Genomic DNA, 57,671 nt, shown 5'->3' with positions numbered 1-57,671 from the left:
CAAATTAATGACGCAAGGAGAAAGTCATGGTGGACGCATACAACCCATTAGGTACAGACGGATTTGAGTTTGTGGAATACACGGCTGCAGACAGTAAAGGCATCGAACAACTCAAAGCACTGTTTGTATCGTTAGGCTTCGCAGAGATTGCCAAGCACCGTTCGAAAGAAGCTTGGTTATATCGTCAGGGTGACATCAGTTTTATCGTCAATGCGCAGCCTCATAGTCAAGCTGAAGCGTTTGCGAAGGTACATGGTCCGTCCGTGTGTGGGATGGCATTCCGAGTAAAAGATGCCACGGCGGCGCTTGAGCACGCAATACAAAACGGCGGAACAGAATACAAAACCGAAATCGGGCCGATGGAACTCAGCATTCCAGCCATTTATGGTATCGGCGAGAGCTTGCTCTATTTTGTTGACCGATACGGTAAGCAGAGTATTTATGATGTCGACTTCCGTTTTTACGATGATGCGGAAGCGCGTCTGGCGAAATCTGATGTGGGTCTTTACGAGATCGATCATCTGACCCATAACGTTAAACAGGGCAACATGGATGTGTGGTCTGGTTTTTATGAGCGCATCGGTAACTTCCGAGAAATTCGTTACTTCGACATTGAAGGTAAACTCACAGGCCTTGTCAGCCGTGCGATGACCGCACCTTGTGGCAAAATCCGAATTCCTATCAATGAGTCCTCTGACGATAAATCGCAAATCGAAGAGTTTATCCGTGAATACAATGGCGAAGGCATTCAACATATCGCTCTGACAACGGATGACATCTATCAAACCGTTCAAACGTTACGCGACCGTGGTATGGACTTTATGCCAACACCAGATACCTACTACGAGAAAGTTGACCAACGTGTTGAAGGTCATGGAGAAGACGTCAGTAAACTCCGTGAGCTGCAAATCCTTATTGATGGTGCACCAACGAAAGACGGTATCTTGCTGCAAATCTTTACGCAAACCGTGATTGGTCCGGTGTTCTTCGAGATCATCCAGCGTAAAGGTAACGAAGGCTTTGGTGAAGGTAACTTCAAAGCGCTATTTGAATCGATTGAAGAAGACCAAATTCGTCGAGGAGTACTGAACGATGCATAAATGGATCACATTCCCTCATCGGGAGGGAGTGTGCTCAAAGCAAGCACATGCTGATTTCCCGCAAGAGGCAATTTATGAACGTGAAGCAGGTCGAAGTGGATTCTTTGGCCCTGCGGCACATTTTCATCATCAACACGCACCAACAGGTTGGTCTGAGTGGGAAGGGGAGCTTCGCCCACGAGCGTTTGATTTTAATCTCGTAGAGAAAGCCAGCCACATAACGCCTTGGGCGGTGCCGCATTTACTGCATAACGCTAACTGCAAAATCCGTGTTTGGCGTATGGATGAAAAGATGGATTTTCTGGTACGAAATGCGGACGGCGATGAGCTGCTGTTTATCCACCAGGGGACTGCCGATCTTTACTGTGACTACGGGCACTTAAAGGTGAGCGAAGGGGATTATGTCATGATCCCGCGCTCAACGAGCTGGCGCTTAGAGCCAAGCGAGCCGATGTTTATTCTGATGATAGAAAACACCGATGCGGCTTATACCTTGCCAGAAAAGGGCATGGTGGGAAATCACGCTGTGTTTGATCCTGCCGTACTGGAAACACCGTCGATCAACGACGAATTCCGCGCGCAATATTCTGAAAACCGCACAGAAGTTCAGGTAAAACGCCACGATAAAGTTAGCGTGATTACTTATCCGTTCAATCCTTTAGACGCGATTGGCTGGCATGGTGACTTAGCGGTAGTAAAAGTGAACTGGCGTGATATTCGTCCACTTATGTCGCACCGTTACCACTTACCACCGTCCGCGCATACTACATTTGTAGGAGCAGGATTTGTGGTGTGTACCTTTGTTCCTCGTCCGATTGAGAGTGATCCTGGCGCGCTTAAAGTACCGTTCTACCACAATAATGATGACTATGACGAAGTCTTGTTCTACCACGCAGGTGACTTCTTTAGCCGTGACAATATTGAAGCGGGCATGGTGACATTCCACCCAGCTGGCTTTACGCACGGACCTCACCCGAAAGCATTTAAAGCGGGTCAGGAGTACAAGAAGAAGTTTACCGACGAAGTGGCGGTGATGATAGATACGCGCCACGCGCTTCAGTTCTCGGATGAACTGGAAAAGGTAGAAAACAAAGAATACGTCTACAGCTGGCAAGAAAAATAAGAGGCAAGGATGAAATTAGCAACCAAGAAAAATGGTACTCGTGACGGCCTGTTGATGGTCGTGAGTAAAGATCTAACTCGCTGCGTACCAGCGACAGAAGTGTTCCATCCAAGAAATTTAGCGCCAACGATGCAAGTCGCGCTGGACAACTGGGAAGTAGTAGCGCCGCAATTAGAAGAATTGTACATCGCACTGAATAATGGCACCGTCGCTGGATTTGAAGAATTCGAAGCGCACTATTGTGAATCTCCTTTGCCTCGAGCCTATCAGTGGGCAGATGGCAGCGCGTACGTAAATCACGTGGAGCTAGTTCGTAAAGCTCGTGGAGCAGAAATGCCTGAGAGCTTCTGGACAGATCCTTTGATGTATCAGGGTGGCTCAGATGCGTTTATCGGCCCTTGCGACAACATCGAATTTGCCAGTGACGAGTGGGGCATTGATTTCGAAGGTGAAGTCGCGGTAGTGACGGGTGATGTGCCAATGGGCGCGAGTATTGCCGAGGCGCAAGAATCGATCAGGCTCATCATGTTGGTTAACGACGTATCGCTACGCGGGTTGATTCCGGCAGAGTTGGCGAAAGGGTTTGGCTTCTTCCAGTCTAAGCCGTCATCCGCATTTTCTCCTGTCGCGGTGACTCCAGATGAACTCGGTGATGCATGGTACGAAAACAAAGTGCATTTACCGCTGGTTTCGACCTACAACCACAAGCCATTTGGTTGCCCGAATGCGGGGGTGGACATGACATTCGACTTCGCGGATCTCATTGTCCATGCTACTAAAACGCGTCCGCTGTCCGCTGGAGCGATCATCGGCTCTGGTACCGTGTCTAACAAACAAGGTACTGAACATGGCACATCGATTGAAGAAGGTGGCGTCGGTTACTCTTGTATTGCTGAAGTGCGCATGATTGAAACCATACGCGATGGTAAACCGTCGACGAACTTTATGTCGTTTGGTGATGCAATCAAACTTGAGATGTTTGATGCAGATGGCAACAATATCTTCGGTTCGATTGATCAACAAGTTAGCCAGTACTTGAAGCATTAATGCAGGGAAAATGAATGAGCGAACAGATCACGCTTTATGGATATTGGCGATCCTCCGCGGCTTATCGTGTGCGCATTTGTCTGAATCTTAAAGAGATCCAGTATGAATCAAAATCGGTGCACTTGGTGCGTGAGGGAGGAGAGCAACACAGCGAGGAGTATCACAAACTGAATGCGTCTGAGCTGGTGCCGGTGCTGGTGGATGGTGAGCTTCGATTAAACCAGTCACTGGCTATTATTCAGTATCTCGATGAAAATTATCCGGATGTTGCTGTCATTCCAAAGCGTTCGCCTTTACGATATCAAGCGCTTTCCATGGCACAGGATATTGCCATTGAGATTCACCCTTTGAATAATTTGCGCGTCTTGCAGTATTTGGAAGGGGAGTTGGCGTGTGATGCAGAGCGTAAAGTTGCCTGGATTCATCACTGGATTAACAAAGGGTTTTCTTCATTGGAGGAGAAACTTGCAGCCCATAGAAAAACGTATGGTGATTGTAAGTTCAGCCTGACCGATTCGCCGTCTATCGTTGATATTTGCTTGGTACCGCAAGTGTATAATGCGTTGCGCTTTGGTGTTGATTTGGCCGCTTATCCGATAATCAACTCGATTGTTGAAGCCTGTTACCAACTTCCGGCTTTCATTGATGCAATGCCAGAGCATCAACCGGATGCCAACAGTTAGATCTTAGAGCTTAATAGAGGCTTCTGTTAAGCTCATTTCCTACCCTGAATCTCACCATTATTGCAAAATTGAGCCCTTTTGTTGCTCTGGTCAACGTTTCGATTTAGGCTTGAGCAACTTGTTGTTTTCGGCTCGATTTCTCTATGACCAACATCTTTATCATCGTAGTTCTTCTGGTTGTTTTTTTCTTCATTATTCAAAAGTATGTGCTCAAGCATGATGACACCCGAGACTACTCATATCGCTCAAAAGGCGCTTTGTTAAGAGGGCAAGAAGCTGCGTTTTTCAACGCCTTAAGAACGGCTGTTGGCGATCACGCGGTAATATTTAGCAAAGTTAATATGTCCAGCTTGGTTGCGCCGAAGGACATTAAAAACAAAAGGCAGCTTTTTGTAGCGAGTAACCGTATTTCCAGAAGCTATTTTGACTATGTAATTTGTGACCCGCGCACGTTAGAACCGCGAGTGATCTTAGAGTTGGATGATGGAAAGCCTCTCAACAAAGGCAAGGCTGCGCGACAAAAGCTGTTGATTCACGTGTGTAAAACAGCCAACTTGCCGTTAATTGGTACATCGATAAAACACAGCTATCAAGTAGGGCGATTACGTCGTTTACTTGCGGCCCACATCGATTTGATTGAGCCGGATAAAGAGGTGCGTTTTTGTAAAAAGTGCAGCAGCCCGATGATAATTAAGACAGCCAGCCAAGGCGAATTTAAAGGTCGACGCTTTTTCACGTGTAGCCGTCAACCAAACTGTACTTACACCGAGAACTACAACGTGGTGTTTGATGTTCCAAACGAGTAAGAATAGACGATTAGTGATCTAGAAAACGATAAGTAAAATTTATCTTGGCTGAGGCTTTGACTTGTTTGAGTCAAAGCCTTTTTAGTAACTTAGGACCAAGCATTTAGAAGTAATTCGGATATCAGTCCTATACTTTGAAAAGAGAAACAAAAACTAGGTTAGTGCTATGCGATATGGATGGATTTTTGCTCTGCTGCTGTTCGTTTCAAATGCTAATGCTTTTCCTAATTTAAAGCCGTTGGAATGCAGGCTTACTGATACACCAGAAGACCATTTTTTGTTTTATCGAGATCAAATGGTTTATCACAGCGAGCAGTTTGTCATTTTTCAAAACTTCAAAGGACGAGTTGTCACTCAAGTGGATCTTAAAACCGGCGAATTGATTCGTACCACCTATATCGGTGAACCATTTGAGCCTAAATACCAAATTCTGTTCGGTGCTTGTCCTGATGTTTCTTATACCTTACAGATCTGGATGCTGAGTGACGTACCTTATGATAATTAAGCAAAAATTCGAAAGTTACCTAGATCACATTTTTATACCCGTATTAGGTATGTTTCGCTTATAAATACGCCTAAAAACGGGTGTTGAGTTTACATTTTCGCCAAACGATTCAAAGTTAGTGAATTTATGCTTGCACCCCAGATAGCTTATGGCTAATATCCCACTCGTTCCAGAGAAATGCGTCCGTAGCTCAGCTGGTTAGAGTACCGCCTTGACATGGCGGGGGTCGGTGGTTCGAGTCCACTCGGACGCACCATTCTGATTTGAATGGTAAGCAGGAACACAAAATTTGGGTCCGTAGCTCAGTTGGTTAGAGTACTACCTTGACATGGTAGGGGTCGGCGATTCGAGTTCGCCCGGACCCACCAAATTTAGTTCTTCGTGAACAAACACAAAGCCCGCATTCGTGCGGGCTTTGTCGTATCTAGGTTTAACCAAATCCAGCCCAATTTTCCTATCTGAACTTTGTCTATATATGCGGAATTGAGTCATTCCTTATTGGGCACAGGTAGGAACAATTGTGCCTATCTGTGCCCATGAGCATGTCGCTTTTATCAGCTATCGCTCTTTTTGTGTGCAGTATGTTTTGACTGATACTAGCTCTTTGCTTTCAGAAGCATTCGGCTTCAATAAACTGCCGATAACGAACATGAGCATGCCCGCAATCATCGTCGGAACGATGGGGTGAACACCACCCATATCGGGTTTGATCCAAACTAAGCTGATGTATACGCCTAGCCCGATGACCATGGAGCTAAATGCGCCGGTTGCCGACGCTTTTGACCAGTACAAACCAAATACCAGCGGCCATAAAAATACCGCCTGCAGACCACCCAATGCCACAAGGTTCAGCCAGATGATCATATCTGGGGGATTCGTCGCAGCAACAAAAACCAGACTGGCGAAGATAGCTGTCGTCCACAGTGAAATGCGGTTCAGTTTACTGTCTGCACGCTTGTCTTCAACGATTTGGGGATTGATATAGTTAATATATAGGTCTTTTAGCAGCGTAGAAGATGCTTGAATCAGCTGTGAATCGATAGTCGACATAATGGCCGCCATTGGCCCTGCGAGAAAAATTCCGGCAAACATCGGGGGCAGAACCGTCATCATCAGTGTTGGCATGATTTGATCCGGGCTGGCAACCTCTGGCACGAGTGCTCTGCCTAAGGCTCCGGTCAGGTGAGTCCCAAACATCAGTAACGCAATCATAATCGTACTGATCACCATACCTTTATGCAGAGAAGGGCTGTCTTTGTATGACATGCATCGTACAGCAGCCTGAGGTAACCCGATCACGCCAAAACAGACCAGAACCCAAAAGCTCAGGATGAACGGCTGACTCAGGAAATGATCCGGACCATATGGTGTCACCAGAGCAGGGTCAATGGAGTGAAGTTTAGTGACCAGGTTTTCCAGACTCCCACCAGCATGAATAACACCAGCCAGCAGAACGATGGTGCCGATGACCATCATCACCCCCTGAACGGTGTCAGTTAGAACAACAGCTCGGAAACCACCAATAGTCGTGTATATGCCGACTGTACAGGCGAATAACAGTAGCCCATTCTGATAGCTGATCCCAAGCACAGTTTGCAACAGGCGGGCTCCCCCAACAAATTGCACTACCATTGTTCCGAAAAAGGCCAGAAGCAGAGCAAGTGAAGAGAAGATCACGACTTTTCGGCTCTTAAAACGGGCATATAACATATCGTTGATCGTCACCGCGTTATGGCGTCTTGCTTCTATCGCAAATTTTTTGCCCAGAACGCCCAGAGTCAGCCAGGTAGCTGGCAGCTGGATCATTGCCAGTAACACCCAGCCCAGTCCCATTTTGTAAGCCGCCCCAGGTCCGCCGATAAAGCTACTGGCGCTCGCATAGGTTGCCGCCAGCGTCATGGCGAGGACAAATCCTCCCATACTGCGGCTTCCCACGAAGTATTCGGTAAGAAAGTTCCCCGGCTTGTGATAATGGCGAGTCAGGAATGCCAGAGCGAAAACCGCAAAAAGGTAAATACATAAAGGAATAATAAGCTGGCTATTCATAATGTTCGTCGTCGTATTTGTCGAGAGGGATATCCTTATAAAGGTATTTAACCATTAGCGCGCATAGCACGGTAAAAAGGATGGGGCCAAGTACACATGACAATACAAACCACAGTGGCATGCCCCAGTATAATTGAGGGAGTTGCAGTTCGTCTTTTGGCGCAGAGAAAACATAGGCACCACAGTACCACCAGGCAAAGTAGCCCAGAGCAAGAAGTATCGCCCAACATGCTTCGCGATTGGCCTGATGGATAAGATCAGAGTTTTTTTGCATAAATTCACTGTTTAGTTAAATCGACTACCGTAGGAGGCATACTCTAAAACAATTGGACTAGAACATTAACAGGTGAGGCCTAATTTTCCATTTTTCAGTGGCTGAAGCTAGCAATACTCATCGTCAGCCTTCAATCAGGTCAACCTAGAGCGAATGCTCGATTTTGTGAACCAACCTTCTTTTATCCATTCAACCTGTTGATTATAAATTATAAGGTGGCTTAATAAGATTCAGCATTATGCTACTCACCCCATAACAAGGTGTTATATTTTACAAGGAGTGTAAATGAGAATTTTGAGTTTATTATCGATAAGTCTTTTAGCTTTAAGTGGTTGTGCATCAAAGCAGGAAGTATATCTGACACAATCACCAATTAAAGTTGAGCTACAGGACTTACAAGATTATTGGGTTCAGACATCTGAAGATTTTAGGTTCAGTTTAAAGCCTCATATTGATGTGCCTAAAATAGCTGGTTATGTACAGATTAACTACTTAATAGATTCGAATGGAGAGATATTTAACCCTACAATTGTAGAGTCATCTCCCGAGGGGGAGTGGGATCTCATCGCGTTAAAGGCTTTAAGTAAACTAGAATATGTTCCGTCTGAATCTAATACATTAAAAATACCTGTTTACGTGACAAGTGAAATCAGTTTTCAAAGTAGATAAACTTGCCTAAAACTTATAAGCCTTCATTCATTAGATAATAGTATCGTTTTGGCTGTGTCAGCAGCCAATCTATCTCGAACAACAAAGTTATCTACTTCACTTATTCATTCTGATCATTAAGCAATGCCGAGACAGTCAGATTCAAAAATAAATTAGCCTCGAAAAGAGTTTAAATAAAAACAGCTCATAGTTAAATTATCGGATCGCGACGGCATTGCCCTGGTGTGATGCCAAATCTTTTTTTGAAAATCTTGCATAGATAGCTGATATCTCTAACACCAACTTCATCTGCAAGTTGCACAAGGTCATGGCTAGAATGCGTCAATCGCCAGTACACATGTTGTAAACGCAACTCTTGCCAATAGTGACGCGCGGAAACGCCAAGCTTTTGCTGAAATAAACGGTCCAATTGTCGTCGGCTGATGCCAATGAGCGTAGCAACCTGTTCAACGGTTATTGTCTGCTCTAAGTTTTCTTGCATTAAAGAAACCGCTCTATCCATATGACGATTCTGGTACAGTCCTTGATGTGACGACTTTAGGCGGTGCTGCATACTGCGGTTTTCATCAACCAGCATATCCGCTAAGCCTTTTTCTGCTTTTATCTGGCCAACATGTTTTTGCAAAATTGCCACCGCAAGATCGATAGCGGCACTTCCCCCAGTACAACTGATCAGCTTGCGATCAAAATGATAAAGCTGTTCATCTCGTACGACGACTTTAGGGTAGGTCGCTTTGAATTCACTATGATGTCGCCAATGAACCACGATTTGGTGACGGTTCAGTAACCCTAGCTCAGCAAGGGTAAAGCAAGCGTTATCGATGCTTACTATTGGTATTCCATTTGCGACAACAGTTCGAATAAAAGAGCGGTAATAAGCGGATTGTTGCTGTGATTCAATCGCAGTGCGACTACCAAACAGAACCACATAGTCAAAATCCGCAAGCTGAACTTCGCTAGGGTCGAGATCAACTTTAATCGGGATCCCGCTACTCGAAACAACTAAACCTTTGGTGTGAGATAAAATTTTCCATGAACAATACCGTTGTTGACTGTTATCGGCTTCATCTGCTGAAAAACGGAGTTTATCCAAGAAGCCGCCAAACGGAAGCATGTTAAAATTATTCAGAGGTATTAATAGAAACCGGACACCATTTTCTGCGTTCATTTGTCTTGCGCCCTTTGTCTAAATAGTCATATTTTACGTCCAGAATATACCATAAACAATTTTGGAACTGAGAGATACTAAACCCAATTCAGTATCTCAATTAATTGGTTATTTATGACGTTTGAAATTTGGTGTGTCTTTGCTTTGTCTGCTCTAGGTCTTGCTTGTGTGCCGGGCCCAAACTCACTTTTGGCACTAAGTCATGGTGCTCGATATGGTTATAAAAAGACAATTTGGACGATATGTGGGGGGATTAGTGGCTTTTTCATATTGATCACGGTAGCAATGCTAGGATTGGGCACGCTACTAGAAGCAAAACCTGAGTTGATGATTGGTCTTCAATGGTTGGGTGCGTTGTATCTTGCTTGGTTAGGTTTCAAGCTGTTCTTCGTATCAGCAGTGAGCGTAGAACAAACAAAAAATGTGGTTTCTGTGTTGCCTAAGGAGCTGTTTAAGCAAGGGTATTTTGCAGCACTGTCCAACCCGAAAGTATTGTTATTTTTTACGGCGTTTTTAGCTCAGTTTATCAACCCAGAAGAAGCATTTATTCCACAGTTCCTGGTGATAACATTCAGCTTTCTTTGCATCGAGTTCGCTGTAGAGTTTAGCGTGGCAAGACTCGCTGATAAGGTTAAAACGCTACTTTTAGCCAATGGGCGAATCTTCAATCAGTGTTGCGGTGCGATTTTCTTGCTGTTAGCAGCAGTGGCTGTTGTTAAAAGCCTATCATAACGGAACGGCATAGCTGTTGTTTCAGGGCTGTCACGAAAGGTTTTAGTCTGAGCCTTGTTTACTATCAAGTTGAATTCGAGCAGGGGGTTAGTTTTTATACCTAAAGGTATTACTATCATCAATAATCTCAATTTTGATCGGCACGACGCCTTTTTTGATGCTGCCTATTTGCTCAAATGCTTCTTGTGAAAGATCAATGACTCTGCCTTTTACAAAAGGACCTCGATCATTGATTTTGACATCTACCTTTTTGGCGTTTGCTGTATTAGTGACTCTCACGATTGTTCCAAAAGGTAAGCTTTTATGAGCCGCTGTGTAAGCTCCTTTGTTATATCGCTCACCACTTGCTGTACGTTTTCCGTGAAACTTTTGACTATACCATGAAGCTTTACCTGTAAGCTGATGTGATCTGGAATAACTTGTTGTTTTATCTTGGCTTATGGCCGAAGCGGAGGAACACCCAACTAACAAGTTAAGGATCAAAGCGACAAAAATGAGATTAAGTTTTTTCATGCGTTTTAGCTTGTTACACAACATGGAGTGGCTTGCCACTATTGCATTAAGTCAGTAGAAAATTGAATGAGACAAGCGCTATCATTCAATACGATTGCTGATTGTTTCATAGACTGCATTTAGTTTGGTCATGGGTAAGAAAATTTTTGGATCTGAAATTACCAACGTTAAGCCCTTTTTGACGTTTGAACGAGATGATTAATGTCCTCTAATTGTCTGTAAGAACAAACTGTATGCCAGTGAATCGCGGTGATTCATTGTTGTTTTTCAAATATATCCATATTTTAGAGATAGACTTGGTTAAACAAATAGGAAGCACAACTGGCTTCCTAATTGTTTGTTAAAAGTAAGAGACTGAAAAAAAAGATCAGTGGGAGTGATGCAATAGCCCGGCAGAAATCATCGTGGCAGTTGCGATTTCCTGACATCGCTTAGTGTTTACGCAACTACCTGCGGCGACTTGTTGATCACTTGAATATACCGTTAGCCCTTCTTTTATCGTTTCTAATACTTTGATATCGGCCAGTGTTTCAGGTTTTGCCGTGAGCGGGTTCTCAGACAAAATAACCAAGTCAGCGAGTTTTCCTACTTCCAGAGAACCTTTGCTTTTCTCTTCTTTGTATTGAGTGGCCGCCCATAATGTTTGCGATTTTAATCCGTCCAGCGCCGACACACGTTGTTTAGGCCCCAAAACATGACCAGTACGACTTACGCGGTTAACTGTCGCGGAATAAACACGCATTGAGTTAGGCAGAGCCACAGGAGAATCATGGTGAGAGGTATAAATCATGCCTAAATCTCGAGCCCAGCCGGTTGGCGAGATATTCTCTGCTCGATCTTTGCCTAAAACGGAATTCATGTGCCAATCACCCCAATAGAAAGTGTGCATTGGGAAAAATGACGGAAAAACGCCCAAGCGCTTAAATCGCTCTACTTGATCTTTACGAGCGGTCTGCGCATGTATTGCGATAAAACCTCGGTCAGGTACACCGTGTTTTTTCTCACTCGCTTCAATTCCATTGAGCAATTGATCAATTGCAGCATCACCGTTGACATGGGTTAACAATTGCCACCCATTACGTTGTGCTAACTCTATAAGCTCAGCGGCTTGTTCATCACTCATACTCGGGTAACCTTTGTAGCCTTTCTCTTGACCAACAGGTGGAACAAGATAAGGTTCCGTTAGCCAAGCGGTTTTGCCTTGAGGAGAACCATCCAGATTAAGCTTAGCTCCAGCAACGCGGAATCCATTAGAATACTCGCTTGAGTAATACGGAGGAGAAATAACCTCTTGAGCCACTTGAATATCAGGATACGCGGCCACATCGATAGGGAGTTTTCCCGATTGAGCTAAGTCGTACATAGTTTTCACTGCCGACGTTGAAGCGCGGCCTTCCTGAGCGGTGGTATAACCAAAACTTGCGTAAAGCTCCATACCCGCTTTAAAAATGACTTCATTCTCTTTGGCGTTGAGTTTGGCAAATAGCGGTAGCAAGGTCCCAAAGAAAGCAGTTTCTTCCAGCACACCATTAGGTGTTTTTCCATCACTCTCACGACGAATCTTACCGCCATCAGGATCGGTGCTCTCAGCCGTCAAACCTGCCAACTCCAATGCTTTAGTGTTCAACGTTGCTAAGTGACCTGACTGATGAATAATAAGTACCGGAAGGTCTTTAGATACTTCATCCAATTCTTGGCGAGTAGGATGCCTTTGCTCTTTTAGCTGTGAGTCATCATAACCAAACCCCAGGATGATTCCATGCTTGCCGTTTTCTGGCTTCGCCACCCAAGATCTTAGTTCTTCTTGCAGCGACGCAATACTATTTACATTACCATCAGGATCGGCAAGTAAGTTCGCAGATAACGCTTGAATGCCCGTGTTAAAAACATGTCCATGACCATCGATAAAGCCTGGAATCATCGTTTTACCATCTAAATCGACAATTTTCGTATGATCATCTCGTAACTTCATCAATTCTGATTCTTTACCGACCGCTAAAATGCGACCATTTTTAATCGCTAAAGCTTCAGTGGTAAGGTCGGAGACATTAACCGTAATAATCTCGCCGCCAACATAGATCGTATCTGCAAACGGTTTTGCTGGACTTGCCGCCAAAGTGGTCCAACTGGCAGAAAATAAAGCGAATACCAAAGGTGAAATTCTCATGATGTTTCCCTCAAAGGAACGTCGAAAAATGAATTGGTAGGAAGTAGAAAGTGTAGATTAATCAGGTAGATTTTTCCCAACTTATATCAAAAAGGTTTCATTTAAGGAGAAGAGTTGAGTCGAACGCTAAAATGGTAGGCGGTATTAAAAATACGTAAACAGACGGTTGACGAATGAGGCTTACCAACTTTGTGTTAGGTAGAGTTGATAGGCCTAATTCAAGTTGTCTGAACGATAGTCGGCATATCAACTTTAGAAGCCTTAGAATTTTTCGTTAAAGAGGATTAGTGGTAATCACGGTGCAATCTAATTGGCTGAAATAATCTTTTGCTACCGTATTGCCTGGAGAACAGATTAGGTAATCAACGTCCTTAGATTCCATAAATGGGTAGGGGCCTAATGCTTCAATTTTGTCCTCAGTACATAACGCAACAATTGCGCCAGCTTTTGATGCTGCATGGCGTTTGAACTCACCATCCTGATAGTGAATCGCGCTGAATCCTGCTTCAGACGACCATCCACAAATCCCCATAAAACAAAGATCAAATCGAAATTTGCTTAGTGCTTCAACGGCTGTAATGTCGATGGCTCCACCAACGGCATAATTCAATTCACCACCAATAAGGATGGTTCTGATATGTTGTCTTTCCAGTAGTCGGGTAGCTATCGCTGGGCTGTTAGTTACGACCGTTAAACCGATATCAGTAGGTAACAGGCTTGCGAGCAACATATGGGTACTGCTGGCATCTAGGAAAATGACTTGTTCTGCTTTGATAATAGTTAGTGCTGCAAGTGCTAAAGCCTGCTTTTCGCTATTTCTGTTCTCCAGGCGTTGCTCTTGCGTTCCTGTCGGTGGCACGAGAGACAGAGCACCGCCATGAATTCGTTTACATAATCCTTCATTGGCTAGAAAACGTAAGTCTCGACGAATCGTGGCTTCGGTGGTTCCAAGTTGCACGGCTAGGTCAGTTGCCATCACTTTATTATGAGATTTGAGTAAATTCAGGATTAACTGATGGCGTTCTTCTGGTGAAAATTTTTCCATTATCATTTTCTATTCATGAACTAGTGCAACCATTATAAACAAACACGCTTTGTGTTCATATCTGTTCGTTTATGCTTATCGAATTTCCAGCTTTAAAGTGGCCAGCCCAACTTAAGGAACAGGTTATGATTTTGTTTGCAGGGCTAGGAACTGTAAAATCGTGTGCATTACACCATCCTCATCATTTGAACGGGTAATATAGTTTGCCGCCGCTTTCGTTTCTTCAAAAGCATTACGCATGGCAAAGCTAAAGTGAGCACGTTCCATTAGCTCGATATCATTGAATCCGTCTCCGAATGCCATGGTTTCAGCTTCTGTCGCTCCGACGATGGATTGCAGTTTTTCAACGGTGGTTCCTTTGTGAACGCCAGCATTCGCAATATCGATCCATGCAGCTTCTGATACAACGATATAGGCTTGTTCGTCAAAGTGAGAGAGTTGAGGACGAATGAGTGGACACTGTTTGTTCTCATCATAAACAGTGATTTTCACGAAATCAGAATCAATATCTGCATATGAATCGACCAATTTTACCTCAGCATAAGAGGTTCTTACTAAGGTGCGTAAATGCTCGGGTGTATCTCGTTTGATAGCAGCAAATTCGGGGGTACATGCAATTACGATATGCGAACCTTCAATAGACTCTAATTGCTGAATGATGTTAAGACCTAACGCATTATTGAGAAGAGATTGATAAATAATCTGTCCCTGATGTTTGATACGAGTAGCGCTGTCTCCGAGTATCCAGAAATCTTTGCTTTGCTCACCAAATAGTTCTTCAACCCGTTCAACTTGCTTCCCAGTGCAAGGGGCAAATGTCACACCATGCTCCTGCATGCAGGTGACCACCTCCTGAAACAATTCACGGTTGTAATCCCCATGACTGTTTAGAAAAGTGCCATCCATATCCGTGATAATCAGTTTAATCATTATTGCATTCCTCATTTTTTAATCGGTCACTGAAACAATAAGAACACAAGTGGACATAACGATCAATAAGTGAACATTATTTTGTTTGTTTTCATTCACTGATGTTTGTTTTTGTTTATGCTCCCTTGCGAGTAGCACTTGATGGCTTGACGAAATAATGATTAGCCAATTTGTGTGGAGAGCTATGCATTTCGATAACACGCAAATAGACAGTAAGGAAAAGACATTTAAGTAAAGTGATCACTAGCTGGGTCAGTAACAATGAGATCCTTATTGAGTATTTGGTTAATAGTTGGCAATTTGATTATTTTTTGTGCTATAAAGGTGCTCGAATGACTCCCAAGCTGATTCAGGGAGTAGAATTGGAGTAAAGATATGGTTAAATGGTATAAGTTTTATAGTTTAGGTGCGCTGATTGTTTTGACAGGATGTAACCTTGTTGAGCAAGACATTTCACAAGAGAGCTCAACCCGAAATGAAAAACAATTAGTTTATCCAGCTATGGCTGTACCGTTGCAACCGAATGCAATGGCAGAGGCTAATATTGCAAAACTAAATCATCTTCTGACAGATAAAGAACTCGACGATGAGACTCGTGCAGAAATCTATTTAAAACGAGGTCTCTATTATGATGAGATTGGGTTAAGAGATTTGGCGAGTACAGACTATGCCAAGTCGCTGGAGATCAACCCTCAACAACCTGATATCTACAATCTGCTTGGGATGTACTACACCCAACTGAGTCAGTTTGATGCTGCCTATGACGCATTTTATTCATCTCTTGAATTGGATCCGAGTAATAAGCAGGCTATCTACAACCGTGCAATTGCACTTTATTATGGTGGAAGACCAGAACTTGCACTGGAAGATATGAAAACTTTCCATGAGGACAACCCGAATGATCCTTTCCGTGCTATCTGGTTATACATTATAGAATCGGACGTTGATAAAACTGCAGCAACGGCAAAGTTACAAGAGAGTTATAAAAACCGCACCGATGAGTGGGGTTGGGTGTTAGCGGGTATACTGCTAAACGAAATAACTGAAGAAAATGCTGTTAAACTGGTTACTAATAGCACAACAGATAATAAAGTGATGGCACAGCGACTTACCGAAGCTTATTTTTATTTAGGTAAGTATTATATGGAACATGGCGATATGAGCCGAGCGCTATCAGTGTACAAGTTAGCCATATCTTTGAACGTATGCAGTTATAATGAGCATAGCTATGCATATTTAGAGTTAGAACGTATTTCCAAAGATTTTAAAGCTGCAAAAGAAGCGGGTAATACAGAAAAATTTGTTAGTTTAAACTAAATACCATCTGCATATACCTATATAGAAAAGGCGAACAACTCAATGAGTCGTTCGCCTTTTATTTATTCATCTCAAAACCTGTCGTTTAGCGACCGTCTTCATTAACTCTGTAGTTGAAATCAACGTCAACAATGGCACGATACTCAACAGTACCTCTAGATACTGGGACTTCCTCAACCCTCACTTGAGCACTTTCTACATTCATACTATGTCCGACAACGCTTTGACCAGTAGGATTCAGTTTCCAACGTAACTGGTTGTCATTTGCGCTCGCTAGTGAATCGTACATATTGAAACCAGCATTGATCGCTTCTTCTTTACTAGCAAATGTATCTGAGTATAGTTTTTTGTTGTTTTGAACCATCCGTTCACCAGCGGTAGCGGTAAACGCAAAAAACATACATAAGATTGTAATTAACGCTTTCATAACAGTACCTTATAATGAACAGGATATTAGGCACACACAAAGACTAAGTTCCAATTCATTTGTTCTTGATGTCATCCCGATAATCATCTTTGTCACAATCTTGCAAGCTTTCTGCTATCTGAAAATGAAAAAATGCTTATCTGAAAATGAAAAATCAGCTTCGACTTGTATGGGTGTACTCTCAAAAACAGAGAACCCATACATAAAAAGTAGCACTAATTTGACCCTGATCAAGTTTTGGTTGTTATTAGTTGGGTGTTTTGTCATTAATAAATATGGCGACAGGTGGCCATATTTATTCTTATGTTCTTAGTGATTGCTTTTTAGTCGTTCAATGAGCCCACAAGAACATTTGGGTTTAAACTGAGAATTGCAGGAATTTATGTCAGGTTCAGGATTTTCCTTACCTTTCATGCATTTGAAGAACAAAAATACCGCCCTTGACGGGCGGTATTTTAGTTATGGAAGTCGAGTAGAATAGGGGAATAAAACGTTGAAAACCGCAGGAGATTAAGCCCTGCAGGCATAAACTGGTTCGTTTTGCTCCACTATACTTTCTTTACTCGAGCGAACCTCAAGTAAGTCCTGCTCTAAGTGCAGTATTTCACTCGTTGTACGTAAAATTTCCTGATTCAATTGAGGGTGTTCGATTAATGGCAACCCGTACGATGGAATCATTTCTTTAATTTTATGCTTCCACTTATCTGAAGCCATCTCGTTACTGAAACAACGTTCAAGTAATTGAAGCATTATCGAAGTCGAAACAGATGCACCTGGTGATGCACCTAATAAGGCGGTGAGGCTACCATCTTCAGCGTGAACAAGTTCGGATCCGAGGTGTAATTCACCACCTTTACCTGGCACATGCTTTATGATTTGGACGCGCTGACCTGCTTGTACCAAAGACCAATCCTTGATGTCTGCCGACGGGAAGAATTCGCGCAATGCATTCATTCGGTCTTCATTGCTCTGTGTTAGCTGGCCGATAAGGTATTTGATAAGATCAAAGCTCTTCATCCCTACTTGTGTCATTGGCAGTAAGTTTGATGGGCGTACGGAATTAAACAAGTCTAATAAAGAACCATTTTTCAGGAACTTACTTGAGAAGGTTGCAAATGGGCCAAATAGAACCACTTCTTTTCCATCTATGACTCGGGTATCCATATGTGGCACCGACATGGGTGGGGCACCGACGGGGGCTTTGCCATATACTTTGGCTTTGTGGGCTTTAATGATGTCAGGTTTTTCGGTCACTAGGAATTGACCACCAACAGGAAAACCACCATAGCTTTTGGCTGCTTTTATTCCTGATTTTTGCAGGAGCGTAAGGGATGCGCCTCCTGCGCCTATAAATACATATTTGGTATGAACAGTACGCGTTTTGTTGCTACTAAAATCCTTCACTTTTAATTTCCAGGTACCATCAGGCTGGTGTTTCAGTGAACGGACTTCGTGTTGCAAGTTGAGTTTGAAGTTGTGATTTGTTCTAAGGGCGTCAACCATGTGATGTGTCAAAGCGCCAAAGTTCACATCAGTACCAAAACGAGAACGGGTGGCCGCAACAGGCTGGCTTGGATCGCGGTTTTCCATCAGTAATGGAGCCCAAGAGCGGATCTGTTGTTCATCTTCTGAATAAACCATGCCATCAAAAAGAGGAATAGTTCGAAGCAATTTGAAGCGTTTACGCAGAAACTCGACATTGTTTTCGCCAGTGACGAAGCTCATATGAGGAGCACTTTTGATAAAGCTACCCGGGTTACTAATTGTGCCTTCCTTTACCAGATAGGACCAAAACTGACGAGACAATTGAAATTGTTCATAAATATCAACAGCTTTACCTATCGTAACCTGGCCATTCGGCATCTCTGGCGTATAATTAGATTCCGCAAGAGAGGCATGCCCCGTTCCGGCGTTATTCCATGCGTTGGAACTTTCTTGAGCGACATCATCAAGGCGCTCAAACATTTCTATTGTCCAGTTGGGCTCTAGTTGTTGGATGAATGTACCGAGCGTCCCGCTCATGATACCTCCTCCGATTAAGACAATATCAACCATTTTTTCTCTGTCAGAACTGAGCTGGTTTAATTCATTTATACCAGTTGCGTTGTTCATTGGGGTGTAATCTCTCTCTAAAATAACAAGTAGTCGAAAGCGAGGGATACGTTATTGTCTTCAAAAGTATTATTTTTTTATTTTTTATAGTTATTTACGATTGTTAAAATCGCTTGGGTCGATCAGGTTGTTAAGTGCCTCCTGATTGAGCTCTCTTTATACGTTTACGGATAAATACAGCCCATAGATAAGTGATCGAGAATAATAGGGGCACCGACTGTACCATGTCGGGTGATGAGATCGCCACCGTTGTGATGCTTGGGAAATGAAAAATTTTGTGAACTAGCGGCAATGTTACGGGGGCGCTATCTATAGGCTTGATTCATCACTTCTGGAGTCACGTGGTTGTCTTTGGTTTGCATTATCACTTTTCTCTTAGTAAACAAAAACAAAGCCCATTTGTTAGAGAGCTTTGTTGTAAGTTCAAACCGAAAAGTAAGCTAATCTTCTTTGGTTTTAGCCGCGATGACCTGTTTGGCTATCTCGTCCAAGTGGTTATCCCAGGTTCCGCAACAGCCACCCCAAATGTCCATGTGTGGGTATCGTTTAGCCAGGTCGCCACATTGCTCGCCCAGTTCTACGGGATCGCCATCCTCGAGATGTCCAAGCTTACACAGCGCGAGTTTTTCCATCTTGGACGCGTTTGGTCGAACGCCCCTGATTCGATGTATCCAGTCACTATTCTCAATCGCAGGTTCATATTCCATTGGATGAGAGCAGTTGATTAAATAAAATTCGACAGCGTTGTCTGTTTCTCTATCAATCGTTTTTATTGCCTCGGCTAAGCTGGGGCCTGAATTGAGTTTCGAACTGCTATCTAATGTCAGTGAAATGGCAAGAGGCATACCGATTTTCTGAGCTGCTCGGACAACACCGATTGATTCAGGGATGTTATTGAAGGTGATGGCCAACGCTAAATCGACATCCGCTTTTTTCAAGGTCTCTAACTGAACAGAGTGATAGTCTTCGGCTTCATTCTCCGTGATCTTGTGATTGGTGGAATAGGCGTCGCCTCGTGGTCCGATTAAACCTTGAAACAGAACTTCCGGAATATCTGTGGCGTACTCTTTCGCGACCTCGCGCAGAAACTCAATACGTTGAATATTGGCGTCAGCGAGACTTTGTGCAGAGTAGCCCAATAGCGCTCCCCAGTCAGGACTGGCGCGGTAGTCGAGCCCACCCATAAGTGCACAGACCTTATGTTTCGCCGCGACGTCCAGATAACTTCGGAACATCTCTCTCATCTTTTCAACCGCAGCGGGGTTATCGAGTAGGGGGTACATGGCAAACTGGGGTAAATCAAAACCGTACTTATACATCAGTTCCGTTTCCGTCCCTCCCTCGGTTAGATAAAGTCGTCCATCTTGTTGAGTAGGAAAAGATTTTTGCCTGGCCATGTTGAAACCTCCATCTTGTTTAGATGAGAAATGTTCTTTGAAGTTTAGAAACAGTTAGTCATTAATGGCAATTATAATGATGGAATTGTTAATAGGATTCTTAATGAGGTGTTGTCAGTGGTCTGACTCGTTTGGTTAGGAACACAAAAAGTAGCCGAGTGTGGCTCGGCTACTTTGTCTTGGCAGAGGAGAGGTCATTTTAACAGGCTTTTTAGTGCCACAGTCTCATCAGTTATGGACGGTATCTCGACAACTTTACCTGAATCGATCAACTTTCTTAGTACACGGATTTCGCGACCTTGATTTAAAGTGATGGCGCCTTTTACCTGATTGTCTACTACGTGAAACCAGATTGCTTTGTGAGTTGATACATCACCACGGATTATCCAGTGCTCACCGTGAATATCACCCACAAACTGCAGATTAAGATCGTATTGATCGGTCCAGAACCAGCCCGCACCAGGTTGACTAAAAGGTTGCTCCAGCATTGCCGAGGTTGCGATATCGGCTTGTTGGTTGGCATTTTCCCAAGTTTCTTTGCGTACCAGTTGACCTTGCGCATTTTTACAAAGGGTGACGTCTCCAGCGGCAAAGATATTTGGGTTGGATGTCTGACATTGGTTATTCACGATAATGCCGTTGTGTGTTTCCAGACCAGCCTGTTGAGCGAGCTGATCGTTTGGTTCAATACCTATGCCGTATACTACTCGATCGCCTTTGATTTGCTGGCCGTCCTGCAGCGTAAGGGTGACGTCACTAGCGGATTCGGCTAACTCAATTTGGGCATTGAAGTAAAACTTCACGCCACGATTTTGGTGATAATCTAGCAGATATTCTTGTACCGGCTTAGGTGTGTTGCGTCCCATCAATACCGGAGCGGCTTCAATTACGGTTACTTCACATCCGCTTTGGCGTGCGCTGGCGGCAACTTCCAGACCAATAGTTCCGGCACCGACAACGATGATACGCTCCTGATTTTGCAGATGAGGCCTCAAAGTTTGAGCATTTCGATGATGACGTAAAGTCAACGCTCTCTCTCCGAGTTCATCTAATAACGGAAAACGGCGAGCACAAGCTCCGGTAGTGATTAGCAACTTATCAAAGTCTATAAACGTATCATTCTCTAGGCACAGTCGGTGCTGTTGCGGTTCAATGGCTTTTACCGTGCATTGCTGCATTATGTTGACTTTATTTTGCTGCCACCAGTCGCTTGGCAGGATAAACTGCAACTGGGGGTCGTCATCTAATAGTGCCGCTTTTGACAAAGGTGGACGCTCATAGGGCATAACGGTTTCATCACAAATTAGTGTGAGACGTCCATCAAAGCCTTTTTGGCGTAAATAGGCGGCAGCCATCGCTCCCGCCTGGCCGCCACCTATGATTACAAAGTGTTTTTCCATGGATTCTCCTTACAGATCGAGACCTGCTGCAACGTGACGGATACCACGAATACCAAGACCAGCATCGGCATTGATCATCACACCTGTCAGCGTTCGGTTATTGCGTCGCGACGCTAGCATCACGTATGGTCCGGTAAAATCTTGGGTTTCTGGCATAGACTGAAGCGGTAGAATTGCTGCTACTTTTTCGGGGGTTAGTGAATCCATAATCGCGCAGTCTTGCTGATTGAGTGATTTAGGACCACGAAGATCCGTCGCCATACCACAAGGTCCAACGCCGTTAACACGCACTTTTGGTGCTAGCTCGTAAGCCAGTTGACGGATTAGACCGACCGCAGCATGTTTACTGGCCGTGTAAAGTGGACCTCCACCACCCGGATACCAGGCGGCGTTGGACAGGGTAAAAATCATGCTGCCGTGACTTTCAATCAAAGCTGGTGCAGCGGCCTTGGCTCCCAGAATGTAGCCAAGCACGTTAACACCAAGCAATTCGCTAAACCCTTGTTTTAAATTCTCAGCCGGAGTTTTAACCAGCGATACATTGTGATCCCAGATACCAGCATTGCCAATAAAGCAGTCCAATTTACCAAACTCAGTTAGGGCTGCGTCTACAACACGCTGGTTATCTTCCACTGATGTTACATCACCCTGAACGGCGACAATTCGGTCACCAAACTGGTGCTTAAGAGAGGCTATTTTGTCTGCAGAGATGTCGAGCGTGGCAATGTTTGCACCTTCTTCAATAAAGCGCTCTATTAGTGCCAGCCCGAGTCCGGAACCACCCCCGGTAATTAAGACGACATTGTCTTGTAAATCACTCATGACGCCTCCGGTAAATCAATGTAGACGGTGCCGTCCTCAACACTGACCGGGTAGGTGGCAATGGCATCGGTGGCGGGAAGGCAAAGTGCTTTCCCCGTTTTTAGACAAAAACTGGCGGCATGTAGCGGGCATTCCACTGTCGCATCATCTTCCAAGTAGCCTTCAGACATAGAGGCGTTACCATGACTGCAACGATCATTCATCGCATAAAATTCGTCGCCAACATGAAACAGTGCGATAACTGGGTCGGCATCAATCCGGAGAGCCTCACCTTCCGGTAACTCTTCAACGAGGCAAGCTTTAATTCGGTTCATCAGAAAAGCACACTAAGGTTATGAGAATTGATAGTCGCTTGGTCGAGAACAATCTCTCGTTTTAACAAGCTCCAGTTGTTGTCGGTATTGGTTTGTTTCACCAAGTCAAAACGAGTGCCGACATAGAAGGTTTCATCGCGTTCTTTTTGTGCGCGATACAGTATGTAATTGACTCTCGCGGCAAAAACACCCGGTAGTTCAGTTTCTTCCACCTGACAGTTGGTAATTAAGTGGCGAGTTCTTGAAGGTGGTTCTTCCGCCCATGCCATACCGGTTTCCAGACGGGCAATGCGTCGTTCAAGCTGTGACTTGGTATCATTAAAAATCCATGTCGTCGGTGGCTGCTTGCCTTTGCGACGATCACGGGTTTGAGCATTCACAGTAGTGCGCATCGTATAAGCCAGCTCGTCGTCCAGCAGTTCTAGCCAATCGCGGAACTTCCAGTCATCGAGTAATGTGGCTTCATGAAATAAGAACTGACTGATTTCGTGATGAATTTGAAGAGATACTGGTTTCATTTCAAAACCTCCTGTTGAAAAGCATCAGTCTTGGTTTGAATTTCATCCCAGCTTTCACTCGTTAGCAGGTCTGCCCAGCGCTGATACATGCCGCGTGCCGCTGTTTCTGAGAAGATATAGTTGGTGATACCTGGAACACCATCTTCACGCTGTTTTTCTTGACCAAGTCCCATTTCAAGACACAAAGTGCTATTTCGAGCTCGGTGACCTTTAAGTAATTTCTGAATTTCGCACCAGTTTTCTGAATCATCCTGTTCAAGGAAACCAGCAGGACCAAATGCGCGAGTGGCACTGTTTTCGAATGCGGCTTTTACTTCATCAGAGGCTGTTTTGTCAGTGATACAAAATGCCCATACTTCTACCTGATCAGGGCCTTTTGGATGCCAGACACGCAGCGTAGCTGTACCATTTAGCCATGATAAAGTCGGGAAGATGTTGTTGTGACCAGCTAAGCGTAATGCACGGACTTCTCCAAGACGTTGTTTAGCTTCTTCGTAGGTATCTCGGTAATAACGGGCTACTTCGCCATCTACCCATACGTTTGCATCCGGATTTTCTGTAAAGAAGAAGCCGCTGCCATGCCCATCTTGTCCAAACTGAACAGCATCTTTGGCTGTTTCCCAGACTGGTCGGGCAGTCTGATCTGCACCAAGTTTTCTGTCGGAGTCATCATTGGCACCTAACACCTGCACCGCAGAGGCGTGCGAGAAGAGTGCATGATATTGATCACTGGCAAATTGCTCAGCTGGGAATTTCCAATTACAGTTGATCACCCATTTCTGGACACCACCTACGATTTCGGTTCCACCCTCGCGGCGATCTAATACACCATCCAAATACCAGGCGATATCCCCTAAATATTCTTTTAGATCCGGAGCACTGGTATCCCAGTTAGCGAAAATCAATCCCTTGTAACTTTCGACACAAGGTACTTCATTCAGGCCCCACTGTGATTTGCACAGACCTTGGGGATAAGCACGTGGTTCGAGCGGTACATCGATCAGGTTACCGTCGATACCATATGACCAGCCATGATAAGGGCAGGTGAAAGCGCGAGTATTTCCGCAGTCACCATTGCTGACGCGCATAGCGCGGTGACGACACTGATTAAGGAAAGCTTTGATGCTGCCATCTTTTTGGCGTACAACAACTACAGCGTCTTCCCCCATGTAAGTGTTAAAAAAATCACCGGGTTTAGGAATTTGGCTTTCGTGGGCTAAAAATAGCCAGCATCGACCAAAAATTCTTTCTAATTCAAGTTGATATATATCAGGATCTGTATAAATACTTGGGGTGACACGGCCATTTGTGCTATCGATCAGACTGTAGATGTCCAGTTTTGAGTGTGTGGTCATATTATTGATATCCTCGGGTTACAGAGTTATTGACCTTATTTGTAGAGTCCCTAATCATGTTGCAGATTGGTAGGGAAAGTGTGAAATAGTTAATTTGTATTAAGTAATCGTTTTCACCTATAAATAGGATAAAACCATGGAATTAAGGCACTTACGTTATTTTGTTGCTGTTGCGAAAGAGTTAAATTTTACTCGGGCTGCGGCGAAGTTACACACATCACAGCCATCGTTGAGTAGTCAGATAAAGGATTTGGAAGAGTGCGTGGGCGTGCCGTTGCTAATGCGTAATCGAAGAAAAGTGACGATCACTGCTGCGGGGGAGTTATTTCTTAAGGAAGCTATTTCGATATTGGAGATGGCTGAAAACGCCAAGATTAAAGCAAGACAGGCAATGTTAAACGATAAATCAATAACGATTGGTTTTGTGCCTTCAGCAGAAGTTAACGTATTACCTGAAGTGCTCCCGTTACTACGACTTGAAAATCCGGATATGCAAATAGAGTTGAGTAGTGTCATCACCACGGAGCAGGAATCCCAAATACTCGACGGTCAGCTTGATGTAGGCTTCATGCGTAACCCTGTTATTAGCCCATTTGTAGAACGTATGGTTGTGTTTAGTGAGCCGCTAATCGTGATGTTGCCCGTATCGCACCCTCTGGTTTCGCACTCTGAGATTAGTCCGTCGATGCTCAATGGGCAGGATTTTATTGCCACAGATCCGCTTTATTCAGGGGCCTTGTCGCCAATGGTTAAGGATTATCTTAATTCCACAGAATGCCAACCAAATATTGTACAGACGTCGACTAATATCTTGGTTACGATGAATTTGGTTGGGATGGGATTAGGGCTTACTATATGCCCGGGTTATATGGAAAAATTTAATCCAGGTAATGTGGTTTTTCGCCCATTACAAGGAGAAGCACCACGTTTTGATCTTATTATGGCGTGGAATAAAGATAATCAAAATCCAGCTTTGCAGGAACTGGTTTCAATTGTGAAGTCAAAATTTAATGAGCCGAGAATTAATTAATTCCGTTTATTGAAATAAATATCTCTTGTTTTAATTTAATAACGGATAGCCAAATCGAAGATTATTTTTTGCCATACCCGATTATTTCTAGTGGGATATATTTTTTCATGTCTTGCATTAAGCGATCTTTCTTGGGTAATAACTTGACCAGTTAAGAATCCAAATTGGTATGAGTCGAGCAAGTACGCGTATCATACGTTACCAATACCCCAGCTTTGCCTATACTTTTACAGACTGGTTGAATGAGCAATGAGTTGTGTATGGTGGAGATGGCTAAATGGCGTTAATCGATAGCGATTACTATGGTGATAACCCAAACAATACAACGGCTAATATGGTAGCACTGTATCGGGAAGTGGACTGGCTAACCAATGTTATTAGCCAGGTTATCTGTAGCTATCTAAAACAAGACGGACATGAGCAGCATTGGATTGATATTCCTCCACCAGATACAGCACCCGGTAGCAGTTTGTATGCTGACATGCTCATTGACTGGGAGTTAAACGTTTTTGAACGACTCGCATTAGCCTTGGCAATGGCGCCTTCAATCCGTCCCGATGCACTGGATTTCTTTTTTGGTCTTAACGGGATGATTGATCGTCCATTCACCGAGTTTGGTGGCGTCGCTGATCGAACATTCAGCGGTTTCGTACCTACGGGCCAAACGCTCAATTTTTTAATCAGTGCCAATAACCCTGAATGGCGTGTCCATACGATGTCTATTCTCTCTTCCCAACATAAGCTGATGGCAGAGCAAGTCACAGAGCTGCTCTCTGTTGAGTCAGGAATCCCAAGTTTAGCAGGTGTCTACCGTTTGAATGACCACTGGCTAAATTATTTCATTACGGGTGAGCAGCATCGGCCAGAGTTAAGTACGAGCTTTCCCGCACATCCGTTAGATACGCCGCTAGAATGGTCGGAATTGGTGTTGGAGCATAACGTAATGAGCCAGATTGACGAGATCCGCGCCTGGCTCGCCCACGGCAATACTCTGATGCAAGACTGGCAACTGGCGAAAAAAGTAAAACCCGGCTATCGAGCTGTGTTCTCTGGGCCACCCGGTACAGGGAAAACACTGACGGCTGCATTGCTTGGTAAGTCTACTGGCAGAGACGTGTATCGGGTAGATTTGTCGATGGTGGTTTCAAAGTACATCGGGGAAACCGAGAAAAACTTATCGAGAGTTTTCGACGCTGCCAGTTATAAAGAATGGATACTGTTTTTTGATGAAGGTGATGCTTTGTTTGGCAAACGGACTGAAGCCAACTCTTCAAATGATCGCCATGCTAACCAGCTCACGGGATATTTATTACAAAAGATTGAAGACTTTCCCGGAACAGTCATTGTTGCAACCAATCTGAAAAGCAATATGGACGAAGCTTTCACCCGTCGATTCCAAAATATGGTGCATTTCACCATCCCCGGCCCAGAGGAGCGCTTGCAGCTGTGGAAAAATGCCTTCCACAATGTATGTGATCTTGCTGATGACGTCGACTTAAACAGCATATCCAGCGATTACCAGATGGCGGGTGGGCAAATAATTAATGTCCTTCGTCAATGTGCGCTAACGGCAATACGTCGAAACGAACGAAAGGTATATCAACAAGATATTATCTCGGGTATTCGGAATGAGTTCAGAAAAGACAACAAACTGGTCTAAATTAGTATTTGCGCTTTATTGCATAATGCACGTTCGATCCTAGACTCAATGTAAGCTAGATCAACGTTTGAGGATAACCAAAGTGTTTTCTGAGCTTAAAAAACGACCGAGTTCCCAGCCCCAAGATCCTGTCCAACGTAAGTATGGTCAATCCAACGCGCAAGTACTGGAAGATAACCGTGACTCTAACGCTATCCAACGTCAACCCAATCGCACAGGTCTACCGGACAATTTAAAGTCTGGTATGGAAAGCTTGAGCGGAAAGAGTCTTGATCACGTAAAAGTGCACTACAACTCCAGCAAACCCGCTGCCGTTCAGGCTCACGCGTACGCGCAAGGTAGCGATATTCATCTAGCATCCGGACAGGAAAAACACTTACCCCACGAATTGGGGCACGTCGTTCAGCAAATGGAAGGGCGCGTCAAGCCAACGACCTCTGTCGGAGGAATGGCGGTAAATGATAACCCATCACTGGAAAATGAAGCGACAGAGATGGGGAATAGGGCGATAAAGAATATTTCATGAAAGCAAACAAAGCTTAAAAAGGAAGTTGTGTATGTACAAGGAAGGAAAGGCAATAAATAAACTCACTAGTTACGTTAGTGATCAAGCCTTACAGCGCAAAAAGTACAGCCCCTCCCCTAGATACCTAACAGATAATAGGTTTACTGTTAAAGATGTAATTGAACAAAATAAAGTTGTACGTTCTACTCCGGCGGAGTATTTAAAGCCTATAGAGTTACCCAGTATTTTTAATCAACAATCGTTGATGGACTCTAAGAAAGTGATGCAAGCTCGTATTCTGAAGGATGTAAAAGATGCAGGGAAAAGTTTGTGGCCAGGTGATTTTATTATTAAACCTAGATATTGCGAGCCCTTGTTAAATTTCATTCGGGGTAAAGTAGCATATAACCCTAATGTTTCAGTTTTAGAAAAATTAAATGATATGGAAGAGGATGCGAAGTTCAATAAACGGGAGTCTAGTATAAGAAAAATCCATAAAATTAGAGATGAATATAGTAATTTAGTTGACGGTTTGTCTTTTGGAAACCATCGACGCTTGACATGGGGATACATACAGCGGGAATGGTCAAAGTTAGATGATGATATTCAAAAACAGTTCATCGAACTTCAGGGAAGTAAGTGGATTGTAGGCCAACATAACTTTAACCTTGACCGTTCTCAGTCTCAAAATATCAATAGAGCTTCGGAGGGTGAAAAAGGAGAAGATTGGCGCCAGCGTGGAGTTCACAAGACACTACGTACTAAGTTACCGTATAAAATGAATCAACATTACACCGTAGGAACTGGAACAAAACAAGCTCCAGGACCAGAGCGAATATTCACGAAAAATGCGGTTCTTATAAATGGAGAAAAAGCAGTACATGCGTATTATTCTGCTACCCATGGAGACAATTCACATAATGGAAAAAATAATATTACTAGAATTATTTCAGAACAGAATATTGGAGATATGCGAGTTGTCGCTCCATGGGACCCATATTTAAGCCAAAAAGATGGAAAAGAATTCAGTTGATTGGTAACAGGATCTAAGGTACTTAGAATGTTTCAAGCTAAAGTGAAGTCTAAAAATAACTCTAATAGTAGTGTTATTTATAGCCTTGAAAAGAACCTTAAAGTTAACTCAAAGGCTATTGAGTTTTTAGATAACCGGTCAACATTATTAGTGCCAAGAATATTGAAGGAAAATAATGACCATGCCCACTTTAATAAGAAAAGAGTTAGTCTGACAGGTGGTATGACACAATTTAAGGTACAGAAGTATGCTGCGGGACGTTGGTATTCTACATTTGACCCTTACAGAACATTCTGGACAAAATCAGAAGCAACGAAATACGATAAAGAGTTAAGATTAAAAGGTCGTATTCATCTATCTTCAAGAGTACCAACTTTGTATACTTACACTCATACTAAGCCTAACAATAAGATTAGTAGTATCCCTCAAGGTCCTCATACTGTTGCACACCGAGTCACACTTTCGGCTTTGACAAGTATTACAACTATGCCTGAAGTTCAATATATTTTTGATGAGCAGGTAGTGAATGCGAACGAAGTAAGAGATTTCTTGAACAAAGATGAATTACCGCTTTCCGGAGCATTTTCCAATCAGATACAAGCGCGGATAAATCGTTTTATCAATGACTACGAAGCCATTCACGACAGTCTTATGATGGAGTTGAACAAAACCCCCGGAGATTTAGTTACTGCTAAACATCTATTAAATCAGCTATTAAATATGGATCCATATGCGGTTTATTCTTGGAAAACAACCACAGCAGCTTCTAAAGCTAGCTTAAAGGGTAAAAGCGAATCAATTCAAAACCCTACTTTCTCTGATATGTATGATAAACCACCAGCAAGTTCCTTTAGAAACCAAGCTAACCTGAATGAATTTGTCAATCATCGAGAGCAGTTGTTCGATGATTATATGGCTGATTAACAGTTATTTAAAAATAAAAACTATGTAGAATTTATTTTAGGTGAGTGAAGCTATCACATTTTACAACTATTTATAGGTGGAAATATGTACACGCAAATCGACAATTCTAAAAAGCGCTCTACAGTTCAACTTGCAGCGATATTGAGTAAACGGAAGAAAAACTTGAGTCAAAGAGCAGGACTAGAAGACAATCGGCGTAAAGATATCTCTAAACAACGATTACAAGACGGTACTCGAAGTAGTTATCAACTCCAGAGATTAAAATTAGTTAGTTCCGGTGTTATACAAGGCAAGGGTATTAACTTTGAAGCTGGTCAGGGCTCCATGTGGCATGTTCATAAAGATCATGTGAAATACAATGGTGATGACCGTTCTAGAATAAATTTTGACGGACGTACAAAAACCTATATTAAGAAAGAGATGGAGATGTACCACAACACTTTATCTCATAACAAAAATCGGCATCATACATATTTAGAATGTAGAAAATGGATTAACAAACATCTTTAGTTGGCAATTATTACCTAGTCATAATAAAGCCCCAATTTCTACACCTAAATACTTGGGGCTAATTTTAATTAGCAACTAGTTTACAATCTAATTCTAAAGCTTTAAGGCTTATCCCCTTCCATTGTCAGCCATCTGACCACCAACAATATCCATATAATTAATGCCATAAATCCAAGTAATATCGGAACTTGATAGGCTTTAAAGTATGGGTCTGCGACAAACACCAACATTAATGCAGCCAGAGAGCCGATACAGAGAAGGACGAATGGCAGTTGAACGAGGTATTTTCTGAGTTCGTAATACCAGTTGCTGATGATGAGTACGGCGGCAATACCAATAAAGACAACAAACAGTATCGTGCGTAATAACCATCGGTTTGGACAGATCCAGTCCATCACAACCAGAATCTGCTCTTGTAATGCAGCGAACATGGATGGTAGTGACGAAGTTTTTGGATAAAAGGTATCGTCTACCAATTGCTGGCTTAGGTCATTCAGTGGGATAGGCTGGTAAGCCGCACCGATAAAGCTCCAGCTTGAAAGGCGAAGTAGCTGTGTTAGCTCGATTTCTGAGTTACGGTTAAATTCAGTAATGAGCATAGGAACAATCTGTTTAAACAGTTTTTCGACCGCGAGCTGATCGCTTTGGTTGCTTAACCAGTGATGGATTTCTTGTATTTGAGTTAATTCTTGCTTCGCAATTTCAGATGTGGCGGTGTTGCTGTTCCTTTTGACCTCAGGTCGCACGATCAGCAGGTTTGTCACTTCAGCGAGTGCGTTAAGATTATCAAATTTATAGAAGCCGCCAGACTCTGAATTGAGAACTTTGTTGGCAGATATGATGACGTTAAGAAAATAACGGTCACTTGATGACGCTGTCACATCTTCAATATTTGTGATATTGGAACCTTCTTTCTTAAGCAGAGCAAGTTTAAGTGTGCGGACGAAGGTAATAAATTGTTGTTGGCTTAGCGAGGTTTTGAGGACTGATAAGTCAACATCAAGAGTAATACCATCCGCGATGCTAGGAATTGACTCCATACCCAATGTCATAATTGGTTTCATTCTATTTATGATTGAGCTGTCGAGGGGTTGAGCAATGGCATCGACCAGCTGGTCGATTAACGGTTTGTCCAAAAGTTCTATTAGTGAGACTAAAGTTAAGTCTCTTGGCGTCGTAACGACAAGATCAACCTCGCTGCGATAGCGATGAGCTAATCGAATAAATTGGGTATTTTCGGGTTCTGTTTTCCAGTTAGGTGGAAGAACTAACAAGCTGCCACTACTGCTTGGTTTTGCGACAGCGCCAAAAAAGCCGATGCGGTCAAGCTGACTAAAATTGATGACTTGCTGTTCTTCGGATTGATACCAGTATGGAAAAAAGCCATAGAAAGTTGCATCGTTAAAAATGGAGTCGCGACTGTCCTGACAACCACAACTCGCAGGTGCTTCCCAGACCACTGGTGTACTCGTATCAGGAGCAAGCCCGGATTTATAGGCTACTTTGAGTACATTCTCGGCGTCGCTCGACGAAGTATCTATACCTTCAAGCGTCATTGCCGCTTGCATCAAATACTCGCTGGCGAAAACCTGATTAGCAATAGGCTCAAGTAGTTTTTGCAGACTTGCAGGTACGACGTAGATGTTTTGCTTTTGCAATGCGGTTGCAAGGGCATCGCTGTCTAGCTGCCAGGTTATCAAAGGCGCGGTGGTTTTCGTTGTCGCAGTGGTGCTGCTTTCTGTCACACTCTTTCCATCATCAGCCGTTTGTGGGCTGGTGTCACTGTCGCTTTCACCGTCAGATGTTGTTGAACTTTCTGTAGAGCTGCTATTTGAATCTGAAGCAGAAGAAGCCGTTGAATCAGTATTGGAGCTTGAACTAGGCGTAGAACTGGACGTTGAGCTTGTACTAGAACTAGAACTAGAACTAGAACTAGAACTAGAACTAGAACCGGAGCCTGTTGTTGTCTCGGAATTTGATCCAGACTCTGTAGCGTCACTATTTTTGCTGGTTTGGGATGTGGTGGTGCTTTCGGTTTCACTATTACTTTGTGTTGCTTGGTCAATACTCTGAGATTGAATAAAGCTGTTAAGGTCCAATGCTGGGTTGAACGTAACATCAAGCTGATCAATAAGCGTCACTAACTGGTTATAGAGTTCGTTTCTTTGTGAGAACTGCTGCTTTCCTAAGGCGGTGAGTGCAGTGAGCGTCGCTTGTCTGTTGAGGTCATTATCAGTCAGTTGGTAGTAATAGCTTGGTATATTGGCTTGAGAGCCTGACGATGAAGAACCAGTAGAGCCGGGAATCAGATCTGGCGCTAAGAGCTCAGCCAGTTGTGATGAACTCAAAGTTAGCAGTTCTCCTGAGTCTACACTGTCTCTCCAGTTCGGGAATACGGCACTAATTTCTGCCGCACGTGCCAGATCTTTCAGCGTTGTGTCAACAAAATCTGAACTGCTGCCGGAGGTTTCACTTACGGTATCCGACACGTTGAAATCATTACAAAAATTAATCAGCCACTGGCGAGTCACTGGGCCAAAAATGCCGTCGGTTAACCGTCTTCCATTGGACTTTAATGCCGCCTGATAAGTCGCGTCAGGCTGGTAAATCACCTTCAATTGCTGCTGAATGATACGCCCGTTATAACGGGAATCTTTGGTTGGCAATTGGCCGCTGCAACTGTAGGCGGAAGTCGATGCCGATGGAGCTTGTGCCGACACCGATAAAAAGGACACCCAGATTATTGTGGCGACTAGTAGCCAGCGCAGCACAGTGCGGCCGTGGTTGATTAGATGATGACTATGAATCAGGTTCAGGAAGAAATCATTCATGATAAATTATCCTCACCGCCACGTGACAAACAGAGGTTTGTCCATCCATGGGAATTTGATGGTTTGGAAGCTCCAGGGAATTTGGTCTAACAGCATGTCAAATGCACCGGGAATTACACTAAGTTGCCACTGTTTTTCTTCGTCTAATAGTTGGCCTTCACGTTGTATAAATGTTGTTCTCAAGCCTTCTATCGAAGTTGAACCAAGCGAGTTCCAGTGACTAATAATTGCATTGAGCAGACCATCAATTATCGAAATAGCCTCACTTGGTAAATCCACTTGGCTGGGGATAGGAGTACTTATCGGTATGCCACATAAAATCTTATTTAGTGGCAGCAAGTACTCAGGTGCTTCGCTTCGACCATCAACCAAATACTGCAGACAAAACAGCGCTTGGTATTTAGCTTTCTCACTGACGAAGACTTTTCCGTCCGTGAGGTTGAGTCGTTGAAACAAAGTGGGGATATAAGTGGACGCGAGCACTAAGCCTGCATTATTGATGCTTATGGGCTCTGATTTTTTGTTCTCTTTTTCATTTGGATCTTTCCACAATAACGGCTTGCTTTTCCTCTCTGAACGGCTTGGTTCAGCTACGTTTTCTATTGAGTTATAGAGACGTTGAACTTGCGGTTGTGAACGGTCGAGACCGGCTGGTGGAACTGGGGCTGTTAACTTCAAAGGCAAGGTGTTGCGACTTATCTCTTCTAACAGCGGGAAGAGTGTTGATTGGCGGGATAAGTTTAGTTTCTCTGCTAACTGTTTTGTCTTGTCACTTTTATCATCGTCTTCGAGTTTATCCATAATGACTGGATAAGCAGTGAGGTCGTTGAGCACTACATGCAGCAATTGAACCGCACTTGCTGTTATTCCCTGAAGCAACAAACGGTGATAGATGACACGCCAAAATACCTGTTTCCATTTTTGTGTATTTCCCATCAACACAGAAAACGTCTGATATAGGCTAACCATGACGGGCACGAAATTTGTGTATTGTTTTGCGAATACTTGAAAGTGATAGTGGTCGGTCAGTCCGTCTATCCAACTCGCGAGCTTTTCTGGATTGAGTAGCTCCGCAGATAGATGCGTCCATAATGCGTGATGATCGAGATTCAGTGCCAGTTCTAACTTGGTTTCATCAATTTGACTCGATTGCAGAAAATCCCAATTCGTAATGTGCGCGATTGTGTCGTTTTGTGTGCTCGATGCCGAATGCGCACGGAAATGTTGAGACGAAGAAATATCGGTTCCAGATGTTCGTTCCATTAACACCTGTTCAAGCACAGCTTGAATGTTGCCGTTCGTTATTCGAGAGCCATTGAGCCGTTCAGAATTGTGTTTACCTTTGTTCACCATTGTATGAGCAAGTTGTGTGACTTCTATTTGGAAGTGATTGCTCAATGTTAAAAGAATGGAACGCAGTGCCGTTTCTGCTGAGAAGGATAGCCCTGTCTGAGTTAGCGACGCATCCCATACCCACGCCCAAATTAGTCTATCAATCGATGACCTGATGCTGGTTTTTGAATGATGAGTCAGTTCATGAATCGAATCTGCTATCCATGAGCGGATAGAGAGAACATCAAACGCAACGGTTGATAAGTCTTTATTCGCCAGAGTGAGTAACTGGAAAAGCGTTTGCTCGTCAAAGTGTTGAATCCACCGTTTTCTTATCTTGTTTGACTGGCTTAACTTAATAATCACCGCCGTAAGTGATTTAGCATCGAGAGAAGAAAGCGCAGTTTTCAATAGCCGTTGCCACTGTTCGGGCTTCCCGTCTGCCAGAGCCTGAATCACTTCAACAGGAACATTTATGTGGCTCGAAATAACGCTGTTTAACCAGTGTTGGTTAGCCTGAAGAGGAGTATCTGCATCTTGTGGAGTCTCTAAAGACAAATTGTGATTGGTACTCTTCAATGCGGGTAAAAGAGAACGTAACGACTGCACGAGCCGGTAATTAGTTTGAGTATTTAACGAAGACAGCAGCGATTGAACCAAGTCGAGGTGGTGTATATTTCGGTGCGAAGCAATTTGATGAGTTAGGGACAACAAGTAACTGCGTTTATTAAACTCACTGCCACGCTCAACCAGCAAATAGCTGAGGGTAAATTGCCACAAGCTGCTGCGTAGAGCATGGTCTTCAACTGGCTTTGACTCAGTTTCCGTTATGATCGTCCTCTCTAGATGATGACGGTTGGAAATGATGTCGTGAACCACTTCGTTTGCTCGTGGTTCGATAATGTCGATGAATCGAAATAGAGTGGCATCGGAATAGTGTTCGCTCCAATGCTGGCGTACGGCGGCGAGTTGCCCAATCCAAAACAATAATCCTTTGATAAAGCGACGTTCGTCAGGTAATGCGCGGAGCAGACTTCTTTCATCTCCATGTTGGAGGATCAGTAAGAGGGCATTTAGCGAGTCTGATTTACTTGTGTTGGTTGAAACTCGCGTGTGGTCTTGAGCAAGTGTATGCCATGAGATTTGGGTTTCGTATGCCGCTTTATCTGTATCGCTAGGTGATGTTTTGTCTGCGTTAACGCGGACAATGTCAGGTTCTATAGCATCCAGTAATTTCATCATTTGCTGTCTTAGCGCACTATCGATATCGGTCATCTGGAGCCTGTTACGAAGATCTGAAAATAACGCCGATGCTTTGAGGTTATGCATGGCGGCCATTTTTACGATCACGCTTTTCATGTACTGCTGTTTATTGAAGTGGCTGCCACGCTCGACCAGTACGTAATGGAAAGTGAAGTGCCACAGTTGCAGCGTCACTTGTTGGTTTGATACGGCAGAATAAACGGCTTTTGAAGTGGTTGCAGGGGCAGAATTTTTAGCAGGCAGCCATAGCTGAGGGCGAGATAAGAGTTGGGCTAAAAATGGATAATGCAATGGCTCTAAACGTTCTAGTAAAGAGAAACGTCTATTTTCGTCGAGTGACTGGATCAAAAGTAGGGGTAAACGTGGGTCTTTGCTGTGTTTACCCAAAGCAAAAAGAATACTCGATGCGTATCGCGCCATGAGTCTATCCCAATGCGGTAGCAATGCAGACAAGTTACGGTTCGAAATCGCGGTATCAACATATTGGTTCCAGTGATTGGAGAGCTGGGTTTTCAGGCCTGAATCATGGTTAATGCCACCTGTTTCCAGTAACGCAATCATTACCGCGAGACGGTTTTTATGGCTTAATAGCGGTAAGAGTTGCGCTAATGATTGCTCAGGAAGTTGCATTGCCAATCTTAAACAGAGGGTTTCAGAGTTATCCGAGAACTCGAGAGCATTGTTTATGCGGTCTGGAGCGTTGAGCAGAGCCTCTATTACCCCGGTTTCGGACAGTTGCTGTTGATATTTAAACGGCCAGGAGAGTTGTCCTGTTTCGATAAAATGCCACGCTTGTTGCCAGCGATAGTCATCTAGTTCATGTTGGTTAGCGCCGTTCTCGATACTTTCACTGACTTGGTTCTTCGACATGTGAATGTTCGATTTTCGCATCTTGGCCGAAGCATCCAAGCTCGTCTTTCGGTAAAGCTCTTGGTACAGCTGCTTTAAGATCTGCGTTTTCAGGGCAGGGCGTAGGCTTGTACTCGAAATATCGCCTGTATCGAGCTCAATCTTATCAATGCAAATAACGATATCCGGTGAGCAAATCTGGTTAAGAAGTTCATCCATAGAAGGCAGAAGATCGTTTATTAGCCATTGATACGCCTCCGCTTCAAACTGTTCTGCATCGACCGCGTTATCAAACTCGATATCAAGCTCTACTTGTTTGAACAAGTGGGTTTGAGTTTCAGGTTTCGACGCTATTTTGTCTGCTTTGATCATAAGATTAGCGCCTCCTGCGCGGCATCTGGTTTTTGCAGGAACGTTAACAGGTTCTTCGCCATCTCATCGCATTGTTGCTTATCCTCATTACTATTTAGTTGGATGGTTAAGGCTTTTTGTTTTCTCCATGCGTGATACAGATTTTCAAACTCAGAAAAGGCATTGAAATTTAGCCACATTAAGTGAACGCAGAGATGAGCCGGAGTATTCGTTCTGATCAGTTGCGCCACTTGTTGTCGGAACAAAGGACTGCGGTGACGGGCGGTGAATCCCGGCATAACTACGCAGACCTGATTGGCCAGCGATTCAATGTCGCTCTCGGGATGGCGGAGTGTGATTGGCTCCACCACGTGCAGCGTTTCTGTCTGCTGATTGATTTCGACCAGCCACGCTTGCAACCAATGGCAAAAACGTATCAGCTTTTGTTTGTGGTTGTAACGCCCTATGTATAGCCAACGTTTCTCTTCGTTTGTTCCTATGTCAAAGAAGAGTCGGTAGTCACCCGTTCTTGCGCGTTTGAGTATCCGGTAGCGTTGATTATCGATGCCAAATTGCAACAGCGATTCAGGTAACGTTTGAGCATTTAACGCGTAGACCGAAGCGCGAATTTGACGTTTTTGCTGAGTAGAAAGTGATATTTTCTCTTGGCTTTCCGGTAGCGTTTCGAGATTGGGTAATACGGTTTCTTTAAGTTCGAAAACCGCTTTTTGTCCCATATCGCTGCTTAGATAGTCTTCGTCAGTGACGATATTCAAAAGGTAGCGACTGATATTGAGGTTTGCCCCCTCATCTTCATTGTTCAAGGCGTTCATGCCGAGCAGAATCGATAACCTTTGTTGGTATCCGCCGGTGTGACTCGGGTTAAGCAAGTTATTACCCAAACCGCGCTGATTACTAATGGTTGCGATGTTGCGAATAAATCGCTGTTTGTGTTCTAGCAACAGCCAATCAATATCATGCTCTCTACAATATGGGGTAAACGCACGATGAAGCATATCGGGGTACTGTTCGCCATAAAGTGCGATCAGGTAATCGTAGATTCGACCTTTACGCTCCGGAAAATTATCAAACTCGGATTGCAGCGCTTGCAGTTTCGACTTTGCGTCGGCAGGGTAATGGCTGTTGATATCGTTGAATTCTTGAGGCGTCAGCGTGTGGACATGGTAGCTGGTTGGTTGACTCAATGAAGTAGAAAACAACTCGGGCAGCTTTGTCAGATCCTCACAAAAATTGGCCATCAATTGATCAAACAGCAACAGGTAACTGCGCAATTGATGACGTTGTGCCTGAGATTTTGGATCGTAGCCAGTATTGGTTTTTGTGGCCAATTGATAGTTTCGCGGGAATAAGGTTTGGATGGAGTCGTAGCTACTGAGATCGCGATGATGACCGGATGGGAGTGGCATTGCTGTCGTTAAATGCTGACGCTGTATGGTTTGCTGCTGCAATTGTTGCTCAATTTGAATGACCACATCGGCAACGTCAAGAGCGACGAGATGTTGGTTTTGTACAACCTCAAGGCGAATATCTGAATCGGCTTCTGGCATGATTAAACTGGCGTACTCAGGTATCTCTGATATGGCCACGATGGGTTCATCTGGGTGTGTTTCGGCTTCGAACCTGATACCTCTCACTTGTTGAATGCTGGCACTGCTTAGAATTAGATCTTCAAGCTCACTTAAGTCTCCGTTGGTTCTTTGCCTCAACCAATGCGCGCACTGATAATAGATGTTAGCGGCTATCTGATTTGCATCGACTCCATCATTACTTATCTCGATAGTGGCTGCCAGATGAATGCAAGTTTCTCCAATAACATTTACTTCTTCGATATCTTCACCTAATCCTCTTATCTGATGGTAGGTTTGAAGAATACTCTGTATGGTAGGGTCGTTTTTTTCCGGATTGGAATCCTCGCCCTTGGTTTGCAAAGCGCGTTGCTGGCGTCGAAAGAAACGTTGTAATAACCCGGAAATCTGATAAAGGCCCAAGTGTGGGTACTGTTCTGAGCTTTGAAACCAAACTTGCTCCAGTTGCGGCGTTGTTCTGACAATAAAGTCCTGATATTCGCTCGGTATTTGAGGCGGGGCAGACAAAACCTCATCGGGACGAGCCAACCCGTAATACGGATAATCAATGCGACCGTAATCGTCCGCCAAGAGATCGCATACGGCAAAATCACTGCGATAGATAATATCGGTAAGCGCAAAACAGACCTGTTCCAGAATGGTGACGCCAGGATCGTGGGTGTTGTAGTCTGTCCAGACTTTGCCACCTAATTGTTGGATATAGGTAATACCAAGCTGGAACAAGCGTTCAAACTTATCCGGGTCGTTTTGATGTTCTTGCTTCGATATGGTCACTGACATAATCAGGCCTGTTTATCCTCTTGGACAATCTCGCAATTGGTCATGTAGTCGTCATCCCATAATTTCGTGATGTGATAGCGGATATATCGGTTATCTCCATAACTGGTGTTGGTTCGAATTTGCAGTCGATAAGGTCGCTTCGTTCCTTTCTCAGTTTCATGCAGCCACCTCAGTTTTAACTTGTCCGCAGGAGAGCGAAAGAATGCGTGTTGCGCCTTTATTGGATTTTTTCTTCGCCATTGCCACCACCAGTGATTCGGCGCGCATGTATTAATGGCGATCGCGTGGAGCATCGCATATCGGCCAGTGTGTCGGATGCCAATGCCCGCGACTACTTCAAGCATTTGGCAACCCTCTAACGTATCCGTGATGTCGTGCCATTTCCCGTCAGCAGGAATTAGAGCGTCGACCGTTTCTGTTCCGCGTCGGCCTTGTGAAGAAACGGTGCCTTTTACATCGAGCTCGTGTTCTGGCGTTTCGGTTTTTATCCCGACATTACCACTCGGAGTTAGCGTCAAATTGGTTTCGGGAGCGTCATTCTTATCTGAATCCGTAACATTGGCGAGTGGGTTAGCCTTAAAATGCAAGTTGGTGGTCTTCGCGGCTAAACCTACGTGCCAAAGGGCAGTATTGCGATCACTTTGCTGATAAAAACTCAGCAAGTGCTCCTGATCTAAAGCGGTCAATTGCAAGCCAGTTGCAGGCGGTTTCTCAAATCCATCTTCAACCTGATTGACGCAGGAGTCGATCAAGTCCGCGAAATGCTCCGCAGAGGGCATATTTCCGGGTTGGAAAAAGTTTTTGAGTGTACTTCTATTGCGTTTTGGCATAGTTAATCCGTCCCCTTATGATACTGAACAGGAGTCTCTTCACCGTTATGTGATGATTGGGGCTGAGTGTTGATGATGAACTCTTCGCCGATAACAAGGTCTCCTACACCGGCAGGAACCGGTGCCGCTTGCTGATGCTTGGGCGCAATGGTGATGAAATGGTGCTGAGATGGCACCAATAAATACCATGGAAGTTCTGCGCCGATGGGTTCTTCAGTACGTGCGCTGTCTTGTAAGTGATACTTGCTGGTTGAATGATGGCTTATTTTAAGTACTGACAGACCACTGACGCTGGTCACCTGTTTTTGTTTACCGATGAATGCGGCTAATTTTGACAGCGATAACTGCCATCCCAAACCCATGTTCATACCTTCGCTGTTCCAGGGGCAAAGCGTCTGCATGATGGCGTACTCCAACTGACGTAACGCTAATCCATGGTGGGTACCTTCAGTGAACGTTACAGAACAGCGAACTTGTAGCGTTTCATATCCGGGGTTGCGGACATCAATTTGAGTGTGGGCGCGGGCAATCGTACTGAGGTAATCACGTATTGCGATAAGCGTGGTTGAGTCAATGTAACGCTGCTGACAAGGGTTGTGATTGCAGTCGTTGTGCACCGGAATAACCGTGAGCAAAACATGCCCTGGCTTGTGCGAGTTAGAGTCAAATTGTTTAGCTGCGAAACAGTTTACGGCGTCGATATCCGGAAACTGTTCCAACACCAGGCGCTCATAGTCCCATGGGGTTATTGCTTTTCCTTTATGTCGTAGATGCTCACTGGTTCTCGTGACCCAATGATCAAAATTCTCATCTGGTTTTAATTGTTGTATTGGAGTGAGTTGCGTAGTGGCACCCAGATTCGCAGGCTTATTCAGACACTGCCAGGACGCAAAGGGTGGTGTTTGCGGTTCTGCATTTCGTCCGCCTTCCACTTGAATGACGTGCGTTGCAATTTGGTAACATTTTGGATATTGATCAACGCCTTGGTTTGTACTGACTCTAAGCCAATATAAATCCGACGGCATAATATTGTGCTCGGTATTGATAGCATCCGGAATATCCAACGTGATGATGCCGGACGTCAAAAATCGGTGCGTTGTGTCATGAATGATGTGTTTTGCCGGAAGTTCGACCCATTGTTCGCCCACAAGGTAATACCACTGATATTCCGTAGACGGATAAGGCGTCAACATCTTTGCTTTATCACCAAGCAGAAAATAAAGATTGAGGTAGCCTGAGAGCTCTGACGCCGTTAAGCCGATAAACAAGTGACTGTCTTCTTTGTAGTGAGCCAGGATGCGAGGATAAGCGAACTTGTGTTTTTCGTTTCGTGGATAGATTTCCACTTCACCAAATGGGTGGAGGTGGATCATTCGACACTGGGTTTTCGTCGTCATATCACCCAGCTCGACTTTGTGTCTGGCTACGTAGTTAATCGACAGACGGTTTAACATCGGGGTGTATGGCGCTTTTGGCAAAGGTTGCTGTTTTTTCGACTTTGCATTCGCCGTCAGTGTCTTACTCAAAAGCAATCCATATTGATCGTGCCCAAAAGCATCCATAGGTGTCACCAGGGTGATCTTAAACAGACCATTACGAATATTTGACTGAGGGCTGTATGGTGTCTGGGGCCACGTTTGAGTCGTTGGCGTATAGCTGTTACTGATATTGCCAAACGTTAAAATATTCTCGCGATCCAATGCGCCTTCTTGCGGTGAAAACAAACTTTGTGGGCCATCATCTGTCGTATCCCAGCGCCCGTTATTTAGTACTTCAGTTACCACTTTGAAACTATGGTTTCGATAAGGGAAAGGATACTCATTGTAGTGGTCACGGAACCCATCACTTCCCTGTGGTAATCCAGACCAATCGAGGTGATAAGTGAGCTGCTTGAGATGCTTGATGGCGAATTCTTTGCTTGCGACAACCAAGTAGGAGCCATCTTTAGGTTGGGCACCAAGAGGCAAGAAGGGGCGGCTTGGATCGGCCTGCCCATCCTGATTAAACAGCTGTACTTGTGTTGCTCCTTTTACACGGCATTCCATCAAAAGCTGGGTGAATTCAAAATCGCGGAAGATAGTGTAGGGGAAGCAATTACTCTGCGCTTTTAAGCACAGCTTTAATGCTGGCGCAGTAAAATTCCATTTCGAGTTGTGAATGGCTGGGGTAGGCACTTTTGTCGCGGGGAAACCCGGTTCAAGCTGGATATGTAGACCAAACCCCATGGTAAAGTCGCTGTCATTTTCAATCGGAATGATCTGAGCACAATCGACGAGCTGCCATCCTTCTTCAGTGGAAATGGCGACATCAAATATATCTTCAAATAATTGGTAAAAGGTCTGAATACGCGAATAACCGAGCAGTAAGTTTACCGTCGCGTTGACCGACTCATCGAGAACATGCTCGTCAATCAGCTGCTCAGTCAGTGACTTGATCTTGTTAATGTCTTCTTCTGATAGCCACTCAACGTGATTTAGTGCGTAACGTGAGACTAACTGTCCAAGCACGCGGAAAAATCGCTCTTTTTGCTCCATGGAGTGGAGATTTTGGGTGGGTTTTGACGCGACTTCCTCTAGCAGCGCGAGTAATACACCGCGATACACCGCGCGAAGTTGCTGAGTCGGTTCTCTGTCGGCCAACTGCAAAATCCTATCGTCGTTAACTTTGTCGACAAGCGCTTTGCTTTGTATTTCGTACAGCCAACTTCCAATCACAGGCACTTGCAATAAAACGATTTCATTAACAACGGCTTCAAGCGCATCTCTAAGCTTACTGGACTCTTGCGGCAACGAGCGTTCCTGATCATGTTCGATATAGAGCTGAGATAATCTTTGATACACAATGCCATTGCCCACTTCTTGAAGTTGAAATTGCAAAGTGAGCTCTCGATGACCTTCAGCCAAAGAGAGTATTGGGTCTGAAATCACCAGTCCAAGATGCTTCTCAAGGCTGTTATCATCAATCTGGTGGCTACCAAACATCTTGAAAGCTTGGGTATTGTCACTTTGAGCACCTGTCTGCATCGGATTTAGCTCAATTTTCTGACGACTAATACCAGAATTAAAACCGAGCTCTTTCTCTGGAGAAATCAGAGGATCACGGCGAAGTGTAAAACCGAACGCCTTTTTCACTTCCGCATCGGTCACTGACATGGCGTAGTTGGTGCGAAATTCTATCGGCTCAAACGTTGCTGTATTGCCGGGAGTGAAGGCTTGCCCTTTGTTGATGATCACGGGCGTCTTGCTCGCTTTGCTTTGAGATAATTTGAGAAAGACAGGCGCTTCCTCTGCACTTTGCGGATACTGGTTCAAAACGTCTTGGTAATAAAACAGAAGATGTTTATGAGTAAACTGATTAATTTTGTTTTGAGCACGCTTAAAAAGTTTTAAGAAGCTGAGAAACAGAGCAAGCTGTGGAGGGTGCTCACCATGATGCAGAGATTGTTCGAAGGTTTCACGGCAGTCTTGTTTTAAGGACTCAATCAACACCAGAATCTTAGACAGACAATGTTGTGCTTCCTCTTTGATGTTGGTTAATTGAGCCGCTTGTTTTTCGCTCTGGGATGAATCAGATAGTTTCCACAAAGGGTCGAGATGCTCGTATTTATTGATGAGGTTTTTGGGCGTGCAATTAAATAGTTGTTGTAATGGGGCATTAAGTTGAGCCTGATAGCGGTTGAGCAGGCGAAGTTTTAACTCGTAGCTTATTTCTGGTGTGCTCGGTAAGTGTCGGTACCAGCTGTTTAACACAGTAAAAAGGTGAAGAATAAATTCTAGCGTTTGCTCTTCATCCAGACACTGTGCTTGTTTGAACTGACGTTTTAATGCTGCTTCATCCATGCTTAGTATTGCAGCACAAACCACCAATTCATTTTGTTCAAACATCGCACTCCAATTCCCTTTTACCTGCTTGTTCTCATCCATATAAGGGACAAGCTCGGCAAACTTTTTCGCCCATAGGATGAGCTGTTCGAAGCTGAGCTCGTAGGGCTGAAAGAAGTGAGGGCTAAGTGCAACGTTACCTCGTTCGTTTTGTTGCGTCATAAAGCATCTCCCGAACCGAGATCAGGCAGAAGGTCAGGGCTAACGAGGGTGCCTTCTTGCAGATAAAACGGATACACCATGTTGTCTCGCGTGTTGGTGGTGACTATCTGATAATCAAGCTCAATCATTATTTTCCCGTTTAGCGGAACGGGCGTCAGCGTTAACGAATCCAGGTCAATACGTGATTCAAACAGCAATATCGACTGCCGAATCTCGTATTCCATTTCAGTCAATGTTGTTTTTGTTAGTTCAGCAAAAACAAAACGGTTAATTCGGCACCCAAACTCAGGGTGCATCAGGCGTTCGCCGGGTGAGGTAGAAAGGAGGATCGCAAGACTCTGTTTGATGTCTTTTTCGTTACTACACAGTTCGACCGAGCAGTTGTCGGAGGTAAAGGTGGGAGGAAACGCCCAACCAGTCCCCAAGAATCCATTGTCTCTGTCCATAATCCAGTCCCTTTACATTGAAAACTAACCGCCAATGATCACTGTGAAGCAACCCATCGCAACATTGCCACCGTGGTTTGTACTGTCACCAATTCTTGCTGCGGGTTTTCCGCCAATCACCACGGTCGCCGAACCCTTTATTATGGTGGATGGGGGGCCGACACATGTGCATGAATCACCAACGACCGAGGCGGGTATTTTCCCGATCAACACCGTGGGTACGCCAGGCCCAATCACCGGACCTCCGACATGGGGAACGGGAGGAACGCCTGGCGTGGCCATTGGACATACGTGCATATCGGTAATTCTTGCTGCTGGTGGCATGTTGATGTCCTCTTTAAATCAGTCGTTAATTGATATTGACGATTGCGCCTTTAATGGTGGTATTCCCTGAAGCAGACAGTTCCGCACTGGCAGAGCCTTTGGCCGTTAACGAAGTGGTGGCGTCTGCTGAAACGTTCATTCCCTTTATGTTGGTGTCTCCTGTAGCTTCGATACTGGTATCACCAGTTGATTTCAACGAAATGTTTCCGCCTGCCGAAATGGTTATGTCTTTAGGAGAATCCAACGTGATTCCGCTGTCGTCTAAAGTGACGGTATTGCTGTTTTGATCGGCGAGCATAATGGACTTTTCATCGTCACTAATGGTGATCGAATTTTCACCGGGCGTAGTGATGGTGATGACCTTTTTGTCATCGTCGAACTCTATTTTGAGTTTGTTTTTAGTCACTATCGCTTTGGTGTAGTTCTCTTGGGTGAGCTCATAGGGCATCGCTTTTTTACTGCTGTACAAACTGCCGAGAATGATTGGCTGGCCAGGATCTTGGTTGATGTAACCGAGCACGACCTCGTCGTCGATTTCCGGAATAAAAAAGTTGCCACTTTCGTTAGTCGCGTAGTAACTGGAAAGCCTTGCCCAAACCTCGTTATTGGTATCACCTAATGCGGGTACTTTTACTTTGATTCGATATTGGGTTTCTGGGTCTTCATTGAGCTGAGTTACTACGCCGATCTGTAAACCGTCCACGGGAGGAAGCCATCCCGAGGCGGGTGGGGCACCGAGGTCACGATGCTCTGCAGACCATACCGGAGCAAGCCCCAAGTCAACGGTTGTTAGCCACTGACCTTGCTCGATTCTGTGATGTACCGCGCCGATATAGTGAGAGCCGTTGAATCGATCGCCAACGCCTGCTAACTCGATAAGACTATTAATTTGCGCCTTTGCATTACCTTGAAACGTGACAGTGCCACGTACTTTGGCAAGCATCGACTTCGCACGCTGTCCTTTTGCCCAGTTAGTCAGGCTGTCCTGGGTGTAACTGGCTGAGGTTTGCATTCGATATTCACTAATACCTAGCACGTTTGCCAGTTCGCTGGCTGATAAATTCCCCTGATTACTAATCTCGGTCGCTGCAGATTGTTGCGATAGCATTGCCTGTGTACTGGGGTCCCAGGCGGTACTGGTTACACTACTAAATTGATAACGTGCGTCTACTTCCGCACAGAAATTGATCAGGTCAGTGCCATAGGTAACGACAAGTGCCGCAGGATCACTGACGGAAGGAGCCTCTACCGAAAGTTTGTTTTGCTGGTTTGCTACCACCAAGCCATTTGCTTCAGCACGAGTCAGCATAAAGTCCCAGTCACTGCAGTTAAACTGAACCAGTTCGTCGTGTTCAACAGACGTACTGTCTACGCTATCAGCCGTGATACTTGAGTAGTTGCTAATCAGAGAATTAATGATGTCGCTGTCTTTTTGCTTCAAATAGCATTGGCTTTTTCTCGCTATCGTCATGGCGACCGCTTGATCTTTGCAAGTCACATTGAGTGTGGTTTGGTTGTTTTCGCTGATGCGAATAGCATGATTGGTCACCACGCCTTCGAAGATGGTTTCGTCTTCCGTACCGTAGCCGGCATCAATGGTGATCGTTGACCCTGGCTTAAATGTGTTTCCTGAGCTGACTTCAAAAGTTTGATCAGCGATGTCTCCGTCACGGATCTCAAGCTCTGCATAGGCAATATGGTTTACCTGATAAAAAACATTGACCGAGATAATGCCAATTGAACTCTCAATGACATTGCCATTTGATTTGATGCTTAACGTGACAATGTCACTATTAGTCTCGGTGGGAGATGCTGCCATGTCGCCTCACTTTTAGCTCAGAGGTGGAAAGTAGAGCTTGGTCCCAGGGGCAATGTTTCGCACACTGGGTAATTGGTTGTATGCCGCCACTTTGGAATAGTAGGAGCTGTCTTTGTAAATTTGATGGCAAAGTCCCGGTAAGGTGTCACCCGCTTTAAAAACGACATGATGAGTCAGATCGGGGGAGGACTTTTTGGCAAGTGCTTCTTTCTCTTGCTCAGTGAGAAATTGAGTAAAGTCTAGGGTAGCGGTTGCGCGTAAAGGAACACCACTCGAATCAAAAAGTACGTAAGAGACAGACATGGACGTGAGGCGTCCACGAAAGCTAAGCGCCGTGCCCCAACTGATTTTGACAGGGTTCGGTTCGTGCTGCTTTCCGTTATAGTCGTAGATCACTTTCCGAAGCAGAGTCAGTTGGTCTTGAACGGACTTTCCTTTTTTATACTCAACCACACCCGTAGCATCGATCATTATTTCAAAACTGAGTTTCTCACTTTGGTATCCCTGAAACTGCACTGTCGGCGCTATATCGCCCTGAGATTGTCGGTGTTTGCAAGGGTCGTCGGTATATCCAATGCCATAATCCTGCTTGATGGAATTTGGATTAAGCATGGCATTAAAAGTGGTTGCGGTATTACCGGAAGCTGCAATCGACTCAATTTTTAGCTTATCGACCATGCTTATCGCTCTCTGTTTTCTTGTTGGAGTTTACGGTGCATCCATTTTATGGTTTGGAATTGCGCCGTGTGTTGAGAAGAAACCTCGGAGAGAGCTCCTGTGCCTTTATCCGCGCCGTCACATTGGTGCTCCTTTTTTTGTTTCGATGATTCTTTTTCTTCAGTCGTGACATTGGAACGAATCGACATTTGTTTGATTTCTGTAGGCATACGTTAGTCACCTCTTGAACGGCTATTTTGTGCGGCTTGCTCTGCTGTAACAGATCTCAACTTCTTCAATCGCAACGTCATTTTTCGTCGAGCTGAACCCTTCAACTCGCCATTTAACGGGGTAGGCGTTATAGAGAACCCATACCCGGCATGGAGAGCCTTTTTCATCAAGCAATCGGACCGAGACCGTTTTTGGGACGATTGCTTTGGACAGTTGTGCTTCAAGCGTGTCCTGACACCATTTCACCAATGCCGAACTGGAATCAGCGATACCCCGCTTTAGCGTCAGGTTAGAGTGTTTGATCACTTTAGGTAGGTGATAGACCAGATTATTGCCGCCTTCCTGATAGTCTTCGGTATCTATTTGAGCTTCTAAACCAGAGATTTCCTGAAACGCAGAATCATCTTGGTTGTTACCGATCACTACGCTGAAGTAAAACGCGGGTAGGGGCCATTCATCTGCCATAAGCTCTGATCTCCAATAACGCTTTGTATGCCACAAACTGGCTTGGTTAACGCATCAAGCACGATAACCAAGCCAATGAGTTGCACTATGAGGTTGTGATTTCTAACCCTTCATGTGCCAGTTCTATGGTTTCTACGGCAACCTCATTACCGTCGGATTTCAAGTCGGTGCCTGTTACTTTTGTTGGCCACGCATTTTTAAGCTTCCAGCTCATCACCACACCACTATCTTGATCAAGTAAGTTGATGGTGACGGCGGTTCGAGCAATGGTGTTCATTTGGATCTTACTAAACCAGTCATAGAACTTGTTATCACTCTTAAAAATGCCTTTTTTCAAAGTGACGTTACTGGTTTTCACTAGCCCCGGCATCTTGATCGTCGAGAACACTTTGCTGTTGCCTGCGCGGTATTCAATTGGTTGGGCTTCGGTATCCAGACCCGATACTTCCTGGAATGCGGCGACCATACTTGCGTCGGCACCAGCACCACCATCCCATTTGACTTCAAAATGGAATTTGGGCATCGGCCATACGGTTTCTGATTGAGCTGAACCATCATCTGCCATGGTAGTCTCCTTTCTACAATTCGTTCATAAAGTTACGAAGGACTACGGCTAAAAGCCTTCTGCGCTTTTGAGTACTAAGTAATTATGATTCTTGCATTTTTTGCTGGAAGGTAATCTCAATGAATTCAGCCGGACGACTGATGGCTACCAACACTGTAATTCTCAAAATACCTTCTAGAATATCGTCACCGGTCATTGTTTTACCCAGCCCGACGCTAACGCTGTATGCCTCGCCAGGGGACGCACCCGCCAGACCGCCGCGTTTCCAAATGCCGTATAGGAAGTTACCAATCATGCTTTCCATCGATACCCAGGTACTGGAGACATTCGGCTCAAAAACATAAGCCTTTGAGGCAAGTTTGATAGATTCTTCAAGCATAATCATGGTTCGACGAACGTTAATGTATCGCCAGTCAAGGCTGTTACCATCAAGTGTGCGTCCACCCCAAACTAAGGTGCCTTCACCAACAAATGGTCGAATCGCGTTAATGGATTTACCCTGAGTAGTAACGTTGAGATCTTCTTGTTCGTCATCGCTGATATTAACCGTTGGAGAGACAACGGCGTTTAGGCTGACGTTAGCAGGTGCTTTCCATACCCCTCTTGAATTATCGACCATGGTATAGATACCAGCCATTGCCGCCGCTGGAGGAAGTATGTTCTGTTGGTGCTTCACTTCCTTCATGATGGTTTGGTAAAGCGGGCTGATGGTTTGTAGTACCTTATTAAGCAGTACCTGTTCTTGATCAGGTAAGTCTGTCGCGAGCTTGGCAATTTCATCAAGCATCTGCTGTTTTCGAGTCACGCGAAGTTTATTACTGCCGCTGTTTAGCTCATCATCGGAAAGGCCATCAAGATCTTTGAATGCCTCGTTGACTTCATTGGTGAGTAATTCAGAAAGCTTATCTAAGTTGCTGATGTTATGGAAGTTAACATCACTGTCCTGCACGATGGAAGTATTGAGCCAAGGGTAGTATGCCGAGGAATAATCCAGATAATTAATACCAAGTTTAGAACGGAAGTTTTCTATACAGTCACCACTTGGATCCTGACGATCTTTAAATCCTTCCCAGATATCGAGTATCGCGACTCTATTTTTCATCTTACCACCACAATGACCAAGCATGGCTTGCTGGACATTAATGCACGCATCTTCTGCCAGTTGCACACTTTCAGGGATCACGAGCATGGTAGCCTCAGGCTCTTTAATCAGCGGGTCAATTCCCCCTTTTAAAACGCCTGGGTCGAGGTCGTCACTGTAGCCTCCAACCGATACGATATAGCAAGGCCCACCGCCATTTTGAAAGAAAAATAGCATATTGTGATAGAGCGTATAGCGTGTATTCGATTGCTTTATCTGATAAGCCGTACCTTGTTGGCTGAAAGCGACCGCAGCACTCGCATCATCACCAGCTTCACTGATCTCAAAGGTTGGTAACGGCGCGCCACCGAAGTACTGGCGAAACTCTGACATCGAAGTGATGCGCCAGGGTACTTTACTCAGCGATTTTCCGCCATTTTCAGCTTTCTCTGTATAGCCAATAAACGCTGGCACAGCAGTAGCGACCTCGACAACAGAATTGGGGAAGGCATTTTTCTCAACTATGTAAACGCCCGGTGTTTTCATTACAACCATAGTTAAATCCTTTAAGTGAGAATTGAATGGTTACCAAATGCTCGCGATTAGCAGAGTAATACTTCACCCAGTACTGCTGTCATAGCGAGGCAGTTACTAATAAATAATGTAGTAAACAAAATGCACTGCATTTAAATTAATATTAGATGTGCAAACTGATTTTTGTATCATTAAGATTTATTTGGAATGTAAATCACTGTTTTCAATTTAAAAACAGTTTTTATCGCTAGGCCAAAAAAATATGGCACAGTCGTTGAGGTTGATTATCGACTGTTTCAATTTCAATGTGAGCGGGGCTGGCGGCGGCGAGACGACGGTAAATGATTTTATGGTTGGCTTTGAGTTGAAGTGTCAAATCAGAACGGTGCAAAACGGGCAGCGAGGTATTGGAGCGGAACACTAGGCAAGGCTTATGATTGAGATGCTGTATCCCGATACTTTTAAATGTAAGTTCGCCGTTGGAATCGATAATTTGATATTCCTTCGACTCATTGTCAGTGAAAAAATAATACTGCCAATAAGCGTAAGTGTGGCTGTAATTTAATATTACTTGTCTGTTTTCATTATAAAAATAGTCGTCATTAATGGTCAGATTTATTATTCCGACAAGGTTTTGACTTAATTCAAATTCTGAAATAGCAGCGTATTGATCAACGCTGATAATATCTTCAGCGGTCAACCATTGTTTGGGAGACACCGAAAGAGGCGACTCACTACCTAAATGCATCTCGAATAGTGCAACCGACATCGGTGTGGACAATGGAATATCGGTATAATTACGAAATAGTGGGTCTTTACTGAATACTTTAAATTGCAATAACGCAGGAGAGTCAGGTGGAGAGATCTCTTTCAACATGTCTATGTCTGCAACAACATATAATCCACCAAGTGTAGGCTTTAAAAACATGTAGTGATGCTTAAGCCATTGAATCGTATCGTTTGTCGGAACCACATCAACAGGTACACTCATACGGCTGTTAGAAAAGTACTCATGATTGACCGAGAGAGCAATATAGGGAACGTAATTCGACATTATTGCTCCCGTTTTTTTAAGTTAGATTTGACGAAATTTAACGGCCCAGATTGTAGCAATACCGCTTCGCTGTTCGGGATCGCAACACGTACCTGATAGACGCATGAAGGCAGGTAATGGGAACCAAGCATGCTCCACATATGGCTCAAGTTTGTTTCGGTGAGAGTCGCCATTTCCATCGCGATTTGTTCGACAAACTCAGGCATGTCGGGGGAGTTCTGTCGATTGAATAACGGGTTTCGATTAAAAAATGCCAGCAAATGAGACAATATTTTTAAGCCATCAGTGTAATTGGATGCAGAGAAGTTTGCAGCTACCACCACGGAAACGGCTAAGAATAGAGGCTTGTTCGATATTGCGGATCGAGAAGTGGGCTGGAAAGCGGCGATATTTCCTCCCTTGGAAAAGGGATCTCTTTCCAGGCCGCTAATAAAAATAAGCACTTTATTTTCATTAGAGCCATTACTTTGCTTATTAATATCAGAAGGGGAAGCCACAATGACTAAGTTGTCTGACAGATCAAAAGCAGAGTTTATTGACTGATTCATGCGTTCGCACAGGTACTCAAGACAGCTATCTAACATAGGTTTCTCACTCTCGGTTAAAACTTAGTTTAGCTAGATTTAATTGGATTGTTGTGCAAGTTAAACAAATTCTTTGTGGGGCTTAGATGTATTGGGTTAAACAAAAGGAGTGATGACGGGTTGGCTGTTGAGCGGTTTTACATTGAAAGAGCAGGATTCAAAAAAGGCCCGGTTGAGATGCGGACCTTAAACAAGACAACGAAAATTACCGTTCAGGAGTTTCCAGTAATTTGATGACGCTCTCTACCGTGTTGTTAAGCGCCTCGCTGTTGTCGAGTTTACCAGAGCTTGCCGGACCAAGTGCACACGTATACAAAATCAGCTGCTTATCGAAAGGCAGATCGAGCTGCTCGTATAAGTCTTGACGGATTTTGGCGTGTTGTTCTGGTTCCTGGTTTGCAAGGCTAACTAGTGTGTCATAAATAAGATTTTTCATTGTAATTACGTTTCTTATTGTTGGGGGTGCATATAGTTTAGTGGTTTGCAAGACGAAAATCCGACGCTTAGGTCACATATCAACGGGTTTAACAGGTATTGGTGTAATTAGCTGGATGAATAATTTGGTGTGATTTTTATTACTAGCAGTTTTCACTGCACAAATTGGTTCGTTTGCACTAAAGCTTAAGGGATCATTAAAGTTTTGAGCAAAATCCACCTTGAGAAGCTTCTTATGAGCTTTAATGTACTGAGGTGAGCGAAACAAAAGGTGGCAATATGTTAAGTAAACTAAACAATCGTCTTTCTACCGTGGCAGAGCACATGGCAGACCTTGAATATCAGCTTGGCACTTATCTTCAACCGGGGCAGTATTCTTGTGTCGTGCAAGGTGAAGAGGTATTTCTCGAGTATCAGCACGATCTAGAGTTTGAGAACGCCTCGGGCCAAGCGGAATCGCTATTGAGATTGTTCAATATCCCATTAAGTGGTGACGAGAGAAAGTTGTTGGTTGAGGTGACAGGTAAGGGCAACACAACCAAACTGCATTTGAATCTATCCTGCGAGAATGAAACTGACCTCTTGCTCAAGTATGTCTGCTCCGAGCTTTTGTCTGCGTTTCGTTCATTAGCAACGTGATAAAGGGAATGCTCAAGAATAAGTGAAGGCATTGCAACAGAAAGAGTCATCGAGAGTGATGTAAAGCTCTCGATGAACTGAGTGGCTAGCGAAATAATACTCGCTCTTTTTGATACTTATTTAGTCAAAAGCCAATTACGCTGGTGGATGGTTCTCAATCCAGTGTCTTGCTATGTCTTCACGGGTTGCTACCCAAACTGCATCATGAGATTGAATGTAGTCTAAGAAACGTTTTAACGCTTTGAAGCGACCTGGCTTACCAACCACGCGACAGTGCAGACCGACCGACATCATTTTAGGGGTTTCAGCCCCTTCTTCGTACAAGCAATCAAAGTGATCTTTCAGATATTCGAAAAACTCGTCACCGTGGCTAAAACCGTAAGGGGAGGAGAAACGCATGTCGTTGGTGTCTAATGTATACGGAACCACAAGGTGTGGTCGGGTGCTGCCGGCATTATTTTTGTCTGGTACTTGTGTCCAGAAAGGCAGGTCATCGCCGTAATAGTCAGAGTCGTAAAGCAGGCCGTCTTGCTCTGCGACAAGTTCACGCGTATTCGGTGAATCACGTCCGGTATACCAACCAATTGGGCGAGTGCCTGTCAGTTCTTCGATGATATCCAGTGCTTGAATCATATGCTCGCGTTCAACGTCAATTGGCGTGTTCTGATAGTGCAACCATTTAAGACCGTGGCAGGCAATTTCATGACCTTCTTCAACGATCGCTTTGGTCACTTCTGGGTTACGCTGTAGTGCAGTAGCAACACCAAATACAGTAAGCGGAAGCTCGCGACGTTTAAACTCGTTTAAGATTCGCCAAACACCAACACGGGAACCGTATTCATAAAGTGACTCCATACTCATGTGTCGGTCATTATACGCTTCTGCTCCTGCGATCTCAGAAAGGAATGTTTCTGAATGCTCATCACCATGAAGTACGCAGTTTTCCCCACCTTCTTCGTAGTTCAGGACAAATTGCACCGCAATCTTAGCGTTATTAGGCCAGTTAGCGTGAGGGACGTTATCTCTTCCGTAACCGATATAATCGCGAGGGTTATTTTCTTCCATAAAGTAAACCTTGATGTAAATATTCTTCTAAAAAGCAGGATGGGTATGTGTTTATTTTTACTGCGACCAGTGCTTGAAAATTCCGTGGATTGGCTTCACCAACGGTGCCCCGTATTGACCACTTTTTGATGTCACTAAGTTCAGTTGGTTCAGAGACTCAGCAAGTTTCACTGCCGCAGCAACACCATCGATCACAGGTACATTCAGTTCTTCTGAAAGCTCGTTGGCTAAGTCAGACATGCCAGCACAACCGAGTACGATGGCTTCGGCACCGTCTTCTTTGATTGCTTTACGGCATTCTTCAGCAAGTAGCTGATAAGTGTCCATACTTAGAGATTCAAGTTCCAATACCGGAATATCTGTCGCTCGAACACCGCTGCACAAGTGGTGGTAACCGTATCTTTGAAGAAGGTGTTCACTTGCTGGTAGTGTTCTGGTCATTGTAGTGACGACGCCAAAGCGGTAAGACACCAAGCTTGCGAGTTGGAACGCTGCACCTGCGATACCAATCACTGGCTTGGTTGCAATCTCACGTGCTGCGTCAAGAGCAGGATCACCGAAGCAGGCGATAATGTGTGCATCGACACCTTGCTCTTCGCCAGTGCGAATCACATCAAGGAGCGCTGCAGCAGCGAGCGTTTCGTCAAATGCACATTCAATGCTTTCCGGACCGTTAACTGGTGAAGACGCAATGATTTCTGTACCAGGTAAGGCAACGGTTTGTGCGCTGATCGCAATTTTGTCTGTCATTCCCTGACAAGTATTAGGGTTGATCAAATTGATTTTCATTTTGTATTAGTCCGTTTCGCAAAAAAGTTTATGAAAATTAACCGGCTCTTTAGATTTCGATTCCAACTCCAATGACGATTTGATCACGACCAAGTGATGCTTCATCCATTGCTGAGCTTTTTCATCCTGAAAGTTGTCGAGCAGATCGATAAGTTCTGAGTGAGAGCCACAATCGCAGCTGACGCTATGTTTTGAGCCGTACGCGGCGATGACCAGTGAAGAGCGGTAACAAAGCTGTTCAACAAATTCGGCCAATACGGAATTTCCCGACTGTTTGGCTAGTTCATAGTGAAACTTAGCTGTCAGCTGGATAGATTCGGCTAAATCACCATGTTGGGTCGCTTTATCTTCCTGAGTAACAATGGAGCGTAAATAGTTAGACTGCTTTTCGTCCCAGTTACGAATAATGTCGGTGATCAGCAGTGGCTCAAGTAAAATTCGGCTGTTCAGCACCTCTTCTGCTTCCTGCTTACTAGGGCTGTTCACGTGTGCGCCTTTATTCGGTTGAATAACCACAAATCGTTCAAGCGCTAATCGTTGCAAAACTTTTCGAATGCCAGTTCGGCTTACACCAAAAGCTTCTGAGAGTTTGTCTTCTGGAAGACGTTCTCCGGGCTCAAGTTTGTGTTCAACAATCGCCTTCAATATTTGTTGATAGATCTTTTCATCGTTTGACATAGGTAATCGATCCAAATTTTTTATCCAACCCAATAAAGCAATATGTATACCACTAAACAATCTCGCATGCATCATTGTATACAATCTAAATCTAAATCTTTGCCAATTCTAGTGTCTATAGTGATTGCCTATTCAAATTACTTGACCAAAAGGACAGGTGGGTTGAGTATATACGCACTCCTTGTGGCACCAAATATGTGCACTATGGTCAAATCTGGTGCGCTATAAGGGCGACTTCATAGGGCAAGTTTCACCAATTCGTTGTATGGCGGGGGTTTTCAGAATTGGCACGCTAATTGTATTTGGGATTGTATACAATTAGTAATGGAGATAAGCACATGAAAAAGGAATTACCTGTTAGCCCAAGGCTAAGCAACGAGGATCTAGCACCAGAGAAGGAACAGAAGTGGGGCTGGTATAGCATCTTCGCTTTTTGGATGTCAGACGTGCACAGTGTAGGGGGATATGTATTTGCAGCGAGTTTATTTGCGCTTGGATTAAACGGTATTCAAGTTTTCATCAGTTTGCTGGCGGGTATATCTATTGTATTAGTATTTGCCAACTTGATGGGTAAGCCAGGACAAAAAGCGGGCGTTCCGTTCCCTGTCGTCGCTCGTATGTCGTTTGGTGTGTTTGGTGCGAATATTCCAGCTGTGATTCGAGGCATTATTGCTGTCGTTTGGTACGGTATTCAAACTTACTTAGCATCAAGTTCGTTCATTATCTTGCTGCTGTACTTCTTCCCATCGATGGAGAGTTTAGCAAATGACTCGTTCCTGGGTTTATCTTACTTAGGTTGGGTTGGCTTTAGCTCAATGTGGGTACTGCAAGCAATCGTATTCATGTTCGGTATGGACATGATTCGTAAAGTGATTGACTGGTCTGGTCCTGCGATTTACATCGCTATGTTTGCTCTTTGTGCATACATGATCAATCTGGCAGGTTGGGAGAACATCAGCTTTAACCTAGGTAAAGAAACACTGGTTGGTTCTGAAGCAATTATTCAGATGATCATCGCTACAGCACTGGTTGCAGGTTACTTTGCGGGTCCAACACTTAACTTTAGTGACTTCTCTCGTTACTGTACAAGCTACAAAGACTTGAAACTTGGTAACTTGTTAGGTCTGCCACTGAACTTTATTGTGTTCTCTTTGTTCAGTGTGGTTATTGTGTCAGCATCGATTCCAGTTTTCGGAGAGATGATTGTTGACCCGGTTGAAACAGTTAAACGCCTTGATTCTGGCTTAATCACTGTTCTTGGTGCATTGACCTTTATTTTCGCGACAGTCGGCATCAACATCGTGGCTAACTTTGTTGCACCAGCGTTTGACTTCTCGAATGTGTCACCACAGAAAATCAGCTTTAAAATGGGTGGTTTCATCGCAGCGTTTGGTTCAATCCTACTGACTCCTTGGAACCTGTTTAACAACCCAGAAGTGATTCACTACACGGTTGACGTTTTAGCCGCGATGATTGGTCCACTATACGGCATCATCATTGTTGACTACTTCATTGTGAAGAAAGGACAAATCGATGTCCCATCACTTTACACTGAATCGCCACAAGGTCAGTACTGGTACAAAAACGGCGTTAACATGAACAGTGTTTATGCGCTAGTAATCGCAAGTGTCGCTGCCATTATTGCAACCTTCTTTGTCACGGAATTAGCGAACTACGCGTTGTTTATCGGTGGTTTCGTTTCAGCAATCGTGTACAAACAGTTGATGCAAAAGAAATTGTTTTGGGTATCAAAGGCAGCTTTAGCAAAGCAACAATAAACAACTTTATGCGTGGCTTTAAATTGAATTAAATCGCCAACTTAAAGATAAAGTAAACAAGTAACTCAACTAGTGGTTGCTTGTTTACTTCAAAGGAATGAGAAGAAAGAATGGAAATCGATCAACGTATTTATTGTACCCAAGGGCCTGATTACCTACCGGCTTTAAAGCAAGGCTCACTGAATGGATTGAGTTTTGTCTTTAAAGATCTCTTTGACGTAGAGGGATATGTCACCGGAGCAGGAAACCCTAAGTGGCTAGAGACTCACAGCAAAGCAGAAAGCACTTCGCCACTCATCATCTCGCTTTTAAATGCAGGAGCAGAGTGCAAAGGCCGAGTTCAAACGGATGAGCTAGCTTACAGCCTGAATGGTATTAATGTTCACTACGGCACGCCAGTTAATCCTTTAGCGCCTGACTGTTTACCTGGTGGTTCTTCAAGTGGCAGTGCTGTCGCGGTAGCAAAGGGTGACGTTGATTTTTCTATCGGAACAGATACTGGTGGTTCG

52 protein-coding genes and 2 tRNA genes (1 of these 54 only partly in view) are annotated in these 57,671 nt (G+C 44.3%); 20 read left to right on the top strand and 34 right to left on the bottom strand.

The genetic code is table 11. The features are described from left to right. The first annotated feature begins 26 nt into the window (after nt 1–26). From hppD to V1U08_RS08285, 8 genes are all read left to right on the top strand, one after another. Nucleotides 27–1,100: a 4-hydroxyphenylpyruvate dioxygenase gene (gene hppD, locus V1U08_RS08320; RefSeq protein WP_014231670.1), complete on the top strand. Its 1,074-nt coding sequence runs from the start codon at nt 27–29 to the stop codon at nt 1,098–1,100. Further along, on the top strand, nt 1,093–2,223 hold the full coding sequence (locus V1U08_RS08315; RefSeq protein ID WP_330470398.1) for a homogentisate 1,2-dioxygenase: 1,131 nt from the start codon (nt 1,093–1,095) through the stop codon (nt 2,221–2,223). The genes hppD and V1U08_RS08315 overlap by 8 nt, the downstream gene beginning before the upstream one ends. Before the next feature lie 9 nt (nt 2,224–2,232). Next, entirely contained in the window at nt 2,233–3,270 is a 1,038-nt protein-coding gene (locus V1U08_RS08310) for a fumarylacetoacetate hydrolase family protein (protein ID WP_239947814.1), read from the top strand. Nucleotides 3,271–3,284: 14 nt separating this feature from the next. Next, on the top strand, nt 3,285–3,953 hold the full coding sequence (maiA, locus tag V1U08_RS08305; protein WP_239947817.1) for a maleylacetoacetate isomerase: 669 nt from the start codon (nt 3,285–3,287) through the stop codon (nt 3,951–3,953). A 143-nt stretch (nt 3,954–4,096) separates the two neighbouring features. Continuing rightward, nucleotides 4,097–4,759 (top strand): DUF2726 domain-containing protein, encoded by a 663-nt coding sequence (locus V1U08_RS08300; protein ID WP_330470397.1) that lies wholly within the window; start codon nt 4,097–4,099, stop codon nt 4,757–4,759. A 166-nt stretch (nt 4,760–4,925) separates the two neighbouring features. After that, complete coding sequence (locus tag V1U08_RS08295) at nt 4,926–5,264, top strand: hypothetical protein (RefSeq protein ID WP_020333144.1); 339 nt, start codon at nt 4,926–4,928, stop codon at nt 5,262–5,264. A gap of 179 nt (nt 5,265–5,443) precedes the next feature. Next, a tRNA-Val gene (locus V1U08_RS08290) sits at nt 5,444–5,520 on the top strand. A 35-nt stretch (nt 5,521–5,555) separates the two neighbouring features. Then, a tRNA-Val gene (locus tag V1U08_RS08285) sits at nt 5,556–5,632 on the top strand. A 190-nt stretch (nt 5,633–5,822) separates the two neighbouring features. Here V1U08_RS08285 and panF read toward each other — a convergent pair. Together panF and V1U08_RS08275 are read right to left on the bottom strand one after the other, a co-directional pair. Beyond that, nucleotides 5,823–7,310: a sodium/pantothenate symporter gene (gene panF / locus V1U08_RS08280; protein ID WP_330470396.1), complete on the bottom strand. Its 1,488-nt coding sequence runs from the start codon at nt 7,308–7,310 to the stop codon at nt 5,823–5,825. Then, nucleotides 7,303–7,584: a YhdT family protein gene (locus tag V1U08_RS08275; protein ID WP_014231677.1), complete on the bottom strand. Its 282-nt coding sequence runs from the start codon at nt 7,582–7,584 to the stop codon at nt 7,303–7,305. The genes panF and V1U08_RS08275 overlap by 8 nt, the downstream gene beginning before the upstream one ends. Before the next feature lie 285 nt (nt 7,585–7,869). Between V1U08_RS08275 and V1U08_RS08270 the strand changes: the two genes are divergently transcribed. Beyond that, nucleotides 7,870–8,253 carry an energy transducer TonB gene (locus V1U08_RS08270; protein ID WP_330470395.1) on the top strand — a complete coding sequence of 128 codons (384 nt, stop codon included), beginning with the start codon at nt 7,870–7,872 and terminating at the stop codon, nt 8,251–8,253. Nucleotides 8,254–8,443: 190 nt separating this feature from the next. Here V1U08_RS08270 and V1U08_RS08265 read toward each other — a convergent pair whose 3' ends face one another. Continuing rightward, the gene (locus tag V1U08_RS08265) at nt 8,444–9,421 is read right to left on the bottom strand and encodes a GlxA family transcriptional regulator (protein ID WP_330470394.1); all 978 of its coding nucleotides are present in this window, start codon (nt 9,419–9,421) and stop codon (nt 8,444–8,446) included. 114 nt (nt 9,422–9,535) lie between these two features. On the opposite strand from V1U08_RS08265, the gene V1U08_RS08260 reads away from it, so the two are divergent. Beyond that, entirely contained in the window at nt 9,536–10,153 is a 618-nt protein-coding gene (locus tag V1U08_RS08260; protein WP_330470393.1) for a LysE family translocator, read from the top strand. An 87-nt stretch (nt 10,154–10,240) separates the two neighbouring features. On the opposite strand, the gene V1U08_RS08255 is transcribed toward V1U08_RS08260, so the two are convergent. From V1U08_RS08255 to V1U08_RS08240, 4 genes are all read right to left on the bottom strand, one after another. Beyond that, nucleotides 10,241–10,666, bottom strand: a complete 426-nt coding sequence (locus V1U08_RS08255) for a septal ring lytic transglycosylase RlpA family protein (protein WP_049794662.1) — start codon at nt 10,664–10,666, stop codon at nt 10,241–10,243. A 367-nt stretch (nt 10,667–11,033) separates the two neighbouring features. Next, nucleotides 11,034–12,833 carry an amidohydrolase gene (locus V1U08_RS08250; protein WP_330470392.1) on the bottom strand — a complete coding sequence of 600 codons (1,800 nt, stop codon included), beginning with the start codon at nt 12,831–12,833 and terminating at the stop codon, nt 11,034–11,036. 274 nt (nt 12,834–13,107) lie between these two features. Beyond that, a complete protein-coding gene (locus V1U08_RS08245) occupies nt 13,108–13,878 on the bottom strand; it encodes a DeoR/GlpR family DNA-binding transcription regulator (RefSeq protein WP_065299591.1) in 771 nt (256 codons plus the stop codon). Nucleotides 13,879–14,001: 123 nt separating this feature from the next. Next, complete coding sequence (locus V1U08_RS08240) at nt 14,002–14,808, bottom strand: HAD family hydrolase (protein ID WP_330470391.1); 807 nt, start codon at nt 14,806–14,808, stop codon at nt 14,002–14,004. Between the two features lie 375 nt (nt 14,809–15,183). Here V1U08_RS08240 and nlpI point away from each other — a divergent pair, with 375 nt between their 5' ends. Continuing rightward, nucleotides 15,184–16,125 carry a lipoprotein NlpI gene (gene nlpI / locus V1U08_RS08235; RefSeq protein ID WP_065296758.1) on the top strand — a complete coding sequence of 314 codons (942 nt, stop codon included), beginning with the start codon at nt 15,184–15,186 and terminating at the stop codon, nt 16,123–16,125. A gap of 85 nt (nt 16,126–16,210) precedes the next feature. Here nlpI and V1U08_RS08230 read toward each other — a convergent pair whose 3' ends face one another. The 8 genes from V1U08_RS08230 to hcaE all read right to left on the bottom strand — a co-directional run bounded on the left by V1U08_RS08230 (nt 16,211) and on the right by hcaE (nt 24,470). After that, nucleotides 16,211–16,552: a DUF3316 domain-containing protein gene (locus V1U08_RS08230; RefSeq protein WP_014231685.1), complete on the bottom strand. Its 342-nt coding sequence runs from the start codon at nt 16,550–16,552 to the stop codon at nt 16,211–16,213. A 510-nt stretch (nt 16,553–17,062) separates the two neighbouring features. Beyond that, entirely contained in the window at nt 17,063–18,664 is a 1,602-nt protein-coding gene (gene mqo, locus V1U08_RS08225) for a malate dehydrogenase (quinone) (protein ID WP_065296759.1), read from the bottom strand. A gap of 440 nt (nt 18,665–19,104) precedes the next feature. Next, on the bottom strand, nt 19,105–20,061 hold the full coding sequence (locus V1U08_RS08220) for a homocysteine S-methyltransferase family protein (RefSeq protein ID WP_330470390.1): 957 nt from the start codon (nt 20,059–20,061) through the stop codon (nt 19,105–19,107). Between the two features lie 194 nt (nt 20,062–20,255). Next, nucleotides 20,256–21,461, bottom strand: a complete 1,206-nt coding sequence (gene hcaD / locus V1U08_RS08215; RefSeq protein WP_330470389.1) for a 3-phenylpropionate/cinnamic acid dioxygenase ferredoxin--NAD(+) reductase subunit — start codon at nt 21,459–21,461, stop codon at nt 20,256–20,258. Nucleotides 21,462–21,470: 9 nt separating this feature from the next. Next, nucleotides 21,471–22,283, bottom strand: coding sequence for a 3-phenylpropionate-dihydrodiol/cinnamic acid-dihydrodiol dehydrogenase (gene hcaB, locus V1U08_RS08210; protein ID WP_330470388.1), 813 nt, complete (start codon nt 22,281–22,283; stop codon nt 21,471–21,473). Beyond that, nucleotides 22,280–22,597: a 3-phenylpropionate/cinnamic acid dioxygenase ferredoxin subunit gene (gene hcaC / locus V1U08_RS08205; protein ID WP_020333182.1), complete on the bottom strand. Its 318-nt coding sequence runs from the start codon at nt 22,595–22,597 to the stop codon at nt 22,280–22,282. The genes hcaB and hcaC overlap by 4 nt, the downstream gene beginning before the upstream one ends. Next, nucleotides 22,597–23,115: a 3-phenylpropionate/cinnamic acid dioxygenase subunit beta gene (gene hcaF, locus V1U08_RS08200; RefSeq protein ID WP_020333183.1), complete on the bottom strand. Its 519-nt coding sequence runs from the start codon at nt 23,113–23,115 to the stop codon at nt 22,597–22,599. The genes hcaC and hcaF overlap by 1 nt, the downstream gene beginning before the upstream one ends. Next, nucleotides 23,112–24,470 (bottom strand): 3-phenylpropionate/cinnamic acid dioxygenase subunit alpha, encoded by a 1,359-nt coding sequence (hcaE, locus tag V1U08_RS08195; RefSeq protein ID WP_020333184.1) that lies wholly within the window; start codon nt 24,468–24,470, stop codon nt 23,112–23,114. Before hcaE ends, hcaF begins: the two co-directional genes overlap by 4 nt. Nucleotides 24,471–24,606: 136 nt before the next feature. On the opposite strand from hcaE, the gene hcaR reads away from it, so the two are divergent. The 6 genes from hcaR to V1U08_RS08165 all read left to right on the top strand — a co-directional run bounded on the left by hcaR (nt 24,607) and on the right by V1U08_RS08165 (nt 30,132). Further along, nucleotides 24,607–25,500, top strand: a complete 894-nt coding sequence (gene hcaR / locus V1U08_RS08190; protein WP_020333185.1) for a DNA-binding transcriptional regulator HcaR — start codon at nt 24,607–24,609, stop codon at nt 25,498–25,500. A gap of 277 nt (nt 25,501–25,777) precedes the next feature. Further along, nucleotides 25,778–27,160 carry an ATP-binding protein gene (locus V1U08_RS08185; RefSeq protein WP_330470387.1) on the top strand — a complete coding sequence of 461 codons (1,383 nt, stop codon included), beginning with the start codon at nt 25,778–25,780 and terminating at the stop codon, nt 27,158–27,160. A gap of 82 nt (nt 27,161–27,242) precedes the next feature. Next, on the top strand, nt 27,243–27,686 hold the full coding sequence (locus V1U08_RS08180) for an eCIS core domain-containing protein (protein ID WP_330470386.1): 444 nt from the start codon (nt 27,243–27,245) through the stop codon (nt 27,684–27,686). Nucleotides 27,687–27,717: 31 nt separating this feature from the next. Continuing rightward, nucleotides 27,718–28,698, top strand: coding sequence for a hypothetical protein (locus V1U08_RS08175; protein WP_330470385.1), 981 nt, complete (start codon nt 27,718–27,720; stop codon nt 28,696–28,698). Between the two features lie 27 nt (nt 28,699–28,725). Beyond that, nucleotides 28,726–29,622: a hypothetical protein gene (locus V1U08_RS08170; protein ID WP_330470384.1), complete on the top strand. Its 897-nt coding sequence runs from the start codon at nt 28,726–28,728 to the stop codon at nt 29,620–29,622. An 84-nt stretch (nt 29,623–29,706) separates the two neighbouring features. Continuing rightward, nucleotides 29,707–30,132 carry a hypothetical protein gene (locus V1U08_RS08165; RefSeq protein ID WP_330470383.1) on the top strand — a complete coding sequence of 142 codons (426 nt, stop codon included), beginning with the start codon at nt 29,707–29,709 and terminating at the stop codon, nt 30,130–30,132. Between the two features lie 101 nt (nt 30,133–30,233). Here V1U08_RS08165 and V1U08_RS08160 read toward each other — a convergent pair whose 3' ends face one another. From V1U08_RS08160 to V1U08_RS08085, 16 genes are all read right to left on the bottom strand, one after another. After that, a complete protein-coding gene (locus V1U08_RS08160) occupies nt 30,234–32,963 on the bottom strand; it encodes a hypothetical protein (protein ID WP_330470382.1) in 2,730 nt (909 codons plus the stop codon). 12 nt (nt 32,964–32,975) lie between these two features. Continuing rightward, nucleotides 32,976–36,779 carry a contractile injection system tape measure protein gene (locus V1U08_RS08155; RefSeq protein WP_330470381.1) on the bottom strand — a complete coding sequence of 1,268 codons (3,804 nt, stop codon included), beginning with the start codon at nt 36,777–36,779 and terminating at the stop codon, nt 32,976–32,978. Then, on the bottom strand, nt 36,776–39,145 hold the full coding sequence (locus V1U08_RS08150; RefSeq protein ID WP_330470380.1) for a hypothetical protein: 2,370 nt from the start codon (nt 39,143–39,145) through the stop codon (nt 36,776–36,778). Before V1U08_RS08150 ends, V1U08_RS08155 begins: the two co-directional genes overlap by 4 nt. Before the next feature lie 2 nt (nt 39,146–39,147). After that, a complete protein-coding gene (locus tag V1U08_RS08145) occupies nt 39,148–39,975 on the bottom strand; it encodes a hypothetical protein (RefSeq protein ID WP_330470379.1) in 828 nt (275 codons plus the stop codon). A gap of 2 nt (nt 39,976–39,977) precedes the next feature. Beyond that, nucleotides 39,978–44,018: a hypothetical protein gene (locus tag V1U08_RS08140; protein ID WP_330470378.1), complete on the bottom strand. Its 4,041-nt coding sequence runs from the start codon at nt 44,016–44,018 to the stop codon at nt 39,978–39,980. Further along, nucleotides 44,015–44,464 carry a GPW/gp25 family protein gene (locus tag V1U08_RS08135; protein ID WP_020333193.1) on the bottom strand — a complete coding sequence of 150 codons (450 nt, stop codon included), beginning with the start codon at nt 44,462–44,464 and terminating at the stop codon, nt 44,015–44,017. Before V1U08_RS08135 ends, V1U08_RS08140 begins: the two co-directional genes overlap by 4 nt. Before the next feature lie 24 nt (nt 44,465–44,488). Beyond that, nucleotides 44,489–44,788, bottom strand: a complete 300-nt coding sequence (locus V1U08_RS08130; protein ID WP_330470377.1) for a PAAR domain-containing protein — start codon at nt 44,786–44,788, stop codon at nt 44,489–44,491. A gap of 25 nt (nt 44,789–44,813) precedes the next feature. After that, nucleotides 44,814–46,607: a type VI secretion system tip protein VgrG gene (gene vgrG / locus V1U08_RS08125; RefSeq protein WP_330470376.1), complete on the bottom strand. Its 1,794-nt coding sequence runs from the start codon at nt 46,605–46,607 to the stop codon at nt 44,814–44,816. 12 nt (nt 46,608–46,619) lie between these two features. Continuing rightward, entirely contained in the window at nt 46,620–47,285 is a 666-nt protein-coding gene (locus V1U08_RS08120; protein WP_065296770.1) for a CIS tube protein, read from the bottom strand. Between the two features lie 2 nt (nt 47,286–47,287). Then, nucleotides 47,288–47,494, bottom strand: a complete 207-nt coding sequence (locus V1U08_RS08115) for a hypothetical protein (protein ID WP_330470375.1) — start codon at nt 47,492–47,494, stop codon at nt 47,288–47,290. Between the two features lie 22 nt (nt 47,495–47,516). Continuing rightward, nucleotides 47,517–47,960 carry a phage tail protein gene (locus tag V1U08_RS08110; protein ID WP_330470374.1) on the bottom strand — a complete coding sequence of 148 codons (444 nt, stop codon included), beginning with the start codon at nt 47,958–47,960 and terminating at the stop codon, nt 47,517–47,519. An 85-nt stretch (nt 47,961–48,045) separates the two neighbouring features. Beyond that, nucleotides 48,046–48,525, bottom strand: coding sequence for a phage tail protein (locus V1U08_RS08105; protein ID WP_014231707.1), 480 nt, complete (start codon nt 48,523–48,525; stop codon nt 48,046–48,048). Between the two features lie 82 nt (nt 48,526–48,607). Then, nucleotides 48,608–50,161 carry a phage tail sheath family protein gene (locus tag V1U08_RS08100; RefSeq protein ID WP_014231708.1) on the bottom strand — a complete coding sequence of 518 codons (1,554 nt, stop codon included), beginning with the start codon at nt 50,159–50,161 and terminating at the stop codon, nt 48,608–48,610. Nucleotides 50,162–50,387: 226 nt separating this feature from the next. Next, a complete protein-coding gene (locus V1U08_RS08095; RefSeq protein WP_330470373.1) occupies nt 50,388–51,194 on the bottom strand; it encodes a hypothetical protein in 807 nt (268 codons plus the stop codon). Next, the gene (locus V1U08_RS08090; protein ID WP_330470372.1) at nt 51,194–51,778 is read right to left on the bottom strand and encodes a DUF4255 domain-containing protein; all 585 of its coding nucleotides are present in this window, start codon (nt 51,776–51,778) and stop codon (nt 51,194–51,196) included. Before V1U08_RS08090 ends, V1U08_RS08095 begins: the two co-directional genes overlap by 1 nt. Before the next feature lie 205 nt (nt 51,779–51,983). Beyond that, nucleotides 51,984–52,214 (bottom strand): PAS factor family protein, encoded by a 231-nt coding sequence (locus V1U08_RS08085; RefSeq protein WP_020333201.1) that lies wholly within the window; start codon nt 52,212–52,214, stop codon nt 51,984–51,986. Nucleotides 52,215–52,492: 278 nt separating this feature from the next. On the opposite strand from V1U08_RS08085, the gene V1U08_RS08080 reads away from it, so the two are divergent. Beyond that, nucleotides 52,493–52,852 carry a hypothetical protein gene (locus tag V1U08_RS08080; protein WP_329351825.1) on the top strand — a complete coding sequence of 120 codons (360 nt, stop codon included), beginning with the start codon at nt 52,493–52,495 and terminating at the stop codon, nt 52,850–52,852. 135 nt (nt 52,853–52,987) lie between these two features. Here V1U08_RS08080 and puuE read toward each other — a convergent pair whose 3' ends face one another. Genes puuE through V1U08_RS08065 form a run of 3 tightly spaced genes read right to left on the bottom strand, consistent with a single transcriptional unit; the run spans nt 52,988 to nt 55,384 of the window. Further along, nucleotides 52,988–53,917, bottom strand: coding sequence for an allantoinase PuuE (gene puuE / locus V1U08_RS08075; protein WP_065296776.1), 930 nt, complete (start codon nt 53,915–53,917; stop codon nt 52,988–52,990). A gap of 57 nt (nt 53,918–53,974) precedes the next feature. Beyond that, nucleotides 53,975–54,706: an aspartate/glutamate racemase family protein gene (locus tag V1U08_RS08070; RefSeq protein WP_330470371.1), complete on the bottom strand. Its 732-nt coding sequence runs from the start codon at nt 54,704–54,706 to the stop codon at nt 53,975–53,977. Nucleotides 54,707–54,712: 6 nt separating this feature from the next. Further along, nucleotides 54,713–55,384: a GntR family transcriptional regulator gene (locus V1U08_RS08065; protein WP_330470370.1), complete on the bottom strand. Its 672-nt coding sequence runs from the start codon at nt 55,382–55,384 to the stop codon at nt 54,713–54,715. 338 nt (nt 55,385–55,722) lie between these two features. On the opposite strand from V1U08_RS08065, the gene V1U08_RS08060 reads away from it, so the two are divergent. Then, nucleotides 55,723–57,162, top strand: coding sequence for an NCS1 family nucleobase:cation symporter-1 (locus V1U08_RS08060; protein WP_020333204.1), 1,440 nt, complete (start codon nt 55,723–55,725; stop codon nt 57,160–57,162). A gap of 110 nt (nt 57,163–57,272) precedes the next feature. Next, on the top strand, nt 57,273–57,671 hold the 5' end (the start) of the coding sequence (locus V1U08_RS08055) for an amidase (protein ID WP_330470369.1). Its footprint extends 783 nt past the window's final position; the window shows 399 of its 1,182 coding nt (coding positions 1–399); the start codon lies at nt 57,273–57,275; its stop codon lies beyond the right edge, outside the window.

This window comes from Vibrio sp. YYF0003 (assembly GCF_036350715.1).
GTDB lineage: Bacteria > Pseudomonadota > Gammaproteobacteria > Enterobacterales > Vibrionaceae > Vibrio > Vibrio natriegens.
This window is presented reverse-complemented; position numbering and strand designations above follow the sequence as displayed.

Excerpts from the sequence above, each read along its gene's own strand:
- panF (WP_330470396.1), bottom strand. The coding sequence starts at position 7,310 with ATGAATAGCCAGCTTATTATTCCTTTATGTATTTACCTTTTTGCGGTT.
- V1U08_RS08170 (WP_330470384.1), top strand. The coding sequence starts at position 28,726 with ATGTTTCAAGCTAAAGTGAAGTCTAAAAATAACTCTAATAGTAGTGTT.
- puuE (WP_065296776.1), bottom strand. The coding sequence starts at position 53,917 with ATGGAAGAAAATAACCCTCGCGATTATATCGGTTACGGAAGAGATAAC.
- vgrG (WP_330470376.1), bottom strand. The coding sequence starts at position 46,607 with ATGGCAGCATCTCCCACCGAGACTAATAGTGACATTGTCACGTTAAGC.
- hcaE (WP_020333184.1), bottom strand. The coding sequence starts at position 24,470 with ATGACCACACACTCAAAACTGGACATCTACAGTCTGATCGATAGCACA.
- V1U08_RS08265 (WP_330470394.1), bottom strand. The coding sequence starts at position 9,421 with ATGAACGCAGAAAATGGTGTCCGGTTTCTATTAATACCTCTGAATAAT.
- V1U08_RS08060 (WP_020333204.1), top strand. The coding sequence starts at position 55,723 with ATGAAAAAGGAATTACCTGTTAGCCCAAGGCTAAGCAACGAGGATCTA.
- V1U08_RS08230 (WP_014231685.1), bottom strand. The coding sequence starts at position 16,552 with ATGAAAGCGTTAATTACAATCTTATGTATGTTTTTTGCGTTTACCGCT.
- V1U08_RS08145 (WP_330470379.1), bottom strand. The coding sequence starts at position 39,975 with ATGCCAAAACGCAATAGAAGTACACTCAAAAACTTTTTCCAACCCGGA.
- V1U08_RS08295 (WP_020333144.1), top strand. The coding sequence starts at position 4,926 with ATGCGATATGGATGGATTTTTGCTCTGCTGCTGTTCGTTTCAAATGCT.
- nlpI (WP_065296758.1), top strand. The coding sequence starts at position 15,184 with ATGGTTAAATGGTATAAGTTTTATAGTTTAGGTGCGCTGATTGTTTTG.
- V1U08_RS08115 (WP_330470375.1), bottom strand. The coding sequence starts at position 47,494 with ATGCCTACAGAAATCAAACAAATGTCGATTCGTTCCAATGTCACGACT.
- V1U08_RS08090 (WP_330470372.1), bottom strand. The coding sequence starts at position 51,778 with ATGTTAGATAGCTGTCTTGAGTACCTGTGCGAACGCATGAATCAGTCA.
- V1U08_RS08110 (WP_330470374.1), bottom strand. The coding sequence starts at position 47,960 with ATGGCAGATGAATGGCCCCTACCCGCGTTTTACTTCAGCGTAGTGATC.
- V1U08_RS08095 (WP_330470373.1), bottom strand. The coding sequence starts at position 51,194 with ATGTCGAATTACGTTCCCTATATTGCTCTCTCGGTCAATCATGAGTAC.
- mqo (WP_065296759.1), bottom strand. The coding sequence starts at position 18,664 with ATGAACAACGCAACTGGTATAAATGAATTAAACCAGCTCAGTTCTGAC.
- V1U08_RS08250 (WP_330470392.1), bottom strand. The coding sequence starts at position 12,833 with ATGAGAATTTCACCTTTGGTATTCGCTTTATTTTCTGCCAGTTGGACC.
- hcaR (WP_020333185.1), top strand. The coding sequence starts at position 24,607 with ATGGAATTAAGGCACTTACGTTATTTTGTTGCTGTTGCGAAAGAGTTA.
- V1U08_RS08135 (WP_020333193.1), bottom strand. The coding sequence starts at position 44,464 with ATGGACAGAGACAATGGATTCTTGGGGACTGGTTGGGCGTTTCCTCCC.
- V1U08_RS08155 (WP_330470381.1), bottom strand. The coding sequence starts at position 36,779 with ATGATCAAAGCAGACAAAATAGCGTCGAAACCTGAAACTCAAACCCAC.
- V1U08_RS08310 (WP_239947814.1), top strand. The coding sequence starts at position 2,233 with ATGAAATTAGCAACCAAGAAAAATGGTACTCGTGACGGCCTGTTGATG.
- V1U08_RS08255 (WP_049794662.1), bottom strand. The coding sequence starts at position 10,666 with ATGAAAAAACTTAATCTCATTTTTGTCGCTTTGATCCTTAACTTGTTA.
- V1U08_RS08130 (WP_330470377.1), bottom strand. The coding sequence starts at position 44,788 with ATGCCACCAGCAGCAAGAATTACCGATATGCACGTATGTCCAATGGCC.
- V1U08_RS08140 (WP_330470378.1), bottom strand. The coding sequence starts at position 44,018 with ATGACGCAACAAAACGAACGAGGTAACGTTGCACTTAGCCCTCACTTC.
- hcaD (WP_330470389.1), bottom strand. The coding sequence starts at position 21,461 with ATGGAAAAACACTTTGTAATCATAGGTGGCGGCCAGGCGGGAGCGATG.
- hcaB (WP_330470388.1), bottom strand. The coding sequence starts at position 22,283 with ATGAGTGATTTACAAGACAATGTCGTCTTAATTACCGGGGGTGGTTCC.
- hcaF (WP_020333183.1), bottom strand. The coding sequence starts at position 23,115 with ATGAAACCAGTATCTCTTCAAATTCATCACGAAATCAGTCAGTTCTTA.
- V1U08_RS08245 (WP_065299591.1), bottom strand. The coding sequence starts at position 13,878 with ATGGAAAAATTTTCACCAGAAGAACGCCATCAGTTAATCCTGAATTTA.
- V1U08_RS08080 (WP_329351825.1), top strand. The coding sequence starts at position 52,493 with ATGTTAAGTAAACTAAACAATCGTCTTTCTACCGTGGCAGAGCACATG.
- V1U08_RS08300 (WP_330470397.1), top strand. The coding sequence starts at position 4,097 with ATGACCAACATCTTTATCATCGTAGTTCTTCTGGTTGTTTTTTTCTTC.
- maiA (WP_239947817.1), top strand. The coding sequence starts at position 3,285 with ATGAGCGAACAGATCACGCTTTATGGATATTGGCGATCCTCCGCGGCT.
- hppD (WP_014231670.1), top strand. The coding sequence starts at position 27 with ATGGTGGACGCATACAACCCATTAGGTACAGACGGATTTGAGTTTGTG.
- V1U08_RS08085 (WP_020333201.1), bottom strand. The coding sequence starts at position 52,214 with ATGAAAAATCTTATTTATGACACACTAGTTAGCCTTGCAAACCAGGAA.
- V1U08_RS08220 (WP_330470390.1), bottom strand. The coding sequence starts at position 20,061 with ATGGCCAGGCAAAAATCTTTTCCTACTCAACAAGATGGACGACTTTAT.
- V1U08_RS08185 (WP_330470387.1), top strand. The coding sequence starts at position 25,778 with ATGGCGTTAATCGATAGCGATTACTATGGTGATAACCCAAACAATACA.
- V1U08_RS08165 (WP_330470383.1), top strand. The coding sequence starts at position 29,707 with ATGTACACGCAAATCGACAATTCTAAAAAGCGCTCTACAGTTCAACTT.
- V1U08_RS08270 (WP_330470395.1), top strand. The coding sequence starts at position 7,870 with ATGAGAATTTTGAGTTTATTATCGATAAGTCTTTTAGCTTTAAGTGGT.
- V1U08_RS08065 (WP_330470370.1), bottom strand. The coding sequence starts at position 55,384 with ATGTCAAACGATGAAAAGATCTATCAACAAATATTGAAGGCGATTGTT.
- V1U08_RS08240 (WP_330470391.1), bottom strand. The coding sequence starts at position 14,808 with ATGATTAAACTGATTATCACGGATATGGATGGCACTTTTCTAAACAGT.
- V1U08_RS08315 (WP_330470398.1), top strand. The coding sequence starts at position 1,093 with ATGCATAAATGGATCACATTCCCTCATCGGGAGGGAGTGTGCTCAAAG.
- V1U08_RS08160 (WP_330470382.1), bottom strand. The coding sequence starts at position 32,963 with ATGAATGATTTCTTCCTGAACCTGATTCATAGTCATCATCTAATCAAC.
- V1U08_RS08175 (WP_330470385.1), top strand. The coding sequence starts at position 27,718 with ATGTACAAGGAAGGAAAGGCAATAAATAAACTCACTAGTTACGTTAGT.
- V1U08_RS08100 (WP_014231708.1), bottom strand. The coding sequence starts at position 50,161 with ATGGTTGTAATGAAAACACCGGGCGTTTACATAGTTGAGAAAAATGCC.
- V1U08_RS08105 (WP_014231707.1), bottom strand. The coding sequence starts at position 48,525 with ATGGCAGATGATGGTTCAGCTCAATCAGAAACCGTATGGCCGATGCCC.
- hcaC (WP_020333182.1), bottom strand. The coding sequence starts at position 22,597 with ATGAACCGAATTAAAGCTTGCCTCGTTGAAGAGTTACCGGAAGGTGAG.
- V1U08_RS08275 (WP_014231677.1), bottom strand. The coding sequence starts at position 7,584 with ATGCAAAAAAACTCTGATCTTATCCATCAGGCCAATCGCGAAGCATGT.
- V1U08_RS08070 (WP_330470371.1), bottom strand. The coding sequence starts at position 54,706 with ATGAAAATCAATTTGATCAACCCTAATACTTGTCAGGGAATGACAGAC.
- V1U08_RS08120 (WP_065296770.1), bottom strand. The coding sequence starts at position 47,285 with ATGGTCGATAAGCTAAAAATTGAGTCGATTGCAGCTTCCGGTAATACC.
- V1U08_RS08150 (WP_330470380.1), bottom strand. The coding sequence starts at position 39,145 with ATGTCAGTGACCATATCGAAGCAAGAACATCAAAACGACCCGGATAAG.
- V1U08_RS08260 (WP_330470393.1), top strand. The coding sequence starts at position 9,536 with ATGACGTTTGAAATTTGGTGTGTCTTTGCTTTGTCTGCTCTAGGTCTT.